57 protein-coding genes, 1 tRNA gene and 2 pseudogenes (1 of these 60 only partly in view) are annotated in these 55,857 nt (G+C 58.0%); 33 read left to right on the top strand and 27 right to left on the bottom strand.

Annotated elements, in window-relative coordinates; genetic code table 11:
* The 4 genes and pseudogenes from aceK to IV01_RS12285 all read right to left on the bottom strand — a co-directional run.
* Positions 1–537: the 5' end (the start) of a bifunctional isocitrate dehydrogenase kinase/phosphatase gene (gene aceK / locus IV01_RS12275; protein WP_032628706.1), read on the bottom strand. It extends 1,197 nt beyond the left edge of the window; only the first 537 of its 1,734 coding nucleotides appear in the window; it begins with the start codon at positions 535–537; its stop codon lies off the left edge, out of view.
* Positions 538–853: 316 nt separating this feature from the next.
* A complete protein-coding gene (locus IV01_RS27480) occupies positions 854–1,642 on the bottom strand; it encodes a methyl-accepting chemotaxis protein (RefSeq protein WP_418903535.1) in 789 nt (262 codons plus the stop codon).
* 117 nt (positions 1,643–1,759) lie between these two features.
* A pseudogene (locus IV01_RS27475) lies at positions 1,760–2,734 on the bottom strand (cache domain-containing protein); the annotation flags it as partial.
* 209 nt (positions 2,735–2,943) lie between these two features.
* Positions 2,944–3,189: a hypothetical protein gene (locus IV01_RS12285; protein ID WP_154232221.1), complete on the bottom strand. Its 246-nt coding sequence runs from the start codon at positions 3,187–3,189 to the stop codon at positions 2,944–2,946.
* A gap of 88 nt (positions 3,190–3,277) precedes the next feature.
* On the opposite strand from IV01_RS12285, the gene IV01_RS12290 reads away from it, so the two are divergent.
* From IV01_RS12290 to IV01_RS12320, 8 genes are all read left to right on the top strand, one after another.
* The gene (locus IV01_RS12290) at positions 3,278–4,180 is read left to right on the top strand and encodes a DMT family transporter (protein WP_032628702.1); all 903 of its coding nucleotides are present in this window, start codon (positions 3,278–3,280) and stop codon (positions 4,178–4,180) included.
* 109 nt (positions 4,181–4,289) lie between these two features.
* Positions 4,290–5,153 (top strand): alpha/beta hydrolase, encoded by an 864-nt coding sequence (locus IV01_RS0125095; protein ID WP_050507576.1) that lies wholly within the window; start codon positions 4,290–4,292, stop codon positions 5,151–5,153.
* Between the two features lie 98 nt (positions 5,154–5,251).
* Positions 5,252–6,196 carry a PDR/VanB family oxidoreductase gene (locus IV01_RS12295; protein WP_032628701.1) on the top strand — a complete coding sequence of 315 codons (945 nt, stop codon included), beginning with the start codon at positions 5,252–5,254 and terminating at the stop codon, positions 6,194–6,196.
* Positions 6,197–6,219: 23 nt separating this feature from the next.
* On the top strand, positions 6,220–7,566 hold the full coding sequence (locus IV01_RS12300; protein WP_032628700.1) for an aromatic ring-hydroxylating dioxygenase subunit alpha: 1,347 nt from the start codon (positions 6,220–6,222) through the stop codon (positions 7,564–7,566).
* Entirely contained in the window at positions 7,556–8,089 is a 534-nt protein-coding gene (locus tag IV01_RS12305) for an aromatic-ring-hydroxylating dioxygenase subunit beta (RefSeq protein WP_032628698.1), read from the top strand. The genes IV01_RS12300 and IV01_RS12305 overlap by 11 nt, the downstream gene beginning before the upstream one ends.
* Entirely contained in the window at positions 8,089–8,682 is a 594-nt protein-coding gene (locus IV01_RS12310; protein WP_032628696.1) for a cysteine hydrolase family protein, read from the top strand. The genes IV01_RS12305 and IV01_RS12310 overlap by 1 nt, the downstream gene beginning before the upstream one ends.
* Positions 8,679–9,491: an SDR family oxidoreductase gene (locus IV01_RS12315; RefSeq protein WP_032628694.1), complete on the top strand. Its 813-nt coding sequence runs from the start codon at positions 8,679–8,681 to the stop codon at positions 9,489–9,491. Before IV01_RS12310 ends, IV01_RS12315 begins: the two co-directional genes overlap by 4 nt.
* Before the next feature lie 72 nt (positions 9,492–9,563).
* Complete coding sequence (locus tag IV01_RS12320; protein ID WP_032628693.1) at positions 9,564–10,796, top strand: dienelactone hydrolase family protein; 1,233 nt, start codon at positions 9,564–9,566, stop codon at positions 10,794–10,796.
* Positions 10,797–10,904: 108 nt separating this feature from the next.
* Here IV01_RS12320 and IV01_RS12325 read toward each other — a convergent pair whose 3' ends face one another.
* From IV01_RS12325 to IV01_RS12335, 3 genes are all read right to left on the bottom strand, one after another.
* Positions 10,905–11,915, bottom strand: a complete 1,011-nt coding sequence (locus IV01_RS12325; RefSeq protein WP_032628722.1) for an AraC family transcriptional regulator — start codon at positions 11,913–11,915, stop codon at positions 10,905–10,907.
* Between the two features lie 14 nt (positions 11,916–11,929).
* The gene (locus tag IV01_RS12330) at positions 11,930–12,943 is read right to left on the bottom strand and encodes an AraC family transcriptional regulator (RefSeq protein WP_080290302.1); all 1,014 of its coding nucleotides are present in this window, start codon (positions 12,941–12,943) and stop codon (positions 11,930–11,932) included.
* Positions 12,944–13,280: 337 nt separating this feature from the next.
* Entirely contained in the window at positions 13,281–14,552 is a 1,272-nt protein-coding gene (locus IV01_RS12335) for an OprD family porin (RefSeq protein ID WP_032628691.1), read from the bottom strand.
* Positions 14,553–14,960: 408 nt separating this feature from the next.
* Between IV01_RS12335 and antA the strand changes: the two genes are divergently transcribed.
* The 8 genes from antA to IV01_RS12375 all read left to right on the top strand — a co-directional run bounded on the left by antA (position 14,961) and on the right by IV01_RS12375 (position 22,605).
* Positions 14,961–16,364, top strand: a complete 1,404-nt coding sequence (gene antA, locus IV01_RS12340; protein WP_032628690.1) for an anthranilate 1,2-dioxygenase large subunit — start codon at positions 14,961–14,963, stop codon at positions 16,362–16,364.
* 2 nt (positions 16,365–16,366) lie between these two features.
* Positions 16,367–16,858: an anthranilate 1,2-dioxygenase small subunit gene (gene antB, locus IV01_RS12345; protein ID WP_032628689.1), complete on the top strand. Its 492-nt coding sequence runs from the start codon at positions 16,367–16,369 to the stop codon at positions 16,856–16,858.
* Positions 16,859–16,876: 18 nt separating this feature from the next.
* Positions 16,877–17,902, top strand: coding sequence for an anthranilate 1,2-dioxygenase electron transfer component AntC (gene antC, locus IV01_RS12350; RefSeq protein WP_032628688.1), 1,026 nt, complete (start codon positions 16,877–16,879; stop codon positions 17,900–17,902).
* Positions 17,903–18,003: 101 nt separating this feature from the next.
* Positions 18,004–19,164, top strand: a complete 1,161-nt coding sequence (locus IV01_RS12355; RefSeq protein WP_032628687.1) for an ABC transporter substrate-binding protein — start codon at positions 18,004–18,006, stop codon at positions 19,162–19,164.
* 64 nt (positions 19,165–19,228) lie between these two features.
* Positions 19,229–20,140: a branched-chain amino acid ABC transporter permease gene (locus tag IV01_RS12360; protein WP_032628686.1), complete on the top strand. Its 912-nt coding sequence runs from the start codon at positions 19,229–19,231 to the stop codon at positions 20,138–20,140.
* 11 nt (positions 20,141–20,151) lie between these two features.
* On the top strand, positions 20,152–21,180 hold the full coding sequence (locus IV01_RS12365) for a branched-chain amino acid ABC transporter permease (RefSeq protein ID WP_032628685.1): 1,029 nt from the start codon (positions 20,152–20,154) through the stop codon (positions 21,178–21,180).
* Positions 21,177–21,926, top strand: a complete 750-nt coding sequence (locus IV01_RS12370; protein ID WP_032628684.1) for an ABC transporter ATP-binding protein — start codon at positions 21,177–21,179, stop codon at positions 21,924–21,926. The genes IV01_RS12365 and IV01_RS12370 overlap by 4 nt, the downstream gene beginning before the upstream one ends.
* A complete protein-coding gene (locus IV01_RS12375; protein WP_032628683.1) occupies positions 21,919–22,605 on the top strand; it encodes an ABC transporter ATP-binding protein in 687 nt (228 codons plus the stop codon). Before IV01_RS12370 ends, IV01_RS12375 begins: the two co-directional genes overlap by 8 nt.
* Before the next feature lie 60 nt (positions 22,606–22,665).
* On the opposite strand, the gene IV01_RS12380 is transcribed toward IV01_RS12375, so the two are convergent.
* Together IV01_RS12380 and cysK are read right to left on the bottom strand one after the other, a co-directional pair.
* Positions 22,666–23,604, bottom strand: coding sequence for an aspartyl/asparaginyl beta-hydroxylase domain-containing protein (locus IV01_RS12380; protein ID WP_032628682.1), 939 nt, complete (start codon positions 23,602–23,604; stop codon positions 22,666–22,668).
* A 174-nt stretch (positions 23,605–23,778) separates the two neighbouring features.
* Positions 23,779–24,753 (bottom strand): cysteine synthase A, encoded by a 975-nt coding sequence (gene cysK, locus IV01_RS12385; RefSeq protein ID WP_032628681.1) that lies wholly within the window; start codon positions 24,751–24,753, stop codon positions 23,779–23,781.
* Positions 24,754–24,888: 135 nt separating this feature from the next.
* Here cysK and IV01_RS12390 point away from each other — a divergent pair, with 135 nt between their 5' ends.
* The 3 genes from IV01_RS12390 to IV01_RS12400 all read left to right on the top strand — a co-directional run bounded on the left by IV01_RS12390 (position 24,889) and on the right by IV01_RS12400 (position 28,249).
* Positions 24,889–25,956: a DUF748 domain-containing protein gene (locus IV01_RS12390; protein WP_032628680.1), complete on the top strand. Its 1,068-nt coding sequence runs from the start codon at positions 24,889–24,891 to the stop codon at positions 25,954–25,956.
* A gap of 247 nt (positions 25,957–26,203) precedes the next feature.
* Entirely contained in the window at positions 26,204–27,049 is an 846-nt protein-coding gene (locus tag IV01_RS12395; RefSeq protein WP_032628679.1) for an AAA family ATPase, read from the top strand.
* A gap of 21 nt (positions 27,050–27,070) precedes the next feature.
* Positions 27,071–28,249 (top strand): vWA domain-containing protein, encoded by a 1,179-nt coding sequence (locus IV01_RS12400; protein ID WP_032628678.1) that lies wholly within the window; start codon positions 27,071–27,073, stop codon positions 28,247–28,249.
* Between the two features lie 185 nt (positions 28,250–28,434).
* Here IV01_RS12400 and IV01_RS12405 read toward each other — a convergent pair whose 3' ends face one another.
* From IV01_RS12405 to IV01_RS12415, 3 genes are all read right to left on the bottom strand, one after another.
* Positions 28,435–28,959, bottom strand: a complete 525-nt coding sequence (locus IV01_RS12405; RefSeq protein ID WP_032628677.1) for a DUF2937 family protein — start codon at positions 28,957–28,959, stop codon at positions 28,435–28,437.
* Positions 28,960–29,105: 146 nt separating this feature from the next.
* Complete coding sequence (locus IV01_RS12410) at positions 29,106–29,879, bottom strand: class II glutamine amidotransferase (RefSeq protein WP_032628676.1); 774 nt, start codon at positions 29,877–29,879, stop codon at positions 29,106–29,108.
* 43 nt (positions 29,880–29,922) lie between these two features.
* A complete protein-coding gene (locus tag IV01_RS12415) occupies positions 29,923–30,402 on the bottom strand; it encodes a hypothetical protein (RefSeq protein WP_032628675.1) in 480 nt (159 codons plus the stop codon).
* A 141-nt stretch (positions 30,403–30,543) separates the two neighbouring features.
* Between IV01_RS12415 and IV01_RS12420 the strand changes: the two genes are divergently transcribed.
* Entirely contained in the window at positions 30,544–32,604 is a 2,061-nt protein-coding gene (locus IV01_RS12420) for a S9 family peptidase (protein ID WP_032628674.1), read from the top strand.
* A 103-nt stretch (positions 32,605–32,707) separates the two neighbouring features.
* On the top strand, positions 32,708–33,184 hold the full coding sequence (locus tag IV01_RS12425; protein WP_032628672.1) for a Crp/Fnr family transcriptional regulator: 477 nt from the start codon (positions 32,708–32,710) through the stop codon (positions 33,182–33,184).
* Positions 33,185–33,197: 13 nt separating this feature from the next.
* Here the strand turns inward: IV01_RS12425 and IV01_RS26340 are convergent, their stop codons facing one another.
* Entirely contained in the window at positions 33,198–33,488 is a 291-nt protein-coding gene (locus tag IV01_RS26340; protein ID WP_080290301.1) for a hypothetical protein, read from the bottom strand.
* A 93-nt stretch (positions 33,489–33,581) separates the two neighbouring features.
* On the opposite strand from IV01_RS26340, the gene IV01_RS12430 reads away from it, so the two are divergent.
* From IV01_RS12430 to IV01_RS12445, 4 genes are all read left to right on the top strand, one after another.
* A complete protein-coding gene (locus IV01_RS12430) occupies positions 33,582–34,268 on the top strand; it encodes a spermidine synthase (protein ID WP_032628670.1) in 687 nt (228 codons plus the stop codon).
* A 56-nt stretch (positions 34,269–34,324) separates the two neighbouring features.
* A complete protein-coding gene (locus tag IV01_RS12435; protein ID WP_032628668.1) occupies positions 34,325–34,699 on the top strand; it encodes a YajD family HNH nuclease in 375 nt (124 codons plus the stop codon).
* A gap of 211 nt (positions 34,700–34,910) precedes the next feature.
* Positions 34,911–35,399 carry an RNA methyltransferase gene (locus IV01_RS12440; RefSeq protein ID WP_032628666.1) on the top strand — a complete coding sequence of 163 codons (489 nt, stop codon included), beginning with the start codon at positions 34,911–34,913 and terminating at the stop codon, positions 35,397–35,399.
* Positions 35,400–35,486: 87 nt separating this feature from the next.
* Positions 35,487–35,861, top strand: coding sequence for a YgaP family membrane protein (locus IV01_RS12445; protein WP_032628664.1), 375 nt, complete (start codon positions 35,487–35,489; stop codon positions 35,859–35,861).
* A 109-nt stretch (positions 35,862–35,970) separates the two neighbouring features.
* Here the strand turns inward: IV01_RS12445 and IV01_RS12450 are convergent, their stop codons facing one another.
* On the bottom strand, positions 35,971–36,420 hold the full coding sequence (locus tag IV01_RS12450) for a YcgN family cysteine cluster protein (RefSeq protein WP_032628662.1): 450 nt from the start codon (positions 36,418–36,420) through the stop codon (positions 35,971–35,973).
* 226 nt (positions 36,421–36,646) lie between these two features.
* Between IV01_RS12450 and IV01_RS12455 the strand changes: the two genes are divergently transcribed.
* Positions 36,647–37,240 (top strand): nitroreductase family protein, encoded by a 594-nt coding sequence (locus IV01_RS12455; protein WP_032628660.1) that lies wholly within the window; start codon positions 36,647–36,649, stop codon positions 37,238–37,240.
* A gap of 142 nt (positions 37,241–37,382) precedes the next feature.
* Here IV01_RS12455 and IV01_RS12460 read toward each other — a convergent pair whose 3' ends face one another.
* The 5 genes and pseudogenes from IV01_RS12460 to IV01_RS12475 all read right to left on the bottom strand — a co-directional run bounded on the left by IV01_RS12460 (position 37,383) and on the right by IV01_RS12475 (position 42,467).
* Positions 37,383–38,315, bottom strand: a complete 933-nt coding sequence (locus tag IV01_RS12460; protein ID WP_032628658.1) for a D-2-hydroxyacid dehydrogenase — start codon at positions 38,313–38,315, stop codon at positions 37,383–37,385.
* Between the two features lie 108 nt (positions 38,316–38,423).
* Positions 38,424–38,717 (bottom strand): YcgL domain-containing protein, encoded by a 294-nt coding sequence (locus IV01_RS12465; RefSeq protein WP_032628657.1) that lies wholly within the window; start codon positions 38,715–38,717, stop codon positions 38,424–38,426.
* The gene (gene rnd, locus IV01_RS12470) at positions 38,714–39,847 is read right to left on the bottom strand and encodes a ribonuclease D (RefSeq protein WP_032628656.1); all 1,134 of its coding nucleotides are present in this window, start codon (positions 39,845–39,847) and stop codon (positions 38,714–38,716) included. The genes IV01_RS12465 and rnd overlap by 4 nt, the downstream gene beginning before the upstream one ends.
* A 144-nt stretch (positions 39,848–39,991) precedes the next feature.
* Positions 39,992–40,612, bottom strand: a pseudogene (locus tag IV01_RS0125090) (methylated-DNA--[protein]-cysteine S-methyltransferase); the annotation flags it as partial.
* Positions 40,613–40,778: 166 nt separating this feature from the next.
* Positions 40,779–42,467 carry an NAD-dependent malic enzyme gene (locus IV01_RS12475; RefSeq protein ID WP_032628655.1) on the bottom strand — a complete coding sequence of 563 codons (1,689 nt, stop codon included), beginning with the start codon at positions 42,465–42,467 and terminating at the stop codon, positions 40,779–40,781.
* A 361-nt stretch (positions 42,468–42,828) separates the two neighbouring features.
* On the opposite strand from IV01_RS12475, the gene IV01_RS12480 reads away from it, so the two are divergent.
* On the top strand, positions 42,829–43,479 hold the full coding sequence (locus IV01_RS12480; protein WP_032628654.1) for an HAD-IA family hydrolase: 651 nt from the start codon (positions 42,829–42,831) through the stop codon (positions 43,477–43,479).
* A gap of 33 nt (positions 43,480–43,512) precedes the next feature.
* Here IV01_RS12480 and IV01_RS0125085 read toward each other — a convergent pair whose 3' ends face one another.
* Positions 43,513–43,758 carry a hypothetical protein gene (locus tag IV01_RS0125085; protein ID WP_154232220.1) on the bottom strand — a complete coding sequence of 82 codons (246 nt, stop codon included), beginning with the start codon at positions 43,756–43,758 and terminating at the stop codon, positions 43,513–43,515.
* A 733-nt stretch (positions 43,759–44,491) separates the two neighbouring features.
* On the opposite strand from IV01_RS0125085, the gene IV01_RS12485 reads away from it, so the two are divergent.
* The 3 genes from IV01_RS12485 (at position 44,492) to IV01_RS12490 (ending at position 47,299) form a co-directional block, all read left to right on the top strand.
* A complete protein-coding gene (locus IV01_RS12485) occupies positions 44,492–45,718 on the top strand; it encodes an MFS transporter (protein WP_032628652.1) in 1,227 nt (408 codons plus the stop codon).
* A 225-nt stretch (positions 45,719–45,943) separates the two neighbouring features.
* Entirely contained in the window at positions 45,944–46,411 is a 468-nt protein-coding gene (locus IV01_RS0125080; RefSeq protein ID WP_050507559.1) for a hypothetical protein, read from the top strand.
* 342 nt (positions 46,412–46,753) lie between these two features.
* The gene (locus IV01_RS12490) at positions 46,754–47,299 is read left to right on the top strand and encodes a DUF4410 domain-containing protein (RefSeq protein WP_154232222.1); all 546 of its coding nucleotides are present in this window, start codon (positions 46,754–46,756) and stop codon (positions 47,297–47,299) included.
* 152 nt (positions 47,300–47,451) lie between these two features.
* On the opposite strand, the gene IV01_RS12495 is transcribed toward IV01_RS12490, so the two are convergent.
* The 5 genes from IV01_RS12495 to dapA form a co-directional block, all read right to left on the bottom strand.
* Positions 47,452–47,541, bottom strand: a tRNA-Ser gene (locus IV01_RS12495).
* 93 nt (positions 47,542–47,634) lie between these two features.
* Positions 47,635–48,348 carry a phosphoribosylaminoimidazolesuccinocarboxamide synthase gene (gene purC, locus IV01_RS12500; protein ID WP_032628650.1) on the bottom strand — a complete coding sequence of 238 codons (714 nt, stop codon included), beginning with the start codon at positions 48,346–48,348 and terminating at the stop codon, positions 47,635–47,637.
* 28 nt (positions 48,349–48,376) lie between these two features.
* Positions 48,377–49,135, bottom strand: coding sequence for an MBL fold metallo-hydrolase (locus tag IV01_RS12505; RefSeq protein ID WP_032628648.1), 759 nt, complete (start codon positions 49,133–49,135; stop codon positions 48,377–48,379).
* Positions 49,136–50,251 (bottom strand): outer membrane protein assembly factor BamC, encoded by a 1,116-nt coding sequence (bamC, locus tag IV01_RS12510; RefSeq protein WP_032628647.1) that lies wholly within the window; start codon positions 50,249–50,251, stop codon positions 49,136–49,138.
* Positions 50,252–50,269: 18 nt separating this feature from the next.
* The gene (gene dapA / locus IV01_RS12515) at positions 50,270–51,148 is read right to left on the bottom strand and encodes a 4-hydroxy-tetrahydrodipicolinate synthase (protein WP_032628646.1); all 879 of its coding nucleotides are present in this window, start codon (positions 51,146–51,148) and stop codon (positions 50,270–50,272) included.
* Positions 51,149–51,473: 325 nt separating this feature from the next.
* Between dapA and IV01_RS12520 the strand changes: the two genes are divergently transcribed.
* On the top strand, positions 51,474–52,037 hold the full coding sequence (locus tag IV01_RS12520; protein ID WP_032628645.1) for a glycine cleavage system protein R: 564 nt from the start codon (positions 51,474–51,476) through the stop codon (positions 52,035–52,037).
* 10 nt (positions 52,038–52,047) lie between these two features.
* A complete protein-coding gene (locus tag IV01_RS12525; RefSeq protein ID WP_032628644.1) occupies positions 52,048–52,521 on the top strand; it encodes a peroxiredoxin in 474 nt (157 codons plus the stop codon).
* A 181-nt stretch (positions 52,522–52,702) separates the two neighbouring features.
* Here the strand turns inward: IV01_RS12525 and IV01_RS12530 are convergent, their stop codons facing one another.
* A complete protein-coding gene (locus IV01_RS12530) occupies positions 52,703–53,773 on the bottom strand; it encodes an AI-2E family transporter (RefSeq protein WP_032628643.1) in 1,071 nt (356 codons plus the stop codon).
* 37 nt (positions 53,774–53,810) lie between these two features.
* Positions 53,811–54,062 (bottom strand): sulfurtransferase TusA family protein, encoded by a 252-nt coding sequence (locus IV01_RS12535; RefSeq protein ID WP_032628642.1) that lies wholly within the window; start codon positions 54,060–54,062, stop codon positions 53,811–53,813.
* A gap of 150 nt (positions 54,063–54,212) precedes the next feature.
* Between IV01_RS12535 and IV01_RS12540 the strand changes: the two genes are divergently transcribed.
* Complete coding sequence (locus tag IV01_RS12540) at positions 54,213–55,643, top strand: M48 family metalloprotease (protein ID WP_032628641.1); 1,431 nt, start codon at positions 54,213–54,215, stop codon at positions 55,641–55,643.
* Positions 55,644–55,857: the final 214 nt, after the last annotated feature.

Below are 55,857 nucleotides of genomic sequence, written 5' to 3'. Positions count from 1 at the left end.
GGACTCCAGGGATCGCAGGTCTGAGGTGAGATCCGCGTAGGGCACGGCGAAACGGTAGTCGTTGAATATCTGCCGCAACATGCCGGGGATGTCATTGGCAGTCTGATAGCGGCGGGTTTGAGCGACACGTTCGTGGGGGCGCATCGAAGGGCGCGTGGTGTGGATAAACATGCAGCCGTCGCTGATCAGGTCATGACTGAACAGTCCGCAGAAAATCGAGTTGAACCAGGTTTCCGCCAGCTCATCATCCAGCCGCACATCAATCAGTTCGATGTAGGCGCTTTTGACTTGCGGCCAAGCGCTCACATCCAGCAGCTGTGCAGCGTCGAACGCCAGCCGCAAGGCGGCGCCGGTCTGGTTGACCCTTTCTTCATACAGATTGATCCGCGCGGCCGAAGCCTGCTGTGCCTCTTGCCACAGCGCCTGTTCAAAGCGCGCCTGGGCACCGTCGGCGATTTGTCGAAACCGGTCACGATAAGCGTCGAAGCCCGCGAGGATCGTGGCGGCAATGGAGGCGGCCAACGGTGGGCTTGGCATGGGGAAAACCTCTGAAAGTGCGGGTATTGGCAGCTTAGCAGGGGTGGCTGAACAGACTGGCCCCGTAGGAGCCCAACGAGGTTTCGAGGCCCGCGATGGCGGTGTGTCATTGTGGTACGGCTGATGCTGCTCCCCTTCAGTGGGAGCGAGCTTGCTCGCGAAGGCAATCGTACACTCACAACATTAGCTGTGGATGTACCGGCCTATTCGCAAGCAAGCTTGCTCCCACAGAGTCTGTGTAATGGCCGCATTCGCGGCCGTCTTAATCTCCGATTGCTTCCATAAGTCCGGGGTTACTCAGGCCCGGAACTACGGTTCAGATCTTGAAGCTCTCCACCAGATGCTTGAGCCGACCGGCCTGTTGCGACAGTGCGGCGCAGTCGGTCAAGGTTTCGTTGAGGTTGGCCACACCCTGCTGGTTGAGCATGTTGATCTGGTTGATATCGACATTGAGGGTTTCCACCACGGCGGTTTGCTCTTCCGTGGCCGCAGCCACCGACTGGTTCATGCCGTCGATCTCGCCAATGCGCTGGGTAACGCTGACCAGCCGACTGCCGGCCTGATTGGCAACTTCCACACTGTCCAGGCTGCGGGCCTGGCTTTCGTTCATGTTGTCGACCGCTTCATGAGAACCCAGTTGCAAGGCGACGATCATGGTGTGGACCTGATCGGCAGACTCCTGGGTGCGATGCGCCAGGTTGCGCACCTCATCGGCTACCACCGCAAAACCACGTCCAGCTTCGCCCGCCCGTGCGGCCTCGATGGCGGCATTAAGCGCCAACAGGTTGGTTTGCTGGGAAATGCCTTTGATCACGTCGAGGATTTGCCCGATGTTTTCGGTGCTGGTGTTGAGCGTCTCGATCTGCTTGCAGGAATCACTGATCTTGGTCGACAGGCTGCTCATGGATTGAATGGTTTTTTCCACCACTGCCCGGCTGTCATCGGCCTGCTCCCGGGCCTTGCTGGCCTGGCTCGAGGCATCCGACGCGTTGCGGGCGATCTCCTGGGTAGCGGCCCCAAGTTCGTTGATCGCGGCTGCGACACTGTTGGTGCGGGCGCTTTGCTCGTCGAAACCCAGCAGCGACGAGTTGGAAGACTCCTCCACTCGTTGGGACAGGTCATGCACCAGCAAGGTGGCCGACGACACTTCCTTGATAGAGGCATGCACGCGCTCGACAAACTGGTTGAACGAACTGCCGAGCTCGGCGAACTCATCTTTACCCTGAATAGTCAGGCGGCGAGTCAAGTCCCCCTCGCCTTGAGCGATGTCCTGCATCGCACGGCCCATGGTGGTCAACGGACGCATCAGCGCGCTGATCAACAGGCTGAGCAACAGAGCGATGACCAGTACCGCCACCAGCATGGCAATCAATGCCGAAGTGCGGAATTCAGCCAGCGGCGCGTAGGCCTTGTCTCTGTCGATGGACAGGCCGATGTACCAGTCAGCACCCGGCAAGCCGTTGATCGGGGTGAAGGACAACAGGCGCTGCTGACCGTTCAGGGTGACCTCGCGCAAGGTTTTGTCCAGGGTCAGGGTCTGGCCCGAGTAAATCTCCTTGAGGTTTTTCATGACCTGATCTTTGTCCGGGCTGACGATGACCTGCCCGTCGCCACTGACCAGGAAAGCATGACCCAGCCCGCCGAAATCCACTGAGTTGACGATAGTCACCAGGGTATCGAGGCTCAAGTCACCGCCCGCCACTCCCGTCACCTTGCCGTTGACCTTGATCGGGCTCGCAACCGTAACCACCAGGCCGCCTACCGAGGCCAGGTAAGGCGCGCTGAGGATGGTTTTATCAGCCGCGACGGTCGAGGTGTACCAAGGACGCTTGCGCGGGTCGTAGCCGGCCGGCATCTCGACATTGGGCCTCTGCGTGAATGCGCCGTCGGAATCACCGATGTAGGTGAACTGAAAGGTGGAAGTCAGTGAGGGTTGGGAAACCAGCCCGCCCAGATCCGTCTTGGTGCCCTGGAAGGCAACGTCCTGAGCCAGGTTATCCAGTAGAAGAATGCGCCCGCTCAGCCAGCTCTGGATACCGGTAGCAGTCAGCTTGCCCGACTGAGTGACGGAATCCTCAAGACTCTTAGTGAGGGTCGTACGCTGCAGGTAATCGTTGTACAGGGTGAATAATGCAAATGCCAACACGACAATAATCGAGGCGGCCAGCAGAATTTTATGACGGAACTTCAGAGTCATGACGACACTTCCTTTTCAAACAAAGACACGTAATTTTTGCGCACTTGTTAATTATCTTGAACAGCGACATGCATCCACAAAGGACCGCAATGGCAGGGAATATTTCTCTACGTCCGGCGACAGCCGCCAAGCCTGACAGCCGCCTGCAAGCCACGTTTACACAGGCTTCCAGCTTTTGATCCAGCCAAAAATCTGGCGTTGGTACTCAGTCACTCATGGACATTTGCTGGCCCCAAGGCAACCATTACCGGTGTGTCGGCAGGGCCTGACAATTCATGAACAAGTATTTGATGAACGGGAGCAGGATAATAAAACGGATGTTCCAATGCCGCGGCATTTATTATCAATCCCCCGAAGTTGGCCAGGAACTTATACTTTTTAATCGTTAAAATTTGTATACGCTGCCATAGAGATCGTACAACTTCGAGCGGCTTTAAATGGGTGAGTTGCGCCATGGGCAAGCCTCTCGACAACATTACAAAATATTGCAACCCTCTCCATTCCCCGGTAAAACTCCCGCCCTTGTGCCAAGGAAGGACCGTCATGCAACCCGTCGACATCATGCGTCTGTTTTTACTCGCAGCCATCTGGGGCGCGAGTTTTTTGTTCATGCGCATTATCGCGCCAGTGCTTGGCGCCATTCCCACCGCGTTTTTCCGGGTCTCCATCGCGGCCGTCGGCCTGCTGGTCATTCTGGCGTTGATGCGCATCGACTGGAATTTTCGCGGCAAGCTCAAGACTTGCATGCTATTGGGCATGATCAATTCGGGGCTGCCCGCGACCCTTTATTCGGTCGCCGCCCAGATCCTGCCAGCGGGTTATTCCTCGATCTTCAATGCCATGACCCCTTTGATGGGCGTTCTGATCGGCGGATTGTTCTTCAGTGAAAAACTCACGGCGACAAAAGTCACCGGGGTATTTCTGGGCCTGTTCGGCGTCGGCATCCTGACCCGTGCCGGACCTGTGGCTTTCAATATCGAGCTTTTGATCGGTGCCCTGTCCTGCCTGCTTGCAACTGCCTGCTATGGTTTCGCGGGTTACCTCGCCCGCCGCTGGCTGGACCAGGAAGGCGGGCTCGACAGTCGTCTTTCGGCGCTGGGCAGCATGCTGGGTGCAACATTGCTGTTGCTGCCATTTTTCGGTTATCGGGTGCTGACTGACCCGCCGGCCAGTTGGGGCGGCGTCAGCGTCTGGCTGTCGCTACTGGGCCTGGGGCTGGTGTGTACGGCGTTCGCCTACATCCTGTATTTCCGCCTGCTCACCAGCATTGGCCCGCTCAGTTCCATGACCGTGACCTTCATGATCCCGCCGTTCGGTGTGCTGTGGGGAGCTTTGTTTCTGGACGAACCGCTGTCGATGGCGCACGTCTATGGGGGCGTGCTGATTGCGGTGGCGTTGTGGTTGGTGTTGCGGCCTGGGGCGGGAGGCAAAACCGCGACCGCTTAATCGCGCAAAATCTGGCTATTTTCGCAACACCCTGACGATTAAGGTGGCCCGATGCGTCTTCAAACCTGAAGACGCAGACCATTTATGTCCCTTAATAAGGCTGCTTCCGATGAGTGATCTCTTTCGCGGCATGGACCGCCCAACACTGGACCGCGCCTACAACAATGTGCAGGCTGTCAGCGACTTCCCCGGCATCATGGCCAGATTCCAGGCCCTTAGCGCGACGCTTTATGCAACGAATCCCTGCCAGCGTGGGCTGGCTTATGGCCCCGAACCGCGACAACGCTTTGACTGCTTCAGCCCGGCCCCCTCGGATGCACCCACGCTGATTTTTATTCATGGCGGTTACTGGCAGAACGGCACTAAAGAGGATTTCGCGTTCATTGCGGCCGGACCACTGGCGGCTGGGTTCAACGTGGTGCTGGCGGAGTACACACTCGCGCCGGAGGCCAGCATGACCCGTATCGTCGACGAGATCGGCGCGCTGCTTGATCACCTCGCCGAACAGCGTCAGATCCTGAACATCGGCGCAGGCCCGGTGATCCTCAGCGGTCATTCTGCTGGAGGACAACTGACCGCGCAGCATCGTCACCACCCGCTCATCACTCACTCTTTACCCATTAGCGGCTTGATGGATCTGGAACCCATCAGCCTCTGCTGGCTCAACGAGAAGCTGCAACTGAGCGCCGAGGAAGTGAACAGTTATAGCCCGCAACGGCATATTCGCACTGGCACGCCGCAGCTGATTACAGTGGGCGGTGATGAGTTGCCCGAACTTGTGCGTCAGTCCCACGAGTACGCCCAGGCCTGCACGGACGTCGGTGATCGGGCGGTGTATTGCCCGGTGCCTGGCGCGGATCACTTCTCGTTACTAGACGACCTGGCCTGCGCGGACGGCGTGCAAATCAAGGCATTGCTGCAGTTACTGGATAAATCCGGCAGCCACGCAGAGCGATTCGCAAGATACGGATAGTGCTTTGCTTGTTGAGGCTTTTTTACCCTCTGACCGTCCCCCTACAGTGAGCACGACTTCAACGGCGAAGGCGACTTCGCCCCGTTCAGGAATCGTGCATGCCCAGTCTGTCTTTGCGTGTCGAACAGATCGACGCGCTCACCCCGCATATCCGTCGATTGTTGCTGGTGCCCACCTCGGATCTGCCGCTGCCGAGCTTCACTCCCGGCGCGCATATTGAGCTGCGGGTCCCTGGCGAGCGTGAGCAGTGGCGCGCCTACTCGTTGGTCAACCTGACCGACAGTGCGCATTACGAAATCGCCGTGCAACTGGAAGAGCAAAGCAGTGGCGGTTCGCGCTGGGTGCATGGTCTGGTCGCCGGCGACGTGCTGCAAGTCCGTGGGCCAAACAACCACTTCCCGCTTGAACAAATCGCTCAGGACTATCGCCTGATTGCAGGCGGGATCGGCATCACGCCAATGCTTGGCATGGCTCGGGCGTTGCTGGCTCAAGGTTCGCCGTTCACCCTGCATTACGCTGGCCGTGACGCAACGCGCATGGCCTATTTCCAGGAAGTCCTGGCGTTGAGCAATGCCCAGTGCTGGATCAGCGGTGGCGATTTGCAGCGCCGCATGCCGCTACCCACGATCCTCGCCACACCCCATCCGGGTACCCATCTGTATGTCTGCGGGCCTCGCTCGATGCTCGATAGCGTGCTGGGTAAAGCTCGCGAAATGGGCTGGGCCGAACACCAACTGCACAGCGAGCTATTTATCGGCACGCTGGCCGGCGACGCAGAAGCCAGCTTCGAAGTCGAGCTGCGTGCCAGTGGCGTGACCCTGCAAGTCCCGTGCGGCATGAGCGTGCTGGAGGCAATGATCGAGGCCGGTCTGGACCCGATGTTCGATTGCCGACGGGGTGACTGCGGCGTTTGCGTCACCCAGGTCCTGGAAGGCGACCCCAAACACCAAGACATCTGTCTGTCCGAGCGTGATCGCGCCTCGGGAAGTTTTTGCACCTGCGTATCGCGTGCCAACAGCCCACGTCTGGTGTTGGATTTGTAATGGCAAACACCCAAGGAGAACCCATGGATTCTGCTCACTCAGTACCTGATAACCAACAGATTGCCGCGTTGATTCGCGACGACAGCGTGCACAAAAGTGTTTACACCGACCCGCAGCTTTTCCAGCTGGAAATGGAGCGCATCTACGGTCAGGCCTGGATCTATGCAGGCCATGAGAGCCAGGTGAAGAACGTTGGCGACTACCACACCACCCGCATTGGTGATCAGGACGTGATCCTGGTGCGCGGCGCCGACAAGAAAGTCAATGTGCTGTACAACCGCTGCCCGCACAAAGGCGCCAAGCTGGTGGCTGACGGTGACGGCAACGTCGGCAAGTTCTTCCGCTGCCCGTACCATGCCTGGACCTTCAAGCTGGACGGCCAGCACCTGTCCGCGCCGCTTAAAAACGGCTTTGAGGGCACATGCTTCAACCCCGCCCATCCCGATTTCTCCATGGTCAGCCTGGCCAGGTTCGAGACCTATCGCGGTTTCGTATTCGCCAGCCAGGCCGACTACGGCCCGGACCTGAAGACTTTCCTGGGCGGCGTGATCACCTCCATCGATAACCTGTGCGATCGCTCACCGGTTGGAGAGGTAGAAGTAGCGGGTGGCATTTTCCGAGTGATGCAGCGCTCGAACTGGAAGGTCTTCTACGAGAACCTGCACGACACCATGCACGCCCGAGTGACCCACGAGTCTTCGGTGGACGCTGCGCGTGGCGAAGCTGAGGCCATTGGTGAAATGCCCTTTGAATTACTGATCATGGACGGCAACGGCGAGCCTTATGACTTCTGGGAAAAGCTTGAATTGCGCGCCTACCACAACGGTCACGGCTACATGGAGGCGATCTTTGATCCGGCTGCCGCCGAGCGCGATGAGGTCTCCAAAGCGCACTTCGACTGTCTCAGCCAGGCCTATGGCAAGGATCGTGCACGCAGCATTCTGGGCATGAACCGCCACAACACGGTTATCTATGGCAGCGGCTCGCCACATACCGTGTTCATGCAGTTCCGGGTGATCCGCCCGATTGCGGTGGACAAGACCATGGTGGAGATCCAGACCTTCCGCTGCAAAGGTGCGCCGCAGGCCGTGTTTGATCGGGCGCTGACCTACGCCAACGTGATCAACTCACCGTCCTCCAACGTGATGCCCGATGACGTTGAAGTCTATGCCCGATGCCAGGAAGGTAATCAGACCCGGGGCGGCGAGTGGGTCAGCATGCACCGCTACGCCGGCACCGATCAGCTAATGGAAGATGGCGCAGTCTCGACCAATGGCACCAGTGAGTTACCGATGCGCAATCAATTTGCCGCGTGGAAGCACTACATGACCGCCACCCTGATTGCCAAGGAGAGCACCCATGCTGCTTGATCAACGGATCGACGTATCAACTCGTGATTTGACGCCCGCCAACGTACCGACCGAAACCCTGCGCGAACTTGAACAATTCATCTATCGCGAAGCGCGGCTGCTGGACGAACGTCGCTTCTGGGAATGGGACCAGTTATTCACTGACACGGGCATGTACTGGGTGCCGCACCAGCACGGACAGGACAATCCGTTCGAGCACATCTCGCTGTTTTGGGAAAACCGGATGCTGCGCGAAGTACGCATACGGCGGGTAGAGAACGTGCGCAACTGGTCGCAACAGCCCGTCACACGCACCGCGCATCTAGTTGGCAACGTGATGATTGAAGGGCTCGACCCGCAGGGTTTGCTGGTGATCAGCGCAACCTTCCAGGTCAGCGAGTGGCGGCTGGAACAACGCCAGTTGGCGGGGCGCTACACCTACAAGCTCGCGACTCAGGACGACGGCAGCTGGAAAATCCAGCTCAAGCGCGTCGATCTGATTAACTGCAATGACGTCTTCGCCAACCTTGAGGTGTTCGTTTGATGGACGGACCAACGGTGCTTGCGCTGCACTATCAAAACGACGTGTTGCACCCAGATGGCAGGATCCGAGTGGGACTCAGCGCCGAGGATCCGGCGCGAGACTCCCTGATGGCCGCCGCTAAACGACTGCTGGCCGCAGCGCGCAGCCGGGGTTGGCCGATCATTCATGTGAGGGTCGCCTATCGTGCTGATTATGCCGACCTGATCCAGAACGCCCCGATTCTGCGCGCCGTTGCCACCAGTGGCGCAGTGCGGGACGGATCATGGGGCGCGCAATTCCACGACGCGTTGCAGCCACAGGACACTGATCGCGAGTTTATCGTCAGCCACCTGCGGATCAATGCGTTCTATGGGACGTCGCTGGACACCCTCTTGCGCCAACTCCAAACCCGGCAATTGTGGGTGGCGGGAGTCGCCACCCACTCGGTAGTGGAGAGTACGGTTCGCCACGCAGTGGACTGCGGTTTCGACGTCACGGTACTGGCCGACGCCTGCGCCTCAGCCAGTCCCGCAAGCCACTTGGCGGCACTGGACAGCATGCGGCTCATTGCCGAAATAAAAGAGGTCAATATTGCTCTGGAGCAACGTCCATGAACGGTTTAACGCCACCTGATTTACTCGGCAAGGTCGCTGTCGTGACCGGCAGCACCCAAGGTCTGGGCACCGATATCGCCCGTCAATTATTGCTGGCGGGTGCTAGGGTCATGCTCGTGGGTCGCAACCTACAGGCCGGTACAGATCTGGCTCTGGAGCTGGGCGAGCATTGCCGGTTCAGCGCCTGCGATGTCGAGCTGGACGAAGATATCGAACGCTGCATCGCAATCACTCTGGCGGAGTTCGGTCGGCTGGACATTCTGGTTAACAACGCCTGCATTTATCAGGATCAAGGGCTACAGTCAGACCGCGCGCAGTGGATGCAGACCCTGAACGTCAATCTTGTTTCAGCGGCGATATTTACCCAGAAAGCGACTGCGCATATGGGCTCTGGCAGCACCGTAATCAACATCGGCAGTACCGGCGGCAAGTTCGGTGCTGCAGGTCGAGCGCTGTACCCGGCATCCAAGGCAGGGTTATTGCAGCTCACCCGCAACCTGGCAGTGACATTGGCGCCAGAGGGCATACGGGTGCTCAGTGTGTCACCGGCATGGACCTGGTCGCCTAGCGTATCGAGCCTGAGCGGCGGTGATCAGGCGGTGGCTGACAAGGTCGGCGCAGCTTTTCACCCTCTTGGTCGCGTAGGGCGCGGCGAAGAAGTCGGCAACGTGGTGGCGTTCATGTGCAGCCAGGGTGCGTCATGGATCACCGGTGTGGATATCCCGGTGGATGGCGGTTTTTCGATTCTCGGGCCGGATCAGGGCGTTTCGCCTCGGGTCTGGTTCGAACGCTTGCGCGATCAGGCTTGAGCGTCGGGCACATAAGACTGCAAGAAATGACCTTTCAAGCTTCAACCCTTTACCTGAAACCGAGGAGAAAGCATGGGCAGCATGATCGATATTCAAGCCAGAGATGGTAGCGGCAGTTTCAAAGGCTACCTGGCAGTACCGGCCAGTGGTTCCGGGCCTGGCGTAGTGATAGGCCAGGAAATATTCGGCATCAACGCCAACATGCGTCAGGTTGCCGATTTCTATGCCGAAGAAGGTTACGTCGCCCTGGTCCCCGACTTGTTCTGGCGCCTGCAACCGGGTATCGAACTGGGCTATACCGAAGCTGATTTTGCCCAGGCGATTGAGCTGTTTCAGCGCATTGATATTGATAAGGCCATCGACGACATCGACGCCAGCTTCGACACCTTGCGCGGCTTGCCTGCAGTGAACTCTAAGGGACTGGGGTTTGTCGGCTTTTGCATGGGTGGCAAACTGGCCTACCTGACCGCGACCCGCACACAGGTCGCCTGCTCGGTGGGTTACTACGGCATGGGTATCGAACATCTGCTCGACGAGGCCGAGCATATCAAGGGCCGTCTGGTCCTGCAGTTCGCTGGAGATGATGGTTATTGCGATGCGACTGCCAGAGAACTGATCGCAGCGCGCTTGAGTTCAGTACCCAAAACGGAAATCTACGTCTATCCGGGCGTTGATCATGCGTTCGCACGATTGGGCGGCATGCACTATGACAAGCCTGCGGCGCTGATGGCCCATGAACGCAGCATTGCCGCGCTCAAACAGGAAATCGGCCCGCACTTCAATCTGTCCGAGCTGTGGGAAAAACACATCGAGTACGAGTTCGGCACTCGCGATGTACCCGCCACCATGGCAACCATGGTCGCCGAACCTTACGTCAACCACATCCCGACCATGACTGGCGGCGTCGGCTACCGGGAGCTGAGCCGTTTTTACCAACATCACTTTGTTCACGGTAATCCGCCGGACATGAAACTGGTGCCGATCTCCCGCACTGTAGGCGCTTCGCAAATAGTCGACGAATTCGTGATGTGCTTCACCCACACCAGCGAAATCGACTGGATGCTACCCAACGTCGCGCCGACTGATAAATACGTTGAGATCCCGATGCTGGGCGTGATCAAGTTCCGTGGCGATAAGTTGTGCCATGAACACATCTACTGGGATCAGGCCAGCGTACTGGTCCAGATCGGCCTGTTGGACCCGACCGGCCTGCCAGTGGCTGGCGCGGAAACAGCGCGCAAGCTGCTCGATGAGAGCCTGCCCTCCAACACCTTGATGGGGAAGTGGACGGACAGCACCAGGTAGTAAGCACGCCGGCAACGCTTGCCCGCAAATCAGCCGACGCGTTGAAACAGATACACCGCGTCAGGCTGCTTCGCGGGCAAGCTCGCCTCCCTCGCAGGGGAGTTGACTTCAAGCCGTCGAGCATCCGGTCTGCTTGGGCAACTCGCCGAAACGCTCGCGATAGTAGCTGGCAAATCTGCCCAGATGGCTAAACCCATGCTCCAGCGCTACTTGGGTGACGCTCAGATCCCTGCGGCGCAGCAGGCACTCGCGCGCTGACTCCAGACGCAGATTACGCAGGCGCTCCATGGGGGTTTGCCCATACCAGCGCTGACACAGTGTATTGAGAGTGCGAATGCTCGTTCCGCCTGCGCTGGCCAATTCGGCCAGTGTCAGGTTGTCGCTCAAACGGCTGCGCATGAAAGCTTCGATTTTATCCACTTGGCGCCGGCCCTGACGTTGCGCAACTGAAGCCGGTAAAACCCTCGGCCCAGCATCCCTCTGCGGCGCATGGGTGAGAAGGAACAATGGCAGGCTTTCCTGCAGATGCCGTGACCAGTGCGGATGAACAGGCCTGGCATCGCTGGAAAGCTGCTCAAGTAAATCTGCGACCAGACGCAACCAAATACACGCCTGACCTTGATCAAGCCGGAAAATCGAGGGCAAGGCAAAGCCCGGCGATAGACCACCCTCCTCAACCAGACGTCGCTGAATCTGCCCCAGAAGCCAACGCGGGACTTTGATCATCAGTTGCTCGCAGCCGTTATGCCAGACCAGGCGCGCCTGTCGATCGGGTGCGAGCACGGCGACTTGCCCGACCCCCAGTTCAAGCGCCAGACCATCACACTCAATACTCGCCGCACCGCGCAACGGCATTTGCATCAGGACAAAATCGGTAAACGGACGCGGGCAGATTTCGACTTCCGCGCCGTAGCGCAGCACAAACAATTGGCAGCCGCCGGCTTCAGCTCGAAACAGTGCGGTATCGACGGGGCCGCTGCGCCAGCTTAAGTCATGCTCGACCAGTTCACGGGCCAGCAGACGCTGACTTTCCTGACACGAGTGGCTGGTGAACACCGGAGTGCGACACAACCCGGAAAGGTCCAGCCCGGAGCCTGACGGGGCTACCGTTACAGGCATCATCGAGGCCATATTCAGAACGACCGGGAGCGGCGGGCTTCGTTGCGCTGTAACGTCGCCGTTGGGGTTTCGTCGAACAGCTTGCGGTATTCAGTGGAAAAGCGTCCCAAGTGGGTGAAGCCCCAGCCCATGGCAATCACTGAAATATTACGGGCCGAGTTGTCTTCAAGGATTTCCTGGCGCACCGCTCCCAGGCGATGTTTTTTCAGATAGGCCATGGGTGACATGGCGAAGTACTTCTTGAAACCTTCGAACAGTTTGAAGCGCGAGACGCCGGCCGCCGCTTCGATATCCTCCAAGTGCAGCACTTCACGAGCGTTGTCGTGGATGTACTGTTTGGCGCGGATCAAGTAGTGAGGCAGCCTGACTCCCAGCACCTCGCGCAACTCATCGGAATAGTTGTTGGGCTGGGCAAAGATAAGCCCCTTGATCAACGAGCTTTCAATATCCCGAGTGAAGAAAGTCTGGTCGTAGAGCTCGCGGCTGCGGTCCAGCTCGCCGATAAAGTAACGCGCCATGCGCCACCAGGAGGCCGACGCACCATTGACAGCGTCCATCACCGGCTCGAAGCAAAGCGGGGTATCCAGGGGCCGCTGCAACATGTCCTCAAGAGTCTTGCGCATCGCGGCACGGGTGATGGCTACCTGCACTTTGCGGCAGTCGCCACCGATGGTCAGTTCCTGACTGTCGTGGGGCGAAATAATCAGCCCTGTGTCCTGATTGGAACCTAGCAGGCGCCCCTCTTTGCGCAGTTCCTGCTCACCACTCAGAGGCAGGCTCAGGCTGTAGCAGTTCAGGCGCTCGACATCCTCGATACCGATCGTGACGTCAGTCCCATACTCGATGACGCCCAGCGTGGTTGACATGGACTTGAGCACGTTACCGCTGTGAAGGAACTGGATACGGCTCGGCGTACTGGTTTGCAGGCGGTGCGGCCCGCAAATACTCGCCATCCAGTTTCGCGCTCCATCCAGGTCGTAGCGCTCGATACGAATGTCTCGAAAAGGTATATCCGAATTCATACTCATCACTGGGCACCCACGGCAATTTTGACGGCGAGCTCTATCGGCGCGCTGGTGTTGGAGGAGCAATGTTCATGCCGCGCAACCAGCATTTTGGCCTGTTCGCAACATACGGATAAGATTCGCCAACTAAGTGGATAGCGTGCGCTGCTCAGGGACAAACCAGACGGCTTGGCGGTATGAAAGGTACTGGCTTGATCCCGTAAATAGGCGGGATATCGCTGCAAAAGAGTGCGTTAACGCCTGCCGGGCACGATTGGCAGGCGTCACTTTCGGCACGTTTTGAGAGTGTGGGTATTCGCTGCCCAGCAAATCACCGGGCAGTGTTACCCCAGTTGACGGGTTACCAGAATTTCCAGGTATAGGTTGTGATCAGGCGGTTTTCGTCATAGTCATTGGCATGGCTGAACTTGGCGTTGATGTTGCGAAATTCCACACCCAGATTCTTTAATGGCCCGCTCTGCACGACGTAAGACACATACAGGTTACGCTCGATCTCAGCGCTGTCGCTCAAGTCGCCACCTCGGTTCACGCCGGTACCTTTGAGCACCCGCGTCATCAATTTCAGGCCCGGAATGCCCAATGCTGCGAAGTCATAGTCGTAGCGCGCCTGCCAGGATTTTTCGTTGGGCTTGATAAAGGCGATACCCGACCAGTTCACCAGATACGGCTGTGGTACGTAGCCGTTGAGGGTCGGAAAGGTGCTGTCGCCCAACATGCGCTGATAGCCGAGACCGAACGCATGTCCGCCCTTTTTCAGGGTGCTCATGGCCCCGTAGGATCGGTTATCGATGTTGCCGTAGAGCGCATCGCCGTCTTCACTGTTGTTGAAGTAGCGCAGATCGGTCTTCAGGCCATAACCATTGCCCAGATCAGCCAGATGAGTCGCCCCGAAGTAATGCTGCTGGTAGATGTCTTCCAGTTGGCCATAGAAATAGGTTGCCGACAGCGTCGGCGTAAAGGCATAAGTCGCACCGCCGAAATTCAGCCCGTCGCTGCGGCGCTTCACATCAGGGCCGTTAAACAGATACATTTTCTCGCTGTTAGAGGATTCGCGACTGCTGATCTCAGTGAAGCGACCACCGGTGAGGGTCAGTTTGTCGATCTCTTTGGATTCGATCAGCGTGCCGAAATAGGTGGTCACCAACTGCCGCGAGTCGTCATTGAAGGCCACGGGCAAGGTTGGGCGATGCTCACCGAATTTCAGCTCGGTTTTCGAATAGCGCATTTTCGCGGTGAAGCCACCGCGTCCGTAATCCTTGGCTTGCTGATGCTTGCTGTCGTCATAAGGGATGATGCTGTCTGGCCCCCGCCCGCCGCCGCCATCGAGGCGATAGGCATACTGCGTCGAGGCATCCAGACCAAACTGCACAGGAGTGTCCGTATAACCGGAGATGAATCGCAGGTCAAACCCCTGTGTCCAGCTGCCGACCCGGGAATGAGCCGGGTTGTTTTCTTTGTAATCGCGATCAATGTAGAAGTTGCGCAGGCCGAGAGACAGGTGGCTGTCGTCGACAAAATCAGCTTGAGCCAGCATGGGTGCAAGCATTCCGGTCAGCCCGGCGGCTTGAACGGTACGTGCAACCCAACCCGTTTGAGTACTCGATTGAAACATGACATATCCCTCATTTTTAATGTGTGGGCACATTAATAAGCGGTGTGACCAAACGATCACTCCAAGTGATGGCAGTTGTTTCTTTATTAATATGAATGGCACGACACTTTCTTATTGTTAACCGAGTCGTTCTTCAGCCCCGGCACAGGCTCCGGTAAATCGTGCGCGACTGATTAAGCAGTATTAATGTTGGTCGCACTATCCCGTTTATGGGCCAGTCGTATCCACTTACTTAGCTTCAGCGATTTATTCACTGCCTAGCCATAGGCCACCCATTCCTTTGTTTACGGCCAGCACAGCCCTATCCAATTTTATGGACTGTGATCACCTATTAATCGGATAGACCCCTGCCGACACAACTCCTTTAATGGCTGCACGGATTGACCCGGTACAAACAGGTAAACAGCTATGCACACGGCAAAGAGCATCGAAGACTGGAAAAACTTTATTGAAGGTTGCCTGGACTTCCGTCCGGTAGAAGGCATATTTCGCATTGCCCGGGACATGTTCACCGAGCCGGAATTGTTTGACCTGGAAATGGAACTGATCTTCGAAAAAAACTGGATCTACGCGTGCCACGAAAGCGAACTGGCTAACAAACATGACTTTGTGACCATGCGCGCCGGTCGCCAGCCAATGATCATTACCCGCGACGGCAACGGCGAGCTGAACGCACTGATCAATGCCTGCCAGCATCGCGGCACCACCCTGACCCGAGTCGGCAAGGGCAACCAATCGACGTTCACCTGTCCGTTTCACGCCTGGTGCTACAAAAGCGACGGCCGCTTGGTGAAGGTCAAGGCACCGGGCGAGTATCCGGAAGATTTCGACAAGGCCACCCGCGGCCTGAAAAAAGCCCGGATCGAAAGCTACAAAGGATTCGTGTTCATCAGCCTGGACGTCAACGGCACCGATAGCCTGGAAACGTTTCTCGGTGACGCGAAGGTGTTCTTCGACATGATGGTCGCGCAATCGCCGGACGGCGAGCTGGAAGTACTGTCGGGCAAATCTGCCTACACCTACGACGGCAACTGGAAACTACAGAACGAAAACGGCCTGGACGGTTACCACGTCAGCACCGTGCACTACAACTACGTCAGCACCGTGCAGCACCGCCAGCAGGTCAACGCCGAAAAAGGCCTGAGCGGTGGCAGCACCCTGGACTACAGCAAGCTGGGCGCCGGTGATGCTGAAACCGACGACGGCTGGTTCTCTTTCAACAACGGCCACAGTGTCCTGTTCAGTGATATGCCCAACCCTGCCGTGCGCTCGGGCTACGCCACCATCATGCCGCGCCTGGTTGAAGAACATGGCCAGTCTAAGGCTGAGTGGATGATGCACCGCCTGCGTAACCTGAACATTTACCCAAGCCTGTTTTTCCTCGATCAGATCAGCTCGCAGCTGCGCATCATCCGCCCGGTGGCCTGGAACAAGACCGAGGTGATCAGCCAATGCCTGGGGGTCAAGAACGAGTCCGACGCGGACCGTGAAAACCGGATACGCCAGTTCGAAGATTTCTTCAATGTGTCCGGTCTCGGCACGCCCGATGACCTGGTTGAATTCCGTGAAGCACAACGGGGTTTCCAGGCACGCCTGGAGCGTTGGAGCGATATTTCCCGGGGCCACGAGAAGTGGGTCAAAGGCGCCACGCCGAACAGCGAAGCCATTGGCATCCAACCGGCATTGACCGGAACCGAGTTCACCCACGAAGGGCTGTACGTCAATCAGCACGGCAACTGGCAGCGTTTTCTGCTGGAAGGCTTGGCCCGCAAGGCCGCTGAAGAACAATCCCTGAAGCTGCACGAGGTGTGAACATGAATTCGCAACTGCAATACCGCATCGAACAATTTTTCTACCGCAAATCCGAACTGTGCGATGCCCAGGATTGGGACGCCTACATCGAGCTGTTCGACGAGAACAGTGAGTTCCACCTGCCTCAGTGGGATTCAGAGCACGTCTACACCACTGACCCGAAACGTCAGATGTCATTGATCTACTACGCCAACCGGGGCGGGCTGGAGGACCGGGTGTTCCGCCTGCGCACCGGTAAAGCAGCTTCGGCCACACCGATGCCGCGCACCCTGCACATGATCAACAACGTGAGAATCGAACAGCGCGACGACGATCAGCTGCAAGTACAAGTCAACTGGCAAACATTGTTCTACCGCCAGGCCACTTCCGAGCAGTTTTACGGGCGTGCCACTTACCAGCTTAAACCCGAAGGTGACAGCTGGAAGATCACCCGTAAGCACGTGTTGCTGCTCAACGACACCATCAATTCGGTGCTCGATTTCTACCATCTCTGATTTTTGGAAGTCATGGCCATGAGTCACAAGGTCGCGTTCAGTTTTGCCGATGGCAAAACCCTGTTCTTCCCGGTAAACGGCAACGAAATTTTGCTGGATGCAGCGATGCGCAGCGGTATCAACATACCGCTTGATTGCCGCGAGGGCGTGTGCGGCACCTGTCAGGGCCGCTGCGATTCAGGGGAATACAGCCAGGACTACGTGGATGAGGAAGCCCTGTCGGAACAGGACCTGGCACAGCGAAAAATGCTCACCTGCCAGACCCGTATCAAATCCGACGCCGCGTTCTACTTCGACTTCGCATCGACGCTGTGCAACGCCGTCGGCCCCGCTCCGCTTCGAGGCATCGTGCGAGCCGTGGAACAGATTTCACCCAACACCGCGATCCTGCATGTCGATGCGGGTGCTGACGGCCAGCAGCTGGATTTTCTTCCCGGCCAGTACGCGCGACTACAAGTGCCCGGTACCCAGCAGAAGCGCTCGTATTCATTTGCCAACCGCCCCAACACCACTAATCAACTGCAGTTTCTGATCCGCTTGTTGCCAGATGGCGTCATGAGCAATTACATCCGCGAGCGCTGCGTTATTGGCGACGAAATCATGCTTGAAGCCCCCTTGGGGGCGTTCTATCTCAGGCATGTGGACAAACCCTTGATCTTCGTCGCCGGCGGCACCGGGCTTTCAGCCTTCCTTGGCATGCTCGATGAGCTGGCGGAGCGCGGCGGCTGTGGGCAACCCGTACATCTGTACTACGGGGTGCGCGACGCGGCAGACCTGTGCGAAACCGCACGCATCGCGGCCTATGCCGAGCGCATTCCAGGCTTTCGATTCAGCCCGGTGATCAGTGACCCTGACCCCCAATGGACCGGCAAGCGTGGCTACATCGCCGAGCACTTCGATGCGAGCGAACTGCGCGACACAGCCTCTGACCTTTACCTGTGCGGACCGCCGCCTATGGTCGAGTCGATCAAGACCTGGCTCTCTGCCCAGAACCTGAATAACGCTCACCTGTACCTGGAAAAATTCACCGAGAGCAACACCTGACTCCGCTCAGTGTGTGGCCCAGAACATTAGCGCGACCCTTTAATTACTGCCCTCCACTCACGAACGCGCGCTCAGACGCGGACATTCATCAAGGCGGCATTATGAAAAAACCACTATTGCGTGCATTGCTTGCGGCCACCGCGGCTGCCACTTTCACCGTGCAGGCGCAGGATCCGGTGCGCATCGGCTTTATCACCACCCTATCGACGCCTGCAGGTTATCTGGGTGAAGACTCACGCGATGGTTTCCAACTGGCGATTGATCAGGAAGACGGCAAGCTGGGCGGTGTGCCTGTTCAGATGGTGATCGAGGACGATGGCCTGCAACCCGCCAAAGCCAAACAGATTGTCGATCGTATGAGCCTGGACGGTATTCAGCTGTACACCGGGGTGATTTTCTCAAACGTCTTGGCCGCAATGGTAAACACAGCTCTGGAGAAAGGCTTTTACGTCAGCAATAACACTGCGCCATCTAACCTGGCTGGCGCCCAGTGCAAGCCAAATTATTTTGTAGCCTCGTACCAGAACGACCTGCCTCACGAAATGGCCGGCCGCGCAGCCAACGAACTGGGCTACAAAAAAATGGTGATCCTGGCCCCTAACTACCAAGGCGGCCGTGACGCACTGGAAGGTTTCAAACGCACCTTCAAAGGCGAAGTCACCGAGATCTACACCAAGCTCAACCAACTGGATTTCTCGGTTGAGCTGGCCCGGGTTCGCTCCCTCGCCCCTGACGCCATCTTCCAGTTCCATCCGGGCGGTGCCGGGATCAACTTCGCCAAGCAATATGGTGGCGCGGGCCTCAACAAGACTATCCCAATGGTAGTCCCGGTGTTCTCCATGGATGAACGCATGCTTGCGGCCGTTGGCGACGTTGCGAAGGGCACCAGCATTGTGACCTTGTGGAACCCTCAATCGGATAACCCGGCCAACCAGGCCTTCGTCAAAGCCTTTACCGAAAAATACCACCGCGTCCCGACCGTTTACGCCGCCCAGACCTACGACACCGCCCGCCTGATAGGCGCGGCACTCAAGGCCTCAGGCGGCAAGGTCTCGGATGCTGAGGTATTCCGAACGGCTATGCGCAACGTCAAATTCGACTCAATCCGCGGGGATTTCCGCTTCGCCAAAAATCAGCACTCAATCATCGACTGGTACTTGCTGCGCGTCGAAGCCGATGCCTCCGGAAAGCTGGTGGAGGTCCCGGTCAAGACCATCGCCAAATCGCAAGTGGACAGCTACGCCGAGCAATGCGCGATGTGATTCAGCGTTTCGGTTCCGCGCCTGCCGCTTGATCGCGCAGGCGCTTTTTGGCAGGGCAAACACCATGTTATTGATCGAACAAATCCTTAACGGCCTGCAGTACAGCGCGTTGCTGTTCTTGCTGGCTTCTGGCCTGACGCTGATCTTCGGCATCATGGGCGTGATCAACCTGGCCCACGGCGCGTTCTACATGGTGGGTGCGTTCTGCGCCGCCTATACCGCCATGGCGACCAACTCCTTCTGGCTCGCCGGTCTGGCAGCCATCACGGGCTCTGCACTCTATGGGCTGGTGATCGAAACCTCGATCATGAAGCGCCTGTACAGCCGCGATCATCTGGATCAGGTACTGGCGACCCTGGCGATTGTGTTTTTTACCAATGAAGCCATCACTGTTTTGGTGGGCCGCAGCCCGCCTGCGATGCCGACACCTGAATGGTACGGAAGCTTCGTCGAGGTGCTGCCTGGGTTAATGTACCCGGTCAGTCGTCTGCTGTTCATCGTGGCAGGGGCGCTGGTCGCTCTGGGCATGTGGCTGTTAATCAACCACACGCGCTTGGGTATGTTGATTCGCGCCGGTGCCGATGACCATGAAATGGTCGGCGCGCTGGGGGTCAATATTTCCCGGCTATACACCCTGGTATTTGTCTTCGGCTGTGTCCTTTGCGGCCTGGCAGGGTTCATGGCTGCTCCGCTGCTGTCGGTGGAAATCGGCATGGGCGAAAAAGTCTTGATCACGACCTTCGTGGTGATTGTGGTCGGTGGTGTCGGCTCAGTGCGCGGCGCCATGGCTGGTGCCCTGCTGATCGGCATGGTTGATGGCCTGGGCCGCGCCTACATCCCGCAACTACTCGACCAACTGCTGCCCCCACAGGTCAGCGGCACCATCAGCGGTGGGCTGATTTCCGCCAGCGCTTATATCGTCATGGCGTTGGTGCTGCTGGTGCGTCCCCGCGGCCTGCTGCCAGCCCGCGCCTAGAGGAGAACAACATGTCCCGTCGAGTCATTATCGATCTACTGTGTCTTGGGATTTTCGCCCTTTTGCCGATGCTGGCAATGTTGCTCAAAGAACCCTTCTTGATCAGCCTGTTCACCCGTCTGGCGATTTACGGCATGGCCGCAGCCAGCCTCGATCTGCTGATCGGCTATGGCGCGATGATCAGCTTCGGCCACGCCGCCTATTTCGGGTTGGGTGGTTATGTGGTTGGTATCGTGGCCTTTCACACTTCACAGGCGATGCCGCTGTGGGGCTGGGAAGGCTCAAACAGCGCCCTGATCATCTGGCCACTATCGCTGCTGATCTGTGCGCTGTTTGCCTTGGTGACCGGCTATCTGTCGCTGCGCACCAGCGGTGTGCAATTCATCATGATCACCCTGGCATTCGGCCAGATGCTGTATTTCGTGCTCGGCTCGATGTCCCTGTACGGTGGCGACGACGGCATCCTGCTGACTGAGCGCAACTCGCTGCCCGGGGTGAACATGGCCAACCCGGTGCAGTTCTATTACCTGTGCGTAGCGCTATTGGTGGGCTGGCTGCTGTTTTGTCGGCGGCTGGTCAACTCGCGCTTTGGCTTCGCTTTGCGCGGCCTCAAGCAAAGCGAACGACGCAGCGTCAGCCTTGGCCTGCATCCACTGCGCTATCGCCTGACTGCGTTCGTCATTGCGGGTGTAGGCGGTGGATTGGCAGGGATTCTGTGGGCCAATTACGCGATGTTCGTCAGCCCTGACATGGGCGCCTGGAACAAATCCGGTGAATTGATGGCGATGGTCATTCTCGGCGGCGTTGGCACCTTGCTCGGCCCGATCCTCGGCGCGGCGATTTATCTGGGGTTGGAACAGGTATTGAGCTTATGGACCGAGCACTGGTTGTTGATCTTCGGGCCACTGCTGTTGCTGGTGGTGTTATTCGGCAAGAAAGGCTTGTACGGCCTGCTGCTCACCCCACTACCGCGCAGGCTCAAACCAGCGCCCCGGCCCCCAACGGTCAACGTCAAACCTGTCAGTGAGGTCCGCCAATGACGCCACAACTGTCCATTCAGGGCCTGGAAAAATCCTTCGGCGCAGTCAAGGCCACCAATGGCGCGAGCCTGGAGGTACTGGTCGGAGAGCTGCACGCCATCATTGGCCCCAATGGCGCGGGCAAGTCGACGCTGATCGCGCAGATTGCCGGTGAAATCAAACCTGATAAAGGGCGCATCCTGTTCGCAGGAGAGGACATTACCGACGTAGCAGCCCATAAACGCCCTGCATTGGGTTTGGCCCGTGCTTTTCAGGTCAGCCAGCTGTATCCGGAATTCACCCTGCTGGAAAACGTCGCCCTGGCGATCGCCGCACGGGAGGGCAAAACCTTCGGGATGTGGCGCCCGCTCAGTAGCGACCAGCGTTTACTCGAGCCGGCCAAGGGTTACCTGCAAAGGGTCGGTCTCGGCCCTCGTAGTCAGTCGATGGTCAGCGAGCTGTCCCACGGCGAACGCCGCCAATTGGAGATTGCCCTGGCCCTGGCACAGCAGGCCGCACTGTTATTGCTCGACGAACCCATGGCGGGCATGGGCGCGGAAGAGTCCGCGCGCATGACCCAACTGTTGCAAGAACTCAAAGGCACCTGTTCGATCCTGTTGGTGGAGCACGACATGGATGCGGTTTTTGCCCTCGCCGATCGCATTACCGTGCTGGTCTACGGGCAGACAATCCTTACCGGCAGCGTCGAGCAAATCCGTCAGGACCCTCTCGTGCGCGAAGCTTATCTGGGAGAAGAACATGCTTGAAGTCAGCGGATTGCAGGCCGGTTATGGCTTGAGTCAGGTGCTGTTCGATATGCACTTGACCATCGAACGTGGGCAAGTGGTGTCATTGATCGGCCGTAACGGGATGGGCAAAACCACCACCGTGAAATCGATCATGGGCTTGCTCAAACCCACCTCGGGCAGCGTGAAAATCCACGGCAAAGAAATGCGTGGCGCGTCCCCTTATCGAATCGCCCAGGCGGGGCTGGGTCTGGTGCCCGAGGGCCGCCGCGCGTTCGGCAGTTTGAGCGTGAAAGAGAATCTGCTGGCGACGTCCACCCGCGGGAAGTGGGATCTGGCGCGAATTTACCAGCTGTTCCCGCGTTTGCAGGAGCGCCAGGATCAGCTCTCCAAAACCCTCTCCGGTGGTGAACAGCAAATGCTGGTGACGGGCCGGGCCTTGATGACCAACCCCGATTTGCTCATCCTCGATGAAGCAACCGAAGGTTTGGCACCAATCATTCGCGAAACCATCTGGAGTTGCATCGCCAACCTGAAGGCCGAAGGCGAAACCATTCTGGTGATCGACAAGAACCTCAAGGAGATGGCTCGCGTGGTCGATTGCCACCACATCATCGAAAAGGGTCGGCAGGTCTGGCTGGGAACGCCTGCCCAGTTGGCCGAGGCGCCGGAATTATCGCAACGCTATCTCGGCGTTTGAATCTACTGGAGCCAGGTCAGGCCTGGCTCCAGGAAGCTTCGGTCTGGTTTGGTTTGGTTATTAACCAAACAACCAATAAGCCAACAACCCCAACACAATCACCGCCAGCACCGGGCGCAGGATGCGGTAGGCCTTGGGGTTCTTGCGTTTGAACTGTTTGACCTTGCCACTGAAGGTGTCACTGAAGCGCTTGCTCCAGGCGTAGGCCTGATTGATCCCGCCGACGCGTTCGTCGTCGGTGTTCTGCGGCGCAGTGGCGCGGCCCAGGAAGGCGCTGACCGCACGATTGACACGGGTCATGATCCGGCTGCGCAACGGGCGTTCGATGTCGCAGAACAGAATGACGCGGGTCACTGCGGTCTCGTTCTTGACCCAATGCACGTAAGTCTCATCAAACATCACGTCTTCGCCGTCGCGCCAGGCATAGACCTGACCGTCGACATAAATGCGGCAGTCGTCCGAATTCGGCGTGGACAAACCCAAGTGATAACGCAACGAGCCGGCAAACGGATCGCGATGCGGGTTGAGGTGGCTATCGCCCGGCAGCAAGGCGAACATCGCGCCCTTGACGTTGGGAATCGAATTGACCAATGCAACCGTCTTCGGGCACAGGGCCTCGGCGGATGGCAGGGCCTTGTCGTACCACTTCAGGTAAAAACGCTTCCAGCCTTTTTTGAAGAACGAGCCAAAACCGGCGTCGTTATTCTTTTCGGCGGCGCGAATATAGCCCTCGTCGAACAAATGCATGGCTTCTTCGCGAATCGTCTGCCAGTTGTTCTTGAGCACATCCAGCTCGGGAAAAGCGCTGCGGTCCAGATACGGCTTGGACGGCACTTTGGAAAACAGGTACATCAGGGCGTTGTACGGGGCGAACAGCGCCGAGTGGTTGACGAACTGACGTAACAGCGGCAATCGCGCCTTGCCACGCAAATGCACATAAAGCGTGCTAGCCAGGAATAGCATCAGGATCGATGCTTTGGCAGCGAATGAAAACGTCATTTATCTCTCCTCGAAACAGGCAATAACCTGCCACTGAACGTACTGCTGTGCATCTTTCAGGCTGATCAGGGACGGTGCGAACCACCCAATGGCGGTTCGCCAGCCGCGCATCATAAACGCTCGCCCGCCTGACAAGAAGCCGACGAGCGTAAAGGGCTGCGTTAAAGGGCTCCGTTACTGCTGCATTTCCTGATCGGTGAACAGGTCACTGAACAGCATGCTCGACAGGTAGCGCTCGCCGGAATCCGGCAGGATCACCACAATGGTTTTGCCCTGCATCTCCGGGGTTTCGGCCATGCGCACGGCGGCAGCCATTGCTGCACCACAAGAGATGCCACACAAAATTCCTTCTTCCTGCATCAAACGCAGGGCCATGGATTTGGCTTCGTCGTCACTGACCAGTTCAACCCGATCGACCAACGACAGATCGAGGTTTTTCGGGATGAAACCAGCACCAATACCTTGAATCTTGTGGGGGCTGGGTTTGATTTCTTCGCCGGCGCGGGCCTGGGTGATGATCGGCGAACCCAACGGTTCCACCGCAACCGACAGGATCGGCTTGCCAGCAGTATTTTTGATATAGCGCGAAACACCGGTGATGGTCCCGCCGGTGCCGACGCCAGCGACCAGCACGTCGATAGTGCCGTCGGTGTCGTTCCAGATTTCGGGGCCGGTGGTCTTTTCGTGAATCGCCGGGTTGGCCGGGTTTTCGAACTGCGCGGGCATGAAGAATGTTTCAGGGTTGTTGGCCAGTAGCTCTTCAGCCTTTTCAATGGCACCTTTCATGCCTTTAGCGGGTTCGGTCAGTACCAGCTCGGCGCCCAGAGCCTTGAGAACCTTGCGTCGCTCGATACTCATTGAGGCGGGCATGGTCAGCATCAATTTATAACCCCGGGCCGCGGCCACGAACGCCAGACCAATGCCGGTATTGCCGGAGGTAGGTTCGATGATGGTCATGCCGGGCTTGAGTTTGCCCTTGCTTTCAGCGTCCCAGATCATGTTCGCGCCGATCCGGCACTTCACCGAGTAGCCCGGATTGCGGCCCTCGATCTTGGCCAGAATCGTCACGCCACGCGGCGCGATCCGATTGATCTGCACCAGTGGGGTGTTGCCGATGGAGTGGGCGTTGTCAGCGTAGATACGGCTCATGGCGGTGTCCTTGTGCACGTTCGTCAAGTGGCATAAAAATCAAAGCCTATGCCTCAAGTACGGTTGACGTCCAGTCGCAGCGAACGGATGCCCGCGCCAAGAGTCAACCACACATCAGAACCTGAGACCCACACCATGAAACGTCGATACAGCTGGCCACTCTGGACCCTGGCCGGGATCGTTGTGTTGTTGATCGCAGTACACATCGCCCTGCCCTATTTGGTGCGCAACTACCTGAATGACAAACTCGCCGATATGGGCGATTACCGAGGCCAGGTGACTGACGTTGACCTGGCATTGTGGCGCGGCGCGTACAAGATCAACGGGCTGAACATCGTCAAGGTCGACGGCAAGGTGCCGGTCCCGTTCGTCAAAGTGCCAGTCATTGACCTTGCGGTAAGCTGGAAGCATCTGTGGTACGACCATGCGGTGGTCGCTGAAGTGACCTTCGTCCAGCCGGAGCTCAACTTTGTCGATGGCGGCGCCAACAAGCAGGCCTCACAGACCGGTCAGGGCACCGACTGGCGTGAACAGATGAACAAACTGCTGCCGTTCACCCTTAACGAGGTGCGGATCGACGACGGGAAGATCACCTTCAATAATTTCAGCACCACGCCCAAGGTTAAGCTGCAAGCCGACAAGGTCAACGCCAGCCTCTATAACCTGACCAACGTTGAGGACGTCAAAGGCAATCGCGACGCCCGCTTCGAAGGCAAGGCTCTGTTTATGGGCCACGCCAACATGGAAGCCAGCGCGACTTTCGATCCATTCAGCAACTTCGAGGATTTCGACTTCCGTCTGCGCACTACCGGCGTCGAACTCAAGCGCCTCAACGACTTTTCAGCCGCCTACGGCAATTTCGACTTCAACGCCGGACACGGTGATTTGGTGATCGAAGCCCAGGCCACCAAAGGCCAGCTCAGCGGTTACATCAAGCCGCTGTTGCGAGATGTGGACGTCTTCAACTGGAAGCAGGATGTGCAAAACGAGAACAAAGGTTTCTTCCGCTCGATCTGGGAAGCGGTAGTCGGTGGCAGCGAAACCGTGTTGAAAAACCAGAGCGAGAACCAGTTTGCCACCCGTGTGGAGCTCAGCGGCAGCGTGCACAAACAGGACATCAGTGCATTCCAGGCGTTTTTGCAGATACTACGCAATGCCTTCGTGCAGGCTTTCAATGCGCGGTACGACAACAGTAAGGGGTAGATTTACCGCTGGATGAACACAACTCCTGTGGGAGCGAATTCATTCGCGAAAGCGTCGGGCCTGAAAAAATATCTGCGTCTGACACACCGCTTTCGCGAATAAATTCGCTCCCACAGTTAGTTCTTCATTGAGTCCCAGCAACGTATGCGAGGCTGACCGCCGATTCACCGACTGAATACCCGGTCCACATTCACAGTCGGCAAAGCCTCGCGCTATAGTCGGCGCATTGTTTACCGAGGATTCATAGATGAAGTTCGAAGGCACCCGCGCATACGTCGCCACTGACGACCTCAAGCTGGCGGTCAACGCGGCAATTACCCTGGAGCGCCCGCTGCTGGTCAAGGGCGAACCCGGCACGGGCAAGACCATGCTCGCCGAACAACTGGCCGAGTCATTCGGCGCCAGGCTCATCACATGGCACATCAAATCCACCACCAAGGCTCACCAGGGCCTTTACGAATACGATGCCGTCAGCCGCCTGCGGGACTCGCAACTGGGCGTGGATAAAGTCCACGACGTGCGCAACTACCTGAAGAAAGGCAAGCTCTGGGAAGCCTTCGAGGCCGAAGAGCGAGTGATTCTGCTGATCGATGAAATCGACAAAGCTGACATCGAATTCCCCAACGATCTGCTGCAAGAACTCGACAAGATGGAGTTCTACGTCTACGAGATCGACGAAACCATCAAGGCCAAGGTCCGCCCGATCATCATCATTACCTCCAATAACGAGAAGGAGTTGCCGGACGCCTTTCTGCGCCGCTGCTTCTTCCACTACATCGCTTTCCCGGATCGCGCCACGCTGCAGAAAATTGTTGATGTGCACTATCCCGACATCAAGAAGGATCTGGTCAGCGAAGCCCTGGACGTGTTCTTCGACGTGCGCAAAGTGCCCGGCCTGAAGAAAAAGCCCTCCACTTCGGAGCTGGTGGACTGGCTGAAACTGCTGATGGCCGACAACATTGGCGAAGCGGTGCTGCGTGAGCGTGATCCCACTAAAGCCATTCCGCCGCTGGCCGGAGCGCTGGTCAAGAATGAACAGGACGTCCAGTTGCTGGAGCGCCTGGCGTTCATGAGCCGTCGCGGTAATCGCTGATTCTGCGGAGCGTCAACAGCCATGCTGCTCAATCTGTTTAACGAAATGCGCGCCGCGAAAGTGCCGGTCTCGGTTCGCGAACTGCTGGATCTGATCAACGCGCTCAAACAGCGTGTCACGTTCGCCGACATGGACGAGTTCTACTTTCTCGCCCGCACGATTCTGGTCAAGGACGAGCGCCATTTCGACAAGTTCGACCGGGCGTTCAGTGCCTACTTCAATGGCCTGGAAAAACTCGATGACCACCTCAAGGCGCTGATCCCGGAAGACTGGCTGCGCAAGGAATTCGAGCGCTCCCTGACAGATGAAGAACGGGCGCAGATTCAATCGCTGGGTGGCCTGGACAAGCTCATCGAGGAATTCAAGAAACGTCTGGAGGAGCAAAAGGAACGTCACGCCGGCGGCAATAAATGGATCGGCACCGGCGGCACCAGCCCGTTTGGCTCGGGTGGCTACAACCCGGAAGGCATACGAGTCGGTGATGCGGGCGAGCGCAAGGGTAAAGCGGTCAAGGTCTGGGATCAGCGCGAGTACAAAAACCTCGACGATCAGGTGGAAATCGGCACCCGCAACATCAAGATCGCCCTGCGCCGCCTGCGCAAATTCGCTCGTCAGGGCGCCGCTGAAGAACTGGACATTGACGGCACCATCGACCACACCGCCCGTGATGCGGGGCTGCTGAACATCCAGATGCGTCCGGAACGTCGCAATACCATCAAGCTGCTATTGCTGTTCGACATCGGCGGCTCAATGGATGCCCACGTCAAAGTCTGCGAAGAGCTGTTCTCGGCGTGCAAGACCGAATTCAAGCATCTGGAGTATTTCTACTTCCATAACTTCATCTATGAATCGGTGTGGAAGAACAACCTGCGACGCGGCTCGGAGCGCATTTCCACTCAGGACCTGCTGCACAAATATGGCGCGGACTACAAAGTGATCTTCATCGGCGACGCCTCAATGGCGCCTTACGAAATCACCCAGGCCGGGGGCAGTGTCGAGCACTGGAACGAAGAACCTGGCTACCTGTGGATGCAGCGTTTCACGGCCAAGTTCAAGAAACTCATCTGGATCAACCCCTACCCGAAAGACGCCTGGGCCTACACCACCTCAACCAATATCGTGCGAGATTTGATCGAAGATCAGATGTATCCGTTGACGTTGAGGGGGTTGGAAGAAGGGATGAGGTTTTTGGCGAAGTAGTTAGAGGTTCTTCTGTAGATGGTGCCGCAGGGTCACTGATAAAGCGCTGTCGCGTGGCAAACACAGTACCTGTAGGAGAGCGCTTGCCCGCGATTAGATTTTAGCGCCAACATATTTGTCGCCTGCGCGGACGTCATCGCGGGCAAGCGCGCTCCTACAAAAAACCATTTCAATTCAGACGGCGATCAGCGCCAATCGCGCTCCAGCTTCGGCTTGCGCCGTCCGCCGTTGACCACCCAGCCGATCATCAGGAAGAAGCTTTCGACCAGCAGCGCCAGCAGCAGCGCGCAGACGATGCCCCAGGCGATGACTTCCGGGGCCAGAAGCACCTGCCACGTGTAGCCGTTCCAGGTTTCCTTACGGATGTCGCTATCCGCCGCGATAGCGACGTGCAACGCCCGGTTGTACCAGGGCCCTTGCATGGCGAGCCATTCACGTTGCAGCACCTGAGCGCGGGTCAGCAGCGTGTTGATGCTGTCGGCATCGCTGCGGAACACCGGATCTTCGCTCTCGCGATAGTGCTGGATCAGCGCCTGCACATCACCCTTGAAGAACTGCTGAGCAGTGGCGTTATAGCCCTTGATGCTTTGCTGTGCCTCAATCAGGTGCGCTTCGACGCGTTTCCCATAGTCGCTGACAAAGCCCGGTATCTGAACCCCGAACAACAAGCCCGCCGTGAACAAGACCAATCGCAGATAACTTCGCAGCATTTAGATCCCTCTTTCCGGATTAGAACTCAACCACTGTGGGAGCGAGCTTGCTCGCGAAAGGGCCGTTACATCCGACAAATCTCCATGGGATGGGACACCGTATTCGCGAGCAAGCTCGCTCCCACAGGGGGCAGCCTGTCATGTGATCAAACACCACCCTTGGCCACACACTCACCCTTGCGCCACAGACCCCACTGCCCCGGTTCATAGGCGTTCCAGATTTCGTCTTCGGTCAACGCTTCGGTGGCGATCACCGTAACCACGTCATTGGGGGTTGTTTCAGCCTGAAAGTCGACGATCACGTCGACATCTTTCAATCTCGCAGGACCAAACGGTGCGCGCCGGGTGATCTGCACCAGCTTGGTACTGCAGAAACAGAACAACCAGTCGCCATCACTGAGCAGGCAGTTGAAAACGCCCTTGCCGCGATATTTGCTGCAGGCTTCAACGAGCGAGGGCAGCAACTCTTCGACTTCTACCGGCTCGGGAAATGCCTCGCGGACCTGATTGAGCAGATCGCAGAACGCGGCCTCGCTGTCGGTATCCCCCACCGGCCGATAGAACGTCGCCAGTGGTTCAAAGTCAGCCAACTGACCGTTGTGGGCGAAGCACCAGTTGCGGCCCCAGAGTTCACGCACGAAGGGATGGGTATTGGACAGGCAGACTCGGCCGACATTGGCTTGACGGATGTGGCCGATCACCACTTCGCTCTTGATGGGGTAGCGCTGCACCAGCTGCGCGACTTCCGACTCGCAGCTGGCGGCCGGATCCTGAAACAACCGCAGGCCACGTCCTTCGTAAAAGGCAATGCCCCAGCCATCACGATGCGGACCTGTGCGCCCACCGCGCTGCATCAGCCCGGTGAAGCTGAAAACGATGTCAGTCGGGACATTGGCGCTCATGCCCAGTAATTCACACATGCTCGGTTCTCGCTTGCAAACGTTCACCTGGGCGCTAAAGAGGCTAGAGACGTGGCTCGACCCTGGATCGGCTGCCAGCCGCCGCTACGGCTGGCTTGGCGGTGTAGCTGTCACGCGGGGCGAAAGGTTCGTCGTCGCTGTCGGACTCCACCGAGGCAGGCTCGGCGGGGGTCTGCGGACGGCGCGCCTTCCAGCTTTTTTCGATCGGCCAGCGGATCAGTACGAACAGCAGATAAACACCCAGGGCAATCATGCCGTACATGGCCAGGTCAGAGACGGCCCGCCAGACATTGCTGCCAACCTTGAACAGCAGATCAAGGGCTGTGACGGCAATTGCCGGAGCGTAAGTGTCTTTCACCGGATCGATCACGGTCGGCGTAAAGAGCAGCACGCCAACAATCACCAACAGGGGTTCGCGCAGGTATCGCCACATCCAGCGGGTCATCAGAAACCACACCAGCAGACAGCCCAACGCAGCGAATGCATAAAGGCCCCAGGCGATAAGAAAATCTTTCTCGGTCATGACGTCCGTGGTAAGGCAGGTAAAGAGGCGCTTATGATAACGGCTTTTCGCCAACCCGGCTTGTCCGGCTTGAGTAATAGTCTGCCAAGCGGCTTTTTGCTGTCATGGACTGTCACCCAGCGCCCCCCTCGAGAGCCCAGCATGACCTTATCGAATTCACGCTCCACCGCCCCGACTGCCCGCAAGGCCGACGGCGCCGATCCTTATGCCTGGCTGCAGAACCGCGACACTGAAGAAGTGCTCGACTACCTCAAGGCAGAAAATGCCTGGCAGCAGGCGCAACTGGCCGATCAGGAGGATTTGCGCGAGACGCTGTTCCAGGAAATCAAAGGCCGCATCCTCGAAACCGACCTCTCGCTGCCGTCGCCCTGGGGGCCTTATCTGTACTACACCCGCACCACCGAAGGTGACGAGTATGCCCGGCACTACCGCTGCCCGCGCCCGGCTGACGACTCGCTGAGCATCGATGAAAGTCGCGAAGAGGTCCTGCTTGACCCTAACGTGTTGGCGGCCGGTGGTTTTTTCTCCCTCGGTGCGTTCAGCATCAGTCCGGATCACCAGCGCCTTGCCTACAGCCTGGATACCACTGGCGAAGAGGTTTATCAGCTGTATGTAAAAGAGCTGAGTAGCGGTCAGGTCAGCAGCCTGCCGTTTGAAGACTGTGACGGCAGCATGACCTGGGCCAATGACAGCCAGACCCTGTTTTTTGGCGAGCTCGACGACACCCATCGCCCGCACAAGCTGTACCGCCACCGCTTGGGCGCTGACTCCGCCGACCTGGTGTTCAACGAGCCGGATGGCCGCTTCTTCCTGCACTGTTATCGCAGCAGCTCAGAAAAGCAGCTGATCCTCGGCCTGGACAGTAAAACTACCAGCGAAGCCTGGGTGCTGGATGCCGATAAACCGGAGCATGCCTTCGTGTGCATGGCGCCACGGGTTGCCGGGCATGAGTATTCCATCGACCACGGCAAAGTGGACGCCGTGTGGAGCTGGCTGATCCGCAGCAATCAGGACGGGATCAACTTTGCCCTGTATCACGCGCCGCAACCCGCCACGGGCGTCCCGACGCGTAACGACTGGCAGGTGCTGATCCCTCACAGTGACACGGTGATGCTCGAGGGCCTGAGCCTGAATGCCAGCGCCTTGACCCTGAGCCTGCGCGAAGGCGGCTTGCCGATCATCGAAGTTCGCCCGCAAGGTTTGCCCGCTTACCGGGTGCAGTTGCCGGATGCCGCTTACAGCCTCTACGTGCAGGACACGTTGGAGTTCGACAGCCAACGGATCCGCCTGCGCTACCAGTCCTTGAATCGCCCGGCTCAGGTGCGCCAACTGATTCTGGCCAGCGGTGAACAGACGGTCCTCAAGGAAACCCCGGTACTCGGCCCGTTCGATGCCGACGCCTACGTCAGCCAGCGTTTATGGGCAACCGCCAAGGACGGCACCCAAGTGCCGATCAGCCTGGTGGTCAAGCGCGAGCTGGCCGGACAACCGACGCCGCTGTATCTCTATGGTTACGGGGCCTATGGCGAAAGTCTTGATCCGTGGTTTTCCCATGCGCGCCTGAGTCTGCTGGATCGCGGCGTGGCTTTTGCAATCGCCCATGTGCGCGGCGGCGGCGAGCTGGGTGAAGCCTGGTATCGCGACGGCAAACAGGAAAACAAGCAGAACACCTTCGATGACTTCATCAGTTGCGCTGAACACCTGATCGCCGAAAACCGCACCAGTGCCGAACAGCTGGTGATCAGCGGTGGCAGCGCCGGTGGTTTGCTGATCGGTGCGGTGCTCAATCAGCGTCCCGAGCTGTTCAAGGCCGCGATTGCCGAAGTGCCATTTGTCGATGTGCTCAACACCATGCTCGATCCCGACCTGCCGCTGACCGTCACCGAGTACGACGAATGGGGCAACCCTCAGGAGCCAGAGGTGTTTGAGCGAATCAAAGCCTACGCCCCCTACGAGAATGTCAGCGCCCAGGCCTACCCGGCGATGCTGGTGATTGCCGGCTACAACGACAGCCGTGTGCAGTACTGGGAAGCGGCCAAGTGGGTGGCCAAATTGCGTGCCCACAAGACCGACGAGCATCTGCTTTTGCTCAAAACCGAGCTGGGCGCGGGCCATGGTGGCATGAGCGGTCGCTACCAGGGTCTGCGTGACGTGGCACTCGAATATGGATTTATCTTCAAGGTATTGCAGCTGGCACAATGAACTCGAAGTCAAATGCGTGTCTTAGTAGCAGCAAGGGCCAGGCGCTTGATCACGGCTGGCCCCGGGCTAACAAAAAAATTCCATACCCAGACAAGACTGAACCATGTCAGAACCTGCGTCTTACCTGAACAATGAAATCCGCGACATGCTCATGGACTGCGGATTGTTCGACCCGCTGCTGCCCGCCGACTTCCAGACGGCAGCAGGCTATTTCAATATGGCCTCCGTCGCTAAGGGCGAGGCGATCTTCAATGAGGGTGATCCGGGCGCGTTCATGTGCATCATCCATCTGGGCAGCGTCTCGGTGCAGAAGCTCAACCCCGACGGCCAGGCCGTGGAAATCGCCGTGCTGCGCCGGGGCCGGGCATTCGGCGAGATGGCGGTGCTTGATGGTGAACGTCGCTCGGCCAGTTGCTTCGCGGCAACCGATTGTCAGCTGTTGAATCTGGGACGCGACGCGCTCGACAAGATGCTCGATGAGGCGCCAAGGGTCGCGGCGAAAATCATCCGCGCCCTGGCAACATCGCTGTCCAAACGCCTGCGGATGGTTGACGGTCAGCTACTCGCTCAGCAGGTCTGAGCCAGCGCATCACCTATTTGGCCGCTGGCGGCGTAGGGGTCGCGGGCGGGGAAGTCTCTAGTCCCGGCAAGGTCTGATCTTTCGGCGGTCTGGGCATTTCGATCTTCGGCAGCAACGGGCCATTGCCCTCAGTGCTGCCCGCTCGGGGAATACTCGGTGGCGCAACCTGCGGGTACGGAGTCGGCGTTGCGGTGCCAGGTGAGCCCGGTTCGGCCACTGGTGCTGCAGGTTGCAGATTATCGGCATACACGACACTTACCGAGAGCATCGTCACGGCAATCGCCGCTAGAATAGCGCGCTTCATCAATGGCCTCCGGTGCCAATCGATTATTTGCGGCTCAGGCTACTCCAAGCGTGGGACGTTCAGTCAAAAATCTGCCCACTTCCCGAGAAATCCATGAAACGTTTCGTACTGCTCGACACCACAGCCATACCTGACAACGGCGGTGCCTTGTGCCTGTTCGAATACGGCGAAGACTTCGTGATCAAGATTCAGGGCGGCGACGGGGGCCAGTTGATGAACACCCGTATGCATGGTTCCGAAGATGCGCTGGCGGAAATCCCCTGCAAGAAAGTCGCTCACCGCGTGCAGCCGCGGGTGTTGATCGGCGGGCTGGGCATGGGCTTCACCTTGGCTTCGGCACTCAAACATCTGGGCAAGAACGGCGAGGTTGTGGTTGCCGAACTGGTGCCCGGTGTTGTGGAGTGGAATCGCGGCCCGCTGGGTGAAAAATCCGGCAACCCGTTGCTGGACCCGCGAGCCAAAGTGATCGTGCAGGATGTTGCGCAGGTACTGAAAAACGAGCCACAGGGTTTCGACGCAATCATGCTCGACGTCGACAATGGCCCTGAAGGCCTGACGCAAAAATCCAACAGTTGGCTGTACTCATCCGGAGGTCTTGCCGCCTGTGCTCAGGCGCTGCGCCCCAAGGGCATTCTGGCGGTGTGGTCAGCCAGTGCCGATCAGAAGTTTTCCGACAAGCTGCGCAAGGCCGGTTTCAAGGCTGAAGAGGTGCAGGTTTTCGCCCACGGCAACAAGGGCACGCGGCACACCATCTGGATCGCCGAAAAACTCAAGGGCTGAGATGCCTGTGACGCGCTAGAATCGATCCAATAACCGAACATGACACAGGTGACCCCATGAGCACGGCCAACCCACCCTCCCATACCGCCAAGCTGGATCGCATCCTGGCCGACGCCCAGCGCGACCGTGAAATGGGCTATCGCGACAAGGCGCTGCGCATGTATCCGCACGTCTGCGGCCGCTGCGCTCGTGAATTTGCCGGCAAACGCCTGAGCGAGCTGACCGTGCACCACCGCGATCACAACCACGACAACAATCCTCAGGATGGCTCCAACTGGGAATTGCTCTGCCTGTACTGCCACGACAACGAGCACTCGCGCTATACCGACCAGCAGTACTTCTCGGAAAGCTCCACCAGCAGCCCGAAAACTGCCAAGGCCACGCACAACCCGTTTGCGGCGCTGGCTGGTCTCATGAAAAAAGACGACTGACACTGCGGTGGCCCGCTGGTAACACCGCTCCCACAGGTTCAATGCTCTATCTGTAGGAGCGCGCTTGCCCGCGATAACGGCCGAAGGACGTTCTGTACCTGTCAGAACACTCATCCGACGAATGTAAAACCGCCATCGCGGGCAAGCGCGCTCCTACAACGGATCAGGGGTGTGCGTATAATCGCCCGCTTTTCCCTGCGAGCACTTCCCCGTGGCCAACAAACGTTACGCCTGCATCGGCCTGTTCAATCCCAAGTCTCCGGAAAACGTCGGTTCCGTGATGCGTGCGGCCGGTTGTTACGGCGTGGCCTCAGTGTTTTACACCGGCAAACGCTACGAACGTGCCCGGGACTTTGTCACGGATACCAAGAAGATCCATCAGGACATCCCTCTGATCGGCATCGACGACCTGAAAAGCATCATTCCTCTGGGCTGCATCCCGGTGGCCGTCGAACTGGTCGAAGGCGCTCGCTCTCTGCCCGAATACACCCACCCGGATCGGGCCATCTATATTTTCGGCCCAGAAGACGGCTCCCTGGACAAAGAGATCCGCGACTGGTGCGAGGACGTGGTGTACATCCCCACCACCGGCTGCATGAATCTGGCGGCCACCGTCAACGTGGTGCTTTACGACCGCATGGCCAAAGGCAACAACACCCGCTCGGGACCGCAGTTCGGCCGGGAACAGCCCGATTCCTGAAACAGCCATCAAGAAATGCATTGAACAGTTTGCGACGGCGGCAGTCAGTCTTACTGAACCGAATTCATCTCATCATGGAGAACGATCATGAGCGACACCCCAATCGTTGAACGCATCGACACCCCTTTCCACAGCGAGCCGCAACAGAACGTGCAAGGCTGGGAGCGCGTCGGCTCACTGGCGGGCGGCGTCCTGATGATGGGCAAGGGCCTGCGTCGTGGTGGTTTCTTCGGCCTGATTCAACTGGCCATTGGCGGCGCAGTATTGGCCCGTGGCATCACCGGTCATTGTTCAGCCAAGAGCCTTCTGGAAAAAAGCCGCAGCGACCTGGACATTGCCAAGTCCCGTATCAAACGCGCTGGTGATGAACTGAGCCTGCTCAAAACCAAAGCGGAAGTCGCCACCGAAGAAGTACTGACCGACGGCCTGGAAGCGTTGACCAAGCCGAAAACCGGGTTGTAATACGGTCCGTTGGAGCGAGGCTCGCCCGCGAAGAACGATGACGCGGAGTGCCTGAAAGACTCAGTTGCCCATTCGCGGGCAAGCCTCGCTCCAACAGACACGGCACGCTTCACCCCGCCCGAAAAATCAGGTACTCCTCCCAGTCATCCTCGGCAACAGCGTTCTCGCTGACCATACGCCCGGACTGGGAAATGCGCTCCTGATGCACCGCGTCCCGATCCCCGCAGACCAGATGATGCCAAAGCGGCAATTCTTTGCCTTCGCTTACCAAGCGATAGCCACAGGTCGGCGGCAACCATTTGAATTCCTCGGCCTGGCCTGGGGTGAGCTGGATGCAGTCAGGCACTGAGGCCCGGCGGTTGCTGTAATCGGTGCACTGACAGGTCTTGAGATCCAGCAGTTTGCAGGCGATACGCGTGTAATAAACGCTGTTATCGTCCTCGTCCTCAAGCTTTTGCAGGCAGCACAGGCCACAGCCATCACACAGGGACTCCCACTCAGCGCTGTCGAGTTGGGCGAGGGTCTTGCGTTTCCAGAAGGGTTCGACTTTAGCGGCCATGGGTTCGGGCAATCAGCATCAGGAATGGAAAAGGCCGCCAGTCTAGTGCCACAAAGGCTGCGGGCCAAGCGCTGGCGACTGTCGGTACGCAAGGCTTGTCATCAGACGAACGGCGCAGTAGCTTTAGCCCGCTGCTTTTACACAGATACGCTATACGACATCCGCGATGCCTGCCGTCCACGGCCCACCGCTTGAGCGTCCTCTCCTCTCGCCTTCCAGGATTCCCATGAGCACTAACCCTCGCATCGCCGATTACCCTATCGATCCCCTGTTCACTGAACGCTGGTCGCCGCGCGCATTCAGTGGCGAAATTATCCCCGAAGAAACCCTGCTGAGCTTCTTCGAAGCCGCCCGCTGGGCACCCTCGGCGTATAACTCGCAGCCTTGGCGGTTTCTGTATGCACGTCGTGACACGCCAAGCTGGGAGCGTTATCTGGGCCTGCTCAACGAGTTCAACCGTAGCTGGGCACAGCACGCCTCGGCGCTGGTGATCGTGATCTCCAAGACCACGTTCACAGCACCGGGCGCCAGCGAAGAAAGCCCTGCCCTGTGGCACACCTTCGACACCGGTTCCGCTTGGGGTTATTTGGCTCTGCAAGCGAGCATGAGCGGCTGGCACACCCACGGCATGGCCGGTTTCGATCAGGATCTGGCCCGCAAGGAATTGAATGTTCCAGAAGGTTACTCACTGCATGCGGCAGTGGCGGTCGGCAAGCTGGGCGACAAATCAACCTTGCCGGAATACCTGCAAGGCCGCGAAGCCCCAAGTCCGCGCCAGACTGTGGCGCAGATCGCAGCGGAAGGTGATTTCAGTCTGTAAGCCGATGTAGGCCCTGAATACATACCTGTGGGAGCGAATTCATTCGCGAAGGGGGAAGTACGATCGACACATCAATGTCGTTCGTAATGCCCTCTTCCCGGCTAAAGCCGGTCCCACATGTTTTACCGTCGGACGTTAAAGCTCAATACCCCCGCGAGAAATCCACTTCCCCGCGCAGTTTTTCACCCGCGGCGAACGCCTTGAGGTTTTCCAGGAACAGCCCAACCATCGCAACCGGCGAGGTGGGTGCAGAGCTGTGACCGGTCAGCAACAGACCCCAGGCGGTCCAGAACGGATGGCGTTGCGGCAGCGGCTCCTGTCGGCAGACGTCGATCACCGCGCCCGCCAGATGGCCTTCCTTGAGTGCTTCCACCAGATCCGCATCTACCACCGCGACACCGCGACCTACGTTGATGAACAGGCCGGTGGGCTTGAATCTGGCGAACATCTTCGCGTCGTACAGGTCATGGGTTTGTGGCGTGTTAGGCAGCAGGTTGATGACGTAGTCCACCTCCCCTACCAGACGCGGCAGATCATCCATGGTGCCGACTTCGACAAATGGCGCCTGACTGCGAGCGCTTGAAGCAATGCCGTAGACCTGCACACCGAATGGCGCGAGAAATTGCGCGACGCTAAGCCCGATATCACCCGCCCCGACGATCAATGCCTTGCGTCCTGCCAGACTGTGGCCCGGACGGTTATCCCACTTGCGCTCCACCTGGCTGACCAGACGCGCCAGCACTTCGCGCTCATGGCCCAGCATGTAAGTCAGCACGAACTCGGCCATGACCTGACCAAAGATGCCCACCGCACGGGTCAGGCGGTAATCCTGAGGCAGTCCGTCAGCCAAAAGCGGCGTGATACCTGCCCAGGTTGATTGCATCCATGTCGGAATGTGGCCCTGACGCAGCAGATTGGCCAACAGGTCAGGCTGACCCAGCCAGATTGGGCAATCGGCAGCCAATCGGGACAGCTCGGCAGAATCACCGGTGCTTAGAACCTCAAGCTCCGGAGCCGCCTCGCGCAGCAGTTGGGTATAAGTCGGATAATCGTTTTCGGCAATCAGAACGCGCATGGCTTAAAACCTTAAAAACTGGACATGCGGCCGAAGACTGGCGGAGCGCGGTCAGATCCGCGTCGAATACGTCAGCAACGGCCTTTTACCCTGGGTGGGGTCAACTGCTTACATCGGGTCGTTGCGGCGCAGCAGCTCTTCGGGAAGGTGCTCGATGTACTCGTCTTCCGCCGGCGGCATCTGCAGGTGGTAGCCCTGCTTTTCGAGGTTCGCCAGCACAAGGTTGATATCCTCACGGGCCAATGCACGCTCCGGGCTCAGGACCAGATCGAAGGCATGCCGCGCTTTGCCGAAGGCTGTCATCAACTCAGGTGGGACGCGTTTGAGCTCATCGCTTTTGAGCACGTACAGGTACATGCCGTTGCGCTTGCTGCTGTGGTAAATCGAACAAATACGTTTCAAGGCTGTTCTCCGGCGTTGGCCAGGCTGTCGAGCAATGCCTGGCCCATCAGCTCGCGGCGCCAGCCACGCAGCGAATCGGGCAAATGATAGGGCCCATCAGGGAAGCCGGTTTTGAGTACGGCTTCGAGGGTCTTTTTACGCAGCATCAACTCCGGCGCCATATCCAGCTGTTCGGCATAGCGCTGGCCGGTGGCACGCAGGGTTTTGAGTACCGCCGCAGCCTCGATCGGCAAGGGCTCAGGTAAGGCGGCCGGCCATTGTTCCGGCGGCAGGTTGCCTGAGTTCTTGATCAAGTCGAGGATAAATTCGCCATCCTGACGGACCGTTTTAGGGTGCATGTCGTCGATCTTGGCCAGCGCTGCGAGGTTGTCCGGCTGGGTTCTGGCCAGCGGCCACAGGGAGTGCTCACGGATGATGCGATTGCGCGGCACGTTGCGCGCGCGGGCTTCGCGTTCACGCCAGGCGCACAGTTCGCGCAGGACTGCCAGTTGCGCACGGGACAGTTTCCAGGCCAGCTTGGCGTCGCGATACACCTCGTAAGGGTCGACCTCGCGGCGCAGATTGGCGACCAGTTCGGCACCATCCTCCAGCAGCCAGGCGTACTTTTCTTCCGAGAGGCGCGGACGCAGAATGCTGTACAGCTCGGCCAGATGCACGGCATCTTCCGCGGCATAACTGATCTGGGTTTCGGACAGTGGACGCTGCAACCAGTCCGAGCGGGTTTCGCCCTTGGGCAGGTCGATGCTCAAGACCTCCTGCACCAGACGCGAGTAGCCCATCGAGAAGCCGATGTTCAGGTACGCGGCGGCCAGCTGGGTGTCGAACAGCGGCACCGGCAGGCTGCCGGTCAGGCGCAACAAGACTTCCAGGTCCTCGCTACAAGCGTGAACTACCTTGATAACGTCAGGGTTTTCCAGCAGCGCCGACAAGGGCCGCCAGTCTTTGATCAATAACGGGTCGATCAGCCAGGCCTTGGAACCGTCTCCGATCTGCAGCAGCGCCGCGATCGGGTAAAAAGTGTCGACCCGCATGAACTCGGTGTCGAGGGCGACAAAGGGCAGTGACTGCCACTGAGCGCAATGCAGGGCGAGGCTGTCGTCGTCGCGAATCCAGTGAATATCGATGGCCACACGGCTCTCCCTTGAAGAATGGCGCGCAGTATATATCGCCATCGGCCCATACCGCGCATCTGTCCTGCAAGTGTTGAACATCTTCATCTAAGGTGTGCAGCTATCTCAGGGCAAAAATGACCGCTGATCGGATCCCCTGGTTGTTCAGAATGCCAACTGACCTTGCTCGGCAATCTGCAACGTCACCCGCTCCAGGCGCAGCAGGAACTCCTTGCGAGCCTTGCCACCTCCATAGCCGGTCAATGAACCATCGGCGCCAATTACCCGATGGCACGGCAGAACGATGGACATGCGATTGCTGCCGTTGGCCAGTCCTACAGCGCGACTGGCTCCGGGCTTACCCAGCAGCAGGGCGATTTCGCCATAAGTGCAGGTCGTGCCATACGGCACCTGACGTAACGCTTCCCACACCTGATTCTGAAAAATACTGCCGGGCGTGTGCAGAGGGACTTCAAAGCGGGTCAGACTGCCGGCGAAATAGCGTCTCAACTCGTCTGATATCTGCAACAAATGCGCATGCTCCCCGGCGCCAATCAGATAGCCATAGCGGCTGCGCAACTCTTCCACTTCGCGCATCAGGATCGGCCGATCCAGGAATTCAAGCATCACCAGACCGCGCCGTTCCGCCATGGCCAACATCAGGCCCAGCGGGGTTGGCAGGACGTTGAAATACAGTGGCTCGCCTGTGACGGGCTTGGCAGGCCTGGTTTGCAGCAGGGTTTTCAAGGCGGCGTTGAAGGCGCTGATCTGCTCGGCGTCGGTGTCGTTGAATCCTTCCAATGTCGGGCTCCTGTGTTATGAGGTGGAGTGCAATCTCAGACCAAGCACCGCTCCCACAAAGGATTGCATTTCAAACAGGCAACTATGTTTCCACAAAAAAGCCGCGACATGCGGGCATGTCGCGGCTTTCGGCTAACTCATCAGCCCGCGATCAGACCGCGCTGCGACGATATGCCCGGTAGTTCGGCTGCCAGAAGTTACGCTGGATCGCTTCCACCAGAAACTCTTCGGTGGTTTCCAGCGCCACGCCATCGGCCTGAGCCTGTTTAGCCACCGCCAAGGCGATCTTCTTGCTGACTTCCTGAATCTCCGTCAAGGGCGGCAGTACTGCATCGCCCTTGCCGGTGACCATTGGTGAGCATTCAGCCAGCGCATTGGAAGCAGCCATCAGCATTTTGTCGGAGATGCGCGTGGCTTTTGCCGCGATCACACCCAGGCCAATGCCAGGGAAGATGTAAGAGTTATTGCACTGAGCGATGTGGAACGTGCGGTCGCCTACAGTAACCGGAGCAAATGGACTACCGGTTGCCACCAACGCATCGCCATTGGTCCAGGTCAGCACTTCCTGTGGCGTGACCTCAACTTTCGAAGTCGGGTTGGACAACGGCATCACCAGCGGCTTGGCGCAATGCTTGTGCATCTCGCGGATAACCTGCTCGGTGAACAGCCCACGCTGGCCGGATACCCCGATCAGAACCGTAGGTTTGCCGTTGCTCACCACATCCAGCAATTCCGGGTAGCCCTCGCCGCTCGACCAGCCCGCCACCTCGCCCGCCTTCTGGGCCAGGTTTTTCTGGAAGTCCAGCAGGTTGTCCATGCTGTCAGTAAGCAGACCGAAACGATCAACCATCATCACCCGCTTGCGGGCTTCCGCTTCGCTCAGGCCTTCAATCACCATGGCGGCGATGATGTGTTCGGCGATACCGCAACCAGCGGAACCCGCGCCGAGGAACACCACGCGCTGCTGACCGAGGGTTTCGTTCTTGGCTTTGCACGCTGCGAGCAAGGTGCCCACCGCAACCGATGCGGTGCCCTGAATGTCATCGTTGAAACAGCACAACTGGTCGCGGTACTTCTCCAGCAACGGCATGGCGTTGGTCTGGGCGAAGTCTTCGAACTGCAACAGCACGTCCGGCCAGCGACGCTGCACTGCTTCGATGAACAGGGCGACGAAATCTTCGTATTCCTTGCCCGTCACCCGCTTGTTGCGCCAGCCCATGTACATCGGGTCGTCGAGCAGTTCCTGGTTGTTGGTGCCGACGTCCAGCACGATAGGCAGCGTGTAAGCCGGGCTGATCCCGCCACAAGCGGTGTACAGCGACAACTTGCCAATAGGAATGCCCATACCGCCGATGCCCTGGTCGCCCAGACCCAGAATGCGTTCGCTGTCCGTTACCACGATGATCTTGATGCGATCCTTGGTAGCGCTGCGCAGGATGTCATCGATGCGGTCGCGTTCCGGATAGGAAATGAACAGACCACGGTGTGTGCGGTAGATCTTGGAGAATTCCTGACACGCCTGCCCCACGGTCGGCGTGTAGATGATCGGCAGCATCTCGTCGAGATGCGAATCCAGCAGGCGGAAGAACAACGTTTCGTTGTTGTCCTGAATCGAACGCAGGTAGATATGCTTGTCCAGATCACTGGCGCATTGCTGGTACTGGCTGTAAACCCGCGTGACTTGTTCCTCGATCGTCTCTACGTTTTGCGGCAGCAGCCCGATCAGGTTGAACTCGACCCGCTCTTGCGGGGTAAAAGCACTGCCTTTATTCAACAGGGGCATTTCCAGCAGCGAAGGGCCAGCATAGGAAATGTATAAAGGTCGCGAAGTCTTGGTCATTTTCAGTTATCGCCTTTTCTCGTCTACTCGTGTTCAGTCCGTACAGCCGAGGCAGGCAACCCGGAATCTCCTCGCGGAGCGCATCAGGGCCAGCCCCGAAAAAATCGGGGTCGTGAAATCAAGCTGCATATCTTACTCGCGCAAAATCGTGTTGCGACAATTTGCCGCTACTACATGGCGAAAGGATGGCAAAAAAGGAAGTCGTCGCGCCCGTCGGTGCTGGATAAACTTTGAATTGTCACTAAATATTGTTGCCCCTGTAGGAGCTGCCGCAGGCTGCGAACTCCGGTTAGTCGGGGAAAATTCTTTCGCAATCTACAGCCAGTGGCTACAGGTAATCCCCTTCCAATCGAGGTAACCCATGCTCACCAACCGCCGCTTCTCTGCCTTTCTGTTCGACATGGACGGCACGCTGCTTAACTCCATCGTCGCCGCCGAACGGGTCTGGACCCACTGGGCTGAACGCCATGGCCTGGACGTCAAATCCTTCCTGCCCACTATCCACGGCGTCCGCAGCATCGACACCATCCGCAACCTGAACCTGCCAGGCGTCGATGCGGAACTGGAAGCCGCAGTCATTTCCCAGGCCGAAATCTACGACGTGGAAGGCGTCATTGAGGTCGCCGACGCCGCCCGCCTTCTCGCCTCGCTGCCGCCGGAGCGCTGGGCCATCGTCACCTCAGCACCCCGCGCCCTTGCCGAAGCCCGACTGAAAGCCGCAGGCCTGGAATTGCCGATCAATATCGTCACGGCCGAAGACGTCAGCCAGGGCAAACCTGCTCCCGAATGCTTTCTGCTCGCAGCCAAACGCCTGGGCGTCGATCCGAAAGACTGCCTGGTGTTTGAAGATGCGCCGGCGGGCATTGCAGCGGCAGAAGCTGCGGGGGCCAGCGTGATGGTGATCACTGCGACCCATGAGCATGAGATGGATACGCAGCATGGGACGTTGGCGAGCTATGAAGGGGTGACGGTGGTGATTGATGCTGGTGGGTTGGGATTGGTGAGCGGTTGAATCCAGGAAACCGCGCATTGGCGCGGCCGATACCTACAAAAATTTGATGATCAGCGCGGTAACCGTGGCCGCCGTGCCAAACATGCCGATGGCAATGACAACGGGATACCAGAATATTTCGAGGCTCATTTTTCCAGTTTCGGTTTTGAGTTTGTCCGCCTCGGCAACGAGCTTACGCCTCTCAATATCGAGCTTGTCGGCCTCCATAGCGAGCTTGAGCGCTTCGGCTAACAGCTTGTTGTTCTCAGCTTGAATTTTTTCGATCTCGGCATGACTCATAGCGTGTCCCTGCATGGATTGTTCCTGAAATGAGCACCGAGTTATTCGTCGCTCTGAACGTGCCCTAGATAGTATCTGCGGGCTGAACGCTCATTTTCCGCCAATTCCATTTGGCCGCTGCGGTAGATATTTACTGCTCACCGTTTTGACTGTCAACCTGCGCACCTGCCATCTGAGAAGGACGCCTCATCTGCAGAAATCGAAGGTCTCGACCGGCGCCAAGGCCGCATTCCGAGCCCAGTGTCTGGTGGGCTAACTTCCCCCCCAAAGGTGATCTGCAACACGCAACAACGAAAAAAAACTTGCTCAATAGCGGATGGTGATTAATCTCGGCTTTTTTGGAGGCACACGAAAATGGATATTCGAGCAGTAATGGCCGCATTGGCTTTGCTGATAATCACTGGCTGCAGCGCATACAGTCAGGGCGATGGGCGAGGCGGCGGCAAGGCAGACATGGACGGACGGCCCAACATCTCTTGCGAGGCCACCCCGCCTAATCAGCCAGGGTGTTACTCGAAACCGTCCAAGTATGGATCGTTCAACTGACCTGCCTTCTCAAGAAGGGTCGCTCCCGCAATACCCAGCGCAGCTGGACTTCGATGCAACACATCGATGGCACTGATGATTACTATCGAATCGACCGCCTGCCCGATTGTCGACACCGGTTCCTATAATCGCCATCAAATTTCCCCCTCGCCTGATCTCAGGTGACCTTCACCCCGGATTTCCATACATGCCAACCGCAAGCCAGGCCCCTCGCGGCCTACCCGAACATAATCAGCAAAGCGTCAAACAGCAGTGGCTGGCGATTCTTTCGGTCGCGGTGGGCGCCTTCGCCCTGGTCACCAGTGAGTTCCTCCCGGTAGGCGTACTCAACGACGTCGCCAGCGACCTCGGCATCAGCGCTGGCCGAGCCGGCCTGATGGTGACACTGCCCGGTATCATGGCCGCCCTCGCCGCGCCTTTGCTGTCCGTCGGCATTCGCGGCATGGACCGACGCTATCTGCTGATCGGCCTGACGCTGATCATGATCATAGCCAACTCGGTGGTGGCCTTCGCCAGCGACTTCAACCTGCTGCTGTTGGGTCGTGTGTTGCTGGGCATAAGCATCGGCGGCTTCTGGGCCACGGCCATCGCGCTTAGCGGCAGGCTGGCTCCCAAGGGAGTGGGCGTGGCCCAAGCTACCTCGATCATCATGGTCGGTGTGACCCTGGCCACGGTGCTGGGCGTGCCTGTCGGCACTTGGCTGAGCGGCCTGATGGGCTGGCGCATGACCTTCCTGGCCACCGCGCTGATGGGCATCCCGGTGCTACTGGCGCAGATTTTCCTGCTGCCGCAACTCAAGCCGGAAAAGGCCATTAGCATCAAGGATCTGCCTGCGCTGTTTTATAACCCACGCGCTCGGGTTGGCTTGATCGCCGTATTGCTCATCGGTCTGGCGCACTTCGCGGCGTACACCTATGTCGCGCCATTCTTCAAATACAGCTCAGGCTTTGACGGCCCAACCATTGGCTCGTTGCTGTTGCTCTTCGGTATCGCTGGCGTGGCGGGTAACATTTTTGCCGGTTTCGCCGCCAACCGCAGCGTTCGTTACACCCTGATGTTGGTCGCGCTGATGATCGGCACCAGCACCGCCCTGTTCCCCTACTTCGCCACCCACATGACCGGCGCAGTGATGCTGATCGGCCTCTGGGGTTTCGCCTTCGGCGCCTTCCCGGCTTGCGCCAGCATCTGGATGTTCGTCGTAGCCCCCAAGGACGTCGAACGCGGCATGCCGCTATTCGTCGCCTTGTTCCAGGTGATCATTGCGCTGGGCTCATTCTTCGGCGGGATGATCGTCGACCAACTGGGCAATGCCATGCTGCTCAGCCTCGCCACTGCGTTGGTGGGCTGTGGTTTTGTAACGGTGCTGGTGCTTGGGCGGAATGTCAGTAATGACTTGGCAGCACAGCCGGCTTGATCTAGTTATAGAAACTAAAAAGCCCCGTAGCTGATTCAGCTACGGGGCTTTTTATATGAGGAAAGCCGACATGGGCACTCTGTTAAACACTCAGATGCGCCAAGTTTCTTGACGTCAATTAAAACGAGGGCAATTCACAGAAAATAAGCACTGCCGCCCATATCGAAACTAACTTACGACTGATACCATCCGCGCGCAAAATCAAACTAAGCAATGGAGTGCGTAATGCGCCTGGTTTTACTTGTAAAAATATGTTTTCTGACATTTGCCGTCCTGACGGCTACAGGCTGTGCCAGTATCGTCAGCGAGTCGCGCTACCCTGTGTCGGTAACATCGGCACCGAGTGGGGCCAATTACGAAATCAGTAACGAAGCAGGCTCGGTAGTCAGCTCCGGTGTGACCCCCAATCAGGTAACCCTCAAAGCGGGTGCCGGTTATTTCGATGGGGAAAAGTACACCGTCAACTATCGCAAGGACGGTTACGTGCCCAACACCGAGATTCTCAACACCAGAATGAATGGTTGGTACTGGGGTAATATCGTATTCGGCGGGCTGATAGGCATGTTGATAGTTGACCCACTGACAGGGGCAATGTATCGACTGCCTGAGGGCATCAACTCTAATCTGAACCCAATAGCCGTTGCGAAGAAAATGCCTGGGGGTGAAGTAACAGTGACACCCGTTACCGAGTAATAAATCAGCGCCCCCATAACAAAAAAAACCCGCGCCGGCGGGTTTTTTAATTTATAAACAAGATCAGCGTCTACTCTACTTATCACGAGAGTAAAATAATCCAGCACCTTCAAGCTTTAGACAGGAGCCAAAAAACCCTTCTATAGCAATGAGCTTTATATTTTACCGAACCTACTTCCAATACCCCCAAGTGACACGCCCTGTGCAAGATTGCCGAGCTGTGCAAGGTGAAACCGTCTAAATGCAGGTTCGCAATTAACCTAGGCGCCCTACCATTGATCCAATATTCTCGTACGGCGCAACCTGAGGCACCGATCAACCTTAATGGATAAGGAAATTCACTTGAAAAAATCTGGCTTATCGTTCGCTCCCTTATGTGCCATTGGCATCGCAATGCTAAGTGGTTGCGCCGTTTCCGTGAAAACAGGAGGCGGCGCGTCACTAGTCATTCAAGAGACAGCAAAACAGAACCTTGTCGTCAGCTTCACAGGCAACCAAAAAGTTTTACACAACGACGACTGGCCACTACTCAAGAACGACTGGAGTGATGCTTTAAAGGCCGAAGCGGCGAGCGCAGGTTATAGCCTGAAGGAGGCACAAAATCTTAAGTTGATTAATGCCCCAGGCGTGGGCATCACAGTCAATGTGTCTAACTTTCGCTATCTGACGCCCGGCGCTCGTTACGGCGCTGGCGTAATGGTGGGTAACGCGTGGGTGAACTCAACTGCGGACTTCTCGGATCTGAGCTCTGGAAAATTGATCGGCAGTCGCGCTTACGACACTTCGTCATCAGCCTGGGAAGGTGTCATGTCGGCAATGACTCAGAAGCAGGTGCAAGCGATCGCGAAGCAGATCATCTCCGATATAAAAAGCGCTAAGGGCAAGTAATGTTGGCGGCGCAGAGCCCCCAGACGGCAGGCGTGTTCAAGCCGGGCCTGGACAACATCAGTTACGCCCCGGACTTGCCCTAAACCCAATCCCCAGAAACAACAAACCCCCGAAATCGCGAGGATTATCGGGGGTTTGAGCTACAGCAATAATGGCGGAGAGATAGGGATTCGAACCCTAGGTACTGTCGCCAGTACAACGGATTTCGAATCCGTCCCATTCGGCCACTCTGGCATCTCTCCAACGGCGCGCATGATAACAGCTCAATCGCAGAAGGCGAACCTTTTTGCTGATTTTTTTTCGTGCTATCAAGCGCTTGCGACACTTTTCCCGTCTTAGAGCGGTACGCCCAGGCGGTTGGCGACTTCTTCGTAGGCTTCGATGACGTCACCGAGGCCCTGGCGGAAGCGGTCTTTGTCCATTTTCTTCTTGGTGTCCTTGTCCCACAGGCGGCAGCCGTCGGGGCTGAATTCGTCACCCAGGACGATGGAGCCGTCGCTGAATACGCCAAACTCGAGTTTGAAGTCGACCAGCAGCAGACCGGCGTCGTCGAACAGCTTGCTGAGGACTTCGTTGACCTTGAGCGAGAGTTCTTTCATGCGCGCCAGTTGCTCGGCGGTGCCCCAGCCGAATGCGACGACATGGGATTCGTTGATGAACGGGTCGCCCTTGGCGTCGTCCTTCAGGAACAGCTCGAAGGTGTACGGATTGAGCTTGGTACCTTCTTCAATGCCAAGACGCTTGACCAGGCTGCCGGCGGCGTAGTTACGCACGACGCATTCAACCGGGATCATGTCGAGCTTTTTGACCAGGACTTCATTGTCAGCCAGCAGCTTGTCGAACTGGGTCGGAATGCCCGCAGCTTCGAGCTTCTGCATGATGAAGGCGTTGAACTTGTTGTTCACCATGCCTTTACGGTCCAGCTGTTCGATGCGCTTGCCGTCGAACGCCGAAGTGTCGTTACGGAACAGCAGGATCAAGCGGTCAGCGTCGTCGGTCTTGTAAACCGACTTGGCTTTGCCGCGGTAGAGTTCTTCACGTTTTTCCATGATGGGCTCCGCTTGCTAAGTAGTTGGGCTAGGCGATATGTCGCCAGTCGAGCCCTGAATCTTGATCGGCCAATTGTAGCCAGTCTGGATCGCACCCGAGGGTGTCGACGAAACATTGCCGGGCCAGATGCGGCAGGTTGTTCTTGCTGCTGAGGTGGGCCAGGACCAGATGTTGCAAATCCTGCCAGCCCAACTCGTTCACCAGGCTTGCAGCCTGATGGTTGTTCAAATGTCCTTCGCTGCCACCGACCCGCTGCTTGAGAAAATACGGATAGTGACCTCGGGCAAGCATGTCACGGCAGTGGTTGGACTCGATCATCAGTGCATCCAGCCCATGGTAGCTCTGCAGCACCCTCGGGCAATACGAACCCAGATCAGTCAGCAGACCGAAACGACGCGCGCCATCGGTAAACACGAATTGCGTAGGCTCCAGCGCATCGTGGGCGACGGACACCACATCGATACTCAGACCGCCCAACTGCAACGCCTGCCCACCCACCAGATAACCGGCGGATTCGACAGGTTTGCGCATCCCGCGCGACGTGCCATTGCTCAAGTACACCGGCAGATTGTAGCGCCGAGACAGCAAACCCACGCCATGCACATGATCGGCATGTTCGTGGGTCACCAGAATAGCGCTCAGCTGATGCGCGCTGACGCCAAGTCGCGCCAGCCGCCGCTCGGTTTCCCGCAAGGAGAAGCCACAATCCACCAGCACATACGTGTCGTTGCTGGCGACCAGCGTGCCGTTCCCTCGGCTGCCGCTGCCCAATACTGCGAAACGCACTTAACCCAGGTTGTCTTGAATGACACCCAATACACGACGGGCAACATCTGCCGGCGCGACGGTGTTGATGTTCTTCTCGACGGTCACTTGAACGTTGTCACCCACCTTGCTCAGGCGAACCTGATAACGATCGGCACGGGCATCGATCTCTTCCTTGGTTTCCTTGCTGCCGAACAGGCGGCCGAAGAAACCAGGCTGGTTCTCAGGCGTGTCGGCCCGTTCAGCAAGGTTGATGTAGTAAAGACCGAGGCTGCGGTTGATGTCTTCGACGCGCCATTCGCCCTGGTTGAGGGCACGACCGACGCTGGACCACGCGCGATCCAGATCCGAACCTACGTTCAGAACCGGGTTGCCGCTGCCGTCTTCGCTCAGGGCGACACGACTTGGGGTGTCGTAGTCACGCGCTGCGAGCAGCGACACCGAACCGCCCTGCTCTGCACTGCGGCTCATGGCGGCGAGCATGTCGTCGGTCAGAGCCGCATCCAGGGCAATGTTGGTGGTACGCGACGGGAAATCGACTTCGGCAGTGCTGCCAGCTGGACGTGAAACGCTCACCACGTAGATTTCGCTGGTATTGCGCTGTACACCTGGCTCGATGCGCACGCGAACGCGGGTTTCGGCGTCGGCAGCAGTGCCAGTGGCGCTCAGACGCTTGGCAACCGATGCCGATAGCTCGTCCAGACGCTGCCAGGTTGTGCTGAATTCACCTACTTGCGGGCGATCTTCGGCGATACGGAAACCGTTGTCTTCAAAGTACTGATGCGCCACCGGCCAGACTTCGGCAGGAGCACGCTGAGCCAGAACTGAACGAGTGTCCCCGGTTTTCTGCAGGCTGAAATCGCTGGCGTCAGCGGTGGTTGCCAACGGTTGAGGGCGAGGTACGGTGTACTCGCCCTTAACAGTGTTGTCAGCCACGTTGCGCGGGATCGGCAGCAACGGGTCAAGGCGTTTGGTCTCTGAAACACCGGCAGGAATCTGCATCGGTGCGGTCTGCTGTGCTTCGAGGTAATCACTGCCGCGGTCACGGAAGTAACCATCTTCACCCCACAGCCAACCGCAACCGCTGGTGCTGGAGATAATCAAGGCAAGTGCGGAAAGTCCGGCCAATCGCTTCATTGCGTAATGCTTCCTCAATTAAACCAGAACGCCGGACTGGCGCATGGCCTGCCGCAGCGGTTCGTGACAGGCCTGGCTGAGCCAGGTGAGCGGCAGACGGATACCGTCCGGCATCAAACCCATTTCATGCAGGGCCCATTTCACCGGGATAGGGTTGGATTCGATAAACAGGTTCTTGTTGAGCGGCATGAGTTTTTCATGGATCGCCCGGGCAGTTCCCGCATCGCCGCGCATGGCCGCAGCGCACATTTCGCTCATGTCGCGAGGTGCAACGTTGGCTGTCACGGAAATGTTGCCCTTGCCGCCCGCCAGGATCAGTTCGATCGCCGTTGCGTCATCACCGGAATACACCAGGAAGTCGCTGCTGACGCGAGCGATGATGTCCTTGGCACGCTGGATGTCACCGGTGGCTTCCTTGATACCGATGATGTTCGGTACGGTGGAAAGACGCACGACGGTGTCCGCCAGCATGTCGCAGGCGGTACGGCCCGGCACGTTGTAAAGGATCTGTGGGATGTCTACCGCTTCGGCGATAGCCTTGAAATGCTGGTACAAACCTTCCTGAGTCGGCTTGTTGTAATACGGCGTGACCAGCAGACATGCGTCTGCCCCAGCGCGCTTGGCGTTGTTGGTCAACTCGATCGCTTCACGCGTGGAGTTGGCGCCTGTACCTGCAATGACAGGAATACGACCTGCAACCTGGTCAACCACACGGCGGATCACCTCGATGTGTTCATTCACATCAAGCGTGGCCGATTCACCTGTGGTGCCAACGGCAACAATGGCGTTGGTGCCCTCTTGCAAGTGGAAGTCCACCAGTTTGCTCAGGCTGTCCCAGTCCAGACGTCCCTGTGCATCCATGGGTGTGACCAGTGCCACCATACTGCCCGCAATCATGCAACCGCTCCTGCCGGAAAAAGAGAGCCGTAATGGTACTGGCGCTATCAGCCTTGTACAAGCGAAGTACCACGCTCTGAGCATTCCCCTGAGCGATGGTTTTCGCTACCCTTCGTTCTTTGATCGGTACTGGTCATCTGCGCGCCCCTTTCAATCGGTCGATTTTTTCGTCAGAACCCCTGCTCCAGCGCTGTTGCAGCCTGCCTCTGCTTGATCCGGCAGACGTACCACGCCGGGGTTGCGGTTGCAGTCTGATGCTGTCGATTGCCGATTCGGCCGTGCAAGCCAATAAATCTACCGACCGCTCATCATCTAGGAATGCTGCATGTCGTCCACCCCCACAGTTCGCGAACAATTCCTTGTCATCAGTGCCCTTGGCGCAAACCCAATGGAGCTGACCAACGTCCTGTGCCGCGCCAGTCACGAAAGCCGCTGTTCAGTGGTCAGTTCTCGACTGACACGCCACGGCGAGTACAGCGCGTTGATTCTGCAGATATCCGGCAGCTGGGACGCCCTGGCGCGCCTGGAAACGGGTTTGCCGGGTCTGTCCAAGAAGCACGACTTCACCACCAGCGTGGTACGTAGCGCCACCCTGGAAAGCCGTCCCGAGGCGCTGCCTTACGTGGCATACGTCAGCTCGGCGTATCGCCCGGACATCATCAATGAGCTGTGCCAGTTTTTCATGGACCACAACGTCGAGCTGGAAAACCTGATCTGCGACACCTATCAGGCCCCGCAGACCGGCGGCACCATGCTCAACGCCACGTTCACCGTTACCCTGCCGGCAGGGATCCAGATCAGCTGGCTGCGCGATCAGTTCCTGGATTTCGCCGACGCGCTGAACCTCGATGCGCTGATCGAACCGTGGCGCCCACAAGCCCCTATGTAAGGAAGTCGTCATGGCTGTAGCAGTAGACCAACCGGTAAGCGACTTTCAGGTCCAGGCCACCAGCGGACAAGTGGTTAGCCTGTCCGAGTTGAAAGGCCAGCAGGTGGTGATTTATTTCTACCCCAAGGACAGCACTCCTGGCTGCACCACCGAGGGCCAGGATTTCCGCGACCATTACGCGCAGTTCCAGGCCGCCAACACAGTGGTGTTCGGCGTGTCTCGGGACAGCCTGAAATCCCACGAGAACTTCAAAGCCAAGCAGTCGTTCCCGTTCGAGCTGATTTCCGACAAGGACGAAGCGCTTTGCCAGCTGTTTGATGTAATCAAGCTCAAGAAGCTGTACGGCAAGGAATATCTGGGCGTTGATCGCAGCACCTTCCTGATCGACAAGGAAGGCGTGTTGCGTCACGAATGGCGCGGCCTGAAGGTGCCAGGGCATGTGGCTGCGGTATTGGAGAAGGCTCAGGCATTGAATCAAGTCTGATCGACTCTGAATTGGCTTTCACTATCCTGTGGGAGCGAGCTTGCTCGCGAAGAGGCCGGTACGTCACAGTGTTTCGAGCGGCAGTACCACCGCCTTCGCGAGCAAGCTCGCTCCCACAGGTTTTGCAATCGCCCGAGAATGATTCTTCGCGGGCAGCCTCTCTACAACAGGATCCAGGCGCTCACAAAAGCGGAGCCACGGTAGGTTCCTGCCTCGGCCACGCGTCCAGCACCGCTTTGAACAGGGTCGCCAGTGGAATCGCGAAGAAGATCCCCCAGAAGCCCCACAGCCCGCCAAACAGCAATACAGCGCAGATGATCGCCACCGGATGCAGATTGACCGCCTCCGAGAACAGCAGCGGCACCAGCACGTTGCCGTCCAGCGCCTGGATCACCCCGTAGACCACCATCAGATAGATAAACTGATCGCTCCAGCCCCACTGGAACAAAGCGATCAACGCCACGGGCACGGTCACCACCACCGCGCCAACGTAGGGCACCACCACCGAAATACCCACCAGCATCGCCAGCAAGGCAGCGTAATTGAGACCCAGCGCCACGAAACCGATGTAGGTCACGCCACCGCAGATGAAGATCTCGATGACCTTGCCACGGATGTAATTGGCGATCTGCAGATTCATTTCTTCAGCAACCTGAGTCAGCAGCGCACGCTCGCGTGGAAGGTAGCCGCTGACCCAGCGGCCGATCATGCGACGATCCTTGAGGAAGAAAAACACCAGGATCGGCACCAGCACCAGATAGATCATCAGGTTCGCCAGCAACGGCAGGCTCGACAGCGAGAAGGTCAGAGCCCATTGGCCGAACTTGCCGATTTCGCCGCGTGCAGCATCAATGGCGTGCAGCACCTGCTCGTCGGAGACCAGATGCGGGTAGCGCTCGGGCAACAGCAGTAACAATGACTGCCACTTGGCTAGCATGCCCGGCAGCTCGTTGAACAGGGTGATCAACTGGTGCCAGAGCAGCGGCACCAGCACCAGCAGAAACACCAGCAAAGCGCCCATGAACAGCATGAACACCAAGCCGACGGCTCCTCCTTCAGGTACGCGCAGGCGTTCAAGCAGACTGACCAGCCCCTGCATCAGAAACGCCAGGACCATCCCGGCCAACACCGGTGCCAGCATGCCACCCAGGGTCAGAACAACAGTGAAAGCCAGAAACAGCAACACTGCGAGTACCACCGCCTCTTCATCCGAGAAGTAGCGCTGCACCCAGTTGCGAAGCACGTTGAACATCAAAAATCCTTTTGCAAATGGATAGTCTCAAGAGACCTCAAGCTTTGCGTAACCAATACGTGTAAACGCCCGCTTCGGCCCGCTCATCAAGCAGCTCATGGCCTGCAAGCCGGGCGAAGCTGCGAAAGTCGCGCTGGGAGCCAGCATCCGTCGCGATGACTTTGAGCACCATGCCGCTAGTCAGGCGATTGAGTTCGAGCTTGGCCTTGAGCAAGGGCAGCGGACAGTTAAGCCCGCTGGCGTCGACTTCGGCGTCACAGGTTTCAGGGTGCATTAGAGCGTCAGACATCGTTTCTCTCCGGGCAGGCACATTCGAAATGCAACCTGATGGCAAAATGTTGATCACGATATTTCAGGCAGGCCTTAAAGAATACCCCACTCTGGTCAGCAAGCCATTGAGCCAGCTACAGTACGGGTTCTCCAACTTAGAGCTCCATGGATGAATTTTCTGCGCCCTACCCTGCTGACGCTCGCCTGCCTGCTCGCCATTCCAGGCCATGCCGACGATCTGCCCTCGCTTGGCGATGCCAGCTCTTCCATCGTTTCTCCGGAACAGGAATACCAGCTGGGACGCGCCTGGCTGGGGCTGTTGCGCAGTCAGGTTCCGCAACTTTCCGATCCGCAACTCAAGGATTATGTCGAAACCACGGTCTATCGGCTGGCCGAAACCAGTCAGGTAAACGACCGACGCCTCGAGTTCATCCTGATCAACAGCCCGCAGCTAAACGCATTTGCTGCACCGGGCGGAATCATCGGGGTCAACGGCGGCCTGTTCCTCAACGCCCAGACCGAAGGCGAATACGCCTCCGTACTGGCTCACGAACTGGCTCACTTGTCGCAACGTCACTTTGCCCGCGGCGTAGAGGCGCAACAGCGCATGCAAGTGCCGGTGCTGGCGGCCATGCTCGCCGGTATCGTCATGGCCGCAGCAGGTGCCGGTGATGCTGGCATTGCGGCGATTGCCGGCTCGCAAGCCGCCGCCATTCAGGAGCAGCGGCGTTTCTCCCGGCAGAACGAGCAGGAGGCCGACCGCATCGGCATTCTCAACCTGGAAAAAGCCGGCTACGACCCGCGGAACATGCCAACGATGTTCGAGCGCTTGATGCGCCAGTACCGGTTCGACGCCAAGCCACCTGAATTTCTGCTGACGCACCCGGTAACCGAATCCCGGATCGCCGACACCCGCAACCGCGCCGAGCAGGCCAAACCCGGCGGCAAGGAAGACAGCCTGCGCTATCAACTGATGCGCGCCCGTGTGGCGTTGATCTACGAAGAAACACCGGGTATCGCCGCCAAACGCTTCCGCGCCCAACTGGTCGAGAATCCCAAATCAGCAGCGGCTCGTTATGGTCTGGCAATTGCCCAGATCAAAGGCGGACAGCTCAACGAAGCGCGAGAAAGCCTCAAGCCCTTGCTGGACGGCGCGCCAAACGACATCACCTACAACCTGACGCAGATCGATCTGGATATCACCAATAACCGCTTGGCAGATGCTCAGCAACGCGTCGACCGGATGCTCGGGCAGTTTCAGGATAACTACCCTCTGAATCAGGTCCGGGTTGATCTGCTGCTCAAGCAGAACCGCACCGCCGAAGCGGAAAAATCGCTGGATGGTTTACTCAAACGCCGCCCTGATGATCCGGACATCTGGTATCTCGTGGCTGAAACCCGCGGCCTGAATGGCAACACCATCGGCCTGCATCAGGCACGCGCCGAGTATTTCGCGCTGGTCGGCGATTTTCGCCAGGCGATTCAACAACTCGACTTTGCCAAGCGCCGGGCTAACAACAACTTCCAGCTGGCTTCCCGGATCGATGCGCGACAGAAGGAGTTGATTGATCAGGAGCGGATGGTCAAGGGGATGATGTGAGGGGAACCCTCCGCAATCACAGTCCTCTGTAGGAGCGCACGAGCACCTACAAAAAGCGAATGGGTGGATCAGAAACACCCATTCGCAGCCTTCGGCAGCTCCCATCAAACATAAAACAACTCTCTGAATATGTCGGATTTTGCCTGTAGGAGCGCGCTTGCCCGCGATTGCGGTGTGTCAGTCACACGATGTTTCTCAGTTGGATAGCTATCGC

Origin of the sequence: Pseudomonas syringae (assembly GCF_000737245.1) — a bacterium.
GTDB lineage: Bacteria > Pseudomonadota > Gammaproteobacteria > Pseudomonadales > Pseudomonadaceae > Aquipseudomonas > Aquipseudomonas syringae_J.
Note: the sequence above shows the minus strand (reverse complement) of the source record. Positions and strands in the feature narration are given on the sequence as shown.

What these genes read in the sequence shown, in the direction of transcription:
- IV01_RS12285 (WP_154232221.1), bottom strand. Translation starts at nt 3,189, where the DNA reads ATGGCGCAACTCACCCATTTAAAGCCGCTCGAAGTTGTACGATCTCTA.
- IV01_RS12290 (WP_032628702.1), top strand. Translation starts at nt 3,278, where the DNA reads ATGCAACCCGTCGACATCATGCGTCTGTTTTTACTCGCAGCCATCTGG.
- IV01_RS0125095 (WP_050507576.1), top strand. Translation starts at nt 4,290, where the DNA reads ATGAGTGATCTCTTTCGCGGCATGGACCGCCCAACACTGGACCGCGCC.
- IV01_RS12295 (WP_032628701.1), top strand. Translation starts at nt 5,252, where the DNA reads ATGCCCAGTCTGTCTTTGCGTGTCGAACAGATCGACGCGCTCACCCCG.
- IV01_RS12300 (WP_032628700.1), top strand. Translation starts at nt 6,220, where the DNA reads ATGGATTCTGCTCACTCAGTACCTGATAACCAACAGATTGCCGCGTTG.
- IV01_RS12305 (WP_032628698.1), top strand. Translation starts at nt 7,556, where the DNA reads ATGCTGCTTGATCAACGGATCGACGTATCAACTCGTGATTTGACGCCC.
- IV01_RS12310 (WP_032628696.1), top strand. Translation starts at nt 8,089, where the DNA reads ATGGACGGACCAACGGTGCTTGCGCTGCACTATCAAAACGACGTGTTG.
- IV01_RS12315 (WP_032628694.1), top strand. Translation starts at nt 8,679, where the DNA reads ATGAACGGTTTAACGCCACCTGATTTACTCGGCAAGGTCGCTGTCGTG.
- IV01_RS12320 (WP_032628693.1), top strand. Translation starts at nt 9,564, where the DNA reads ATGGGCAGCATGATCGATATTCAAGCCAGAGATGGTAGCGGCAGTTTC.
- IV01_RS12325 (WP_032628722.1), bottom strand. Translation starts at nt 11,915, where the DNA reads ATGCCTGTAACGGTAGCCCCGTCAGGCTCCGGGCTGGACCTTTCCGGG.
- IV01_RS12330 (WP_080290302.1), bottom strand. Translation starts at nt 12,943, where the DNA reads ATGAGTATGAATTCGGATATACCTTTTCGAGACATTCGTATCGAGCGC.
- IV01_RS12335 (WP_032628691.1), bottom strand. Translation starts at nt 14,552, where the DNA reads ATGTTTCAATCGAGTACTCAAACGGGTTGGGTTGCACGTACCGTTCAA.
- antA (WP_032628690.1), top strand. Translation starts at nt 14,961, where the DNA reads ATGCACACGGCAAAGAGCATCGAAGACTGGAAAAACTTTATTGAAGGT.
- antB (WP_032628689.1), top strand. Translation starts at nt 16,367, where the DNA reads ATGAATTCGCAACTGCAATACCGCATCGAACAATTTTTCTACCGCAAA.
- antC (WP_032628688.1), top strand. Translation starts at nt 16,877, where the DNA reads ATGAGTCACAAGGTCGCGTTCAGTTTTGCCGATGGCAAAACCCTGTTC.
- IV01_RS12355 (WP_032628687.1), top strand. Translation starts at nt 18,004, where the DNA reads ATGAAAAAACCACTATTGCGTGCATTGCTTGCGGCCACCGCGGCTGCC.
- IV01_RS12360 (WP_032628686.1), top strand. Translation starts at nt 19,229, where the DNA reads ATGTTATTGATCGAACAAATCCTTAACGGCCTGCAGTACAGCGCGTTG.
- IV01_RS12365 (WP_032628685.1), top strand. Translation starts at nt 20,152, where the DNA reads ATGTCCCGTCGAGTCATTATCGATCTACTGTGTCTTGGGATTTTCGCC.
- IV01_RS12370 (WP_032628684.1), top strand. Translation starts at nt 21,177, where the DNA reads ATGACGCCACAACTGTCCATTCAGGGCCTGGAAAAATCCTTCGGCGCA.
- IV01_RS12375 (WP_032628683.1), top strand. Translation starts at nt 21,919, where the DNA reads ATGCTTGAAGTCAGCGGATTGCAGGCCGGTTATGGCTTGAGTCAGGTG.
- IV01_RS12380 (WP_032628682.1), bottom strand. Translation starts at nt 23,604, where the DNA reads ATGACGTTTTCATTCGCTGCCAAAGCATCGATCCTGATGCTATTCCTG.
- cysK (WP_032628681.1), bottom strand. Translation starts at nt 24,753, where the DNA reads ATGAGCCGTATCTACGCTGACAACGCCCACTCCATCGGCAACACCCCA.
- IV01_RS12390 (WP_032628680.1), top strand. Translation starts at nt 24,889, where the DNA reads ATGAAACGTCGATACAGCTGGCCACTCTGGACCCTGGCCGGGATCGTT.
- IV01_RS12395 (WP_032628679.1), top strand. Translation starts at nt 26,204, where the DNA reads ATGAAGTTCGAAGGCACCCGCGCATACGTCGCCACTGACGACCTCAAG.
- IV01_RS12400 (WP_032628678.1), top strand. Translation starts at nt 27,071, where the DNA reads ATGCTGCTCAATCTGTTTAACGAAATGCGCGCCGCGAAAGTGCCGGTC.
- IV01_RS12405 (WP_032628677.1), bottom strand. Translation starts at nt 28,959, where the DNA reads ATGCTGCGAAGTTATCTGCGATTGGTCTTGTTCACGGCGGGCTTGTTG.
- IV01_RS12410 (WP_032628676.1), bottom strand. Translation starts at nt 29,879, where the DNA reads ATGTGTGAATTACTGGGCATGAGCGCCAATGTCCCGACTGACATCGTT.
- IV01_RS12415 (WP_032628675.1), bottom strand. Translation starts at nt 30,402, where the DNA reads ATGACCGAGAAAGATTTTCTTATCGCCTGGGGCCTTTATGCATTCGCT.
- IV01_RS12420 (WP_032628674.1), top strand. Translation starts at nt 30,544, where the DNA reads ATGACCTTATCGAATTCACGCTCCACCGCCCCGACTGCCCGCAAGGCC.
- IV01_RS12425 (WP_032628672.1), top strand. Translation starts at nt 32,708, where the DNA reads ATGTCAGAACCTGCGTCTTACCTGAACAATGAAATCCGCGACATGCTC.
- IV01_RS26340 (WP_080290301.1), bottom strand. Translation starts at nt 33,488, where the DNA reads ATGAAGCGCGCTATTCTAGCGGCGATTGCCGTGACGATGCTCTCGGTA.
- IV01_RS12430 (WP_032628670.1), top strand. Translation starts at nt 33,582, where the DNA reads ATGAAACGTTTCGTACTGCTCGACACCACAGCCATACCTGACAACGGC.
- IV01_RS12435 (WP_032628668.1), top strand. Translation starts at nt 34,325, where the DNA reads ATGAGCACGGCCAACCCACCCTCCCATACCGCCAAGCTGGATCGCATC.
- IV01_RS12445 (WP_032628664.1), top strand. Translation starts at nt 35,487, where the DNA reads ATGAGCGACACCCCAATCGTTGAACGCATCGACACCCCTTTCCACAGC.
- IV01_RS12450 (WP_032628662.1), bottom strand. Translation starts at nt 36,420, where the DNA reads ATGGCCGCTAAAGTCGAACCCTTCTGGAAACGCAAGACCCTCGCCCAA.
- IV01_RS12455 (WP_032628660.1), top strand. Translation starts at nt 36,647, where the DNA reads ATGAGCACTAACCCTCGCATCGCCGATTACCCTATCGATCCCCTGTTC.
- IV01_RS12460 (WP_032628658.1), bottom strand. Translation starts at nt 38,315, where the DNA reads ATGCGCGTTCTGATTGCCGAAAACGATTATCCGACTTATACCCAACTG.
- IV01_RS12475 (WP_032628655.1), bottom strand. Translation starts at nt 42,467, where the DNA reads ATGACCAAGACTTCGCGACCTTTATACATTTCCTATGCTGGCCCTTCG.
- IV01_RS12480 (WP_032628654.1), top strand. Translation starts at nt 42,829, where the DNA reads ATGCTCACCAACCGCCGCTTCTCTGCCTTTCTGTTCGACATGGACGGC.
- IV01_RS0125085 (WP_154232220.1), bottom strand. Translation starts at nt 43,758, where the DNA reads ATGAGTCATGCCGAGATCGAAAAAATTCAAGCTGAGAACAACAAGCTG.
- IV01_RS12485 (WP_032628652.1), top strand. Translation starts at nt 44,492, where the DNA reads ATGCCAACCGCAAGCCAGGCCCCTCGCGGCCTACCCGAACATAATCAG.
- IV01_RS0125080 (WP_050507559.1), top strand. Translation starts at nt 45,944, where the DNA reads ATGCGCCTGGTTTTACTTGTAAAAATATGTTTTCTGACATTTGCCGTC.
- purC (WP_032628650.1), bottom strand. Translation starts at nt 48,348, where the DNA reads ATGGAAAAACGTGAAGAACTCTACCGCGGCAAAGCCAAGTCGGTTTAC.
- bamC (WP_032628647.1), bottom strand. Translation starts at nt 50,251, where the DNA reads ATGAAGCGATTGGCCGGACTTTCCGCACTTGCCTTGATTATCTCCAGC.
- dapA (WP_032628646.1), bottom strand. Translation starts at nt 51,148, where the DNA reads ATGATTGCGGGCAGTATGGTGGCACTGGTCACACCCATGGATGCACAG.
- IV01_RS12520 (WP_032628645.1), top strand. Translation starts at nt 51,474, where the DNA reads ATGTCGTCCACCCCCACAGTTCGCGAACAATTCCTTGTCATCAGTGCC.
- IV01_RS12525 (WP_032628644.1), top strand. Translation starts at nt 52,048, where the DNA reads ATGGCTGTAGCAGTAGACCAACCGGTAAGCGACTTTCAGGTCCAGGCC.
- IV01_RS12530 (WP_032628643.1), bottom strand. Translation starts at nt 53,773, where the DNA reads ATGTTCAACGTGCTTCGCAACTGGGTGCAGCGCTACTTCTCGGATGAA.
- IV01_RS12535 (WP_032628642.1), bottom strand. Translation starts at nt 54,062, where the DNA reads ATGTCTGACGCTCTAATGCACCCTGAAACCTGTGACGCCGAAGTCGAC.
- IV01_RS12540 (WP_032628641.1), top strand. Translation starts at nt 54,213, where the DNA reads ATGAATTTTCTGCGCCCTACCCTGCTGACGCTCGCCTGCCTGCTCGCC.